Origin of the sequence: Lacisediminihabitans sp., from assembly GCF_036404185.1 — a bacterium.
GTDB lineage: Bacteria > Actinomycetota > Actinomycetes > Actinomycetales > Microbacteriaceae > Lacisediminihabitans.
Genome location: NZ_DASWPB010000096.1, coordinates 1 through 57,228 on the forward strand (window position 1 = coordinate 1; position 57,228 = coordinate 57,228).

At 66.4% G+C, this 57,228-nt stretch carries 54 protein-coding genes (1 of these 54 only partly in view); 32 read left to right on the forward strand and 22 right to left on the reverse strand.

Annotation, left to right across the window (positions count from 1 at the left end; translation table 11 throughout):
* Window positions 1-178: 178 nt before the first annotated feature.
* The 3 genes from VGC18_RS06255 to VGC18_RS06265 form a co-directional block, all read right to left on the reverse strand.
* Window positions 179-340, reverse strand: coding sequence for a hypothetical protein (locus tag VGC18_RS06255; protein ID WP_331095371.1), 162 nt, complete (start codon window positions 338-340; stop codon window positions 179-181).
* A 388-nt stretch (window positions 341-728) separates the two neighbouring features.
* Window positions 729-968, reverse strand: a complete 240-nt coding sequence (locus VGC18_RS06260) for a toxin (RefSeq protein ID WP_331095374.1) — start codon at window positions 966-968, stop codon at window positions 729-731.
* Window positions 965-1,222 (reverse strand): CopG family transcriptional regulator, encoded by a 258-nt coding sequence (locus VGC18_RS06265; protein WP_331095376.1) that lies wholly within the window; start codon window positions 1,220-1,222, stop codon window positions 965-967. Before VGC18_RS06265 ends, VGC18_RS06260 begins: the two co-directional genes overlap by 4 nt.
* Window positions 1,223-1,854: 632 nt before the next feature.
* Between VGC18_RS06265 and VGC18_RS06270 the strand changes: the two genes are divergently transcribed.
* The 4 genes from VGC18_RS06270 (at window position 1,855) to VGC18_RS06285 (ending at window position 4,593) form a co-directional block, all read left to right on the forward strand.
* On the forward strand, window positions 1,855-2,382 hold the full coding sequence (locus VGC18_RS06270; protein ID WP_331095378.1) for a hypothetical protein: 528 nt from the start codon (window positions 1,855-1,857) through the stop codon (window positions 2,380-2,382).
* On the forward strand, window positions 2,372-3,133 hold the full coding sequence (locus VGC18_RS06275) for a hypothetical protein (protein WP_331095380.1): 762 nt from the start codon (window positions 2,372-2,374) through the stop codon (window positions 3,131-3,133). The genes VGC18_RS06270 and VGC18_RS06275 overlap by 11 nt, the downstream gene beginning before the upstream one ends.
* 34 nt (window positions 3,134-3,167) lie before the next feature.
* The gene (locus VGC18_RS06280) at window positions 3,168-3,752 is read left to right on the forward strand and encodes a hypothetical protein (RefSeq protein WP_331095382.1); all 585 of its coding nucleotides are present in this window, start codon (window positions 3,168-3,170) and stop codon (window positions 3,750-3,752) included.
* Window positions 3,753-4,122: 370 nt separating this feature from the next.
* Window positions 4,123-4,593 (forward strand): hemerythrin domain-containing protein, encoded by a 471-nt coding sequence (locus VGC18_RS06285; protein WP_331095384.1) that lies wholly within the window; start codon window positions 4,123-4,125, stop codon window positions 4,591-4,593.
* A 105-nt stretch (window positions 4,594-4,698) separates the two neighbouring features.
* Here VGC18_RS06285 and VGC18_RS06290 read toward each other — a convergent pair whose 3' ends face one another.
* Window positions 4,699-5,460, reverse strand: coding sequence for a MerR family DNA-binding transcriptional regulator (locus tag VGC18_RS06290; protein WP_331095386.1), 762 nt, complete (start codon window positions 5,458-5,460; stop codon window positions 4,699-4,701).
* Window positions 5,461-5,514: 54 nt separating this feature from the next.
* Between VGC18_RS06290 and VGC18_RS16195 the strand changes: the two genes are divergently transcribed.
* From VGC18_RS16195 to VGC18_RS06320, 7 genes are all read left to right on the forward strand, one after another.
* Complete coding sequence (locus VGC18_RS16195) at window positions 5,515-6,126, forward strand: putative immunity protein (RefSeq protein WP_414672862.1); 612 nt, start codon at window positions 5,515-5,517, stop codon at window positions 6,124-6,126.
* Window positions 6,123-6,740 (forward strand): putative immunity protein, encoded by a 618-nt coding sequence (locus VGC18_RS06295; RefSeq protein WP_331095388.1) that lies wholly within the window; start codon window positions 6,123-6,125, stop codon window positions 6,738-6,740. The genes VGC18_RS16195 and VGC18_RS06295 overlap by 4 nt, the downstream gene beginning before the upstream one ends.
* 181 nt (window positions 6,741-6,921) lie before the next feature.
* Window positions 6,922-7,776, forward strand: a complete 855-nt coding sequence (locus tag VGC18_RS06300) for a hypothetical protein (RefSeq protein ID WP_331095390.1) — start codon at window positions 6,922-6,924, stop codon at window positions 7,774-7,776.
* A 6-nt stretch (window positions 7,777-7,782) separates the two neighbouring features.
* Window positions 7,783-8,802, forward strand: coding sequence for a ParB N-terminal domain-containing protein (locus VGC18_RS06305; protein WP_331095392.1), 1,020 nt, complete (start codon window positions 7,783-7,785; stop codon window positions 8,800-8,802).
* Window positions 8,803-8,853: 51 nt separating this feature from the next.
* Complete coding sequence (locus VGC18_RS06310; protein WP_331095394.1) at window positions 8,854-9,069, forward strand: hypothetical protein; 216 nt, start codon at window positions 8,854-8,856, stop codon at window positions 9,067-9,069.
* On the forward strand, window positions 9,035-11,257 hold the full coding sequence (locus VGC18_RS06315) for a recombinase family protein (protein ID WP_331095396.1): 2,223 nt from the start codon (window positions 9,035-9,037) through the stop codon (window positions 11,255-11,257). Before VGC18_RS06310 ends, VGC18_RS06315 begins: the two co-directional genes overlap by 35 nt.
* A 34-nt stretch (window positions 11,258-11,291) precedes the next feature.
* Entirely contained in the window at window positions 11,292-13,187 is a 1,896-nt protein-coding gene (locus VGC18_RS06320; RefSeq protein ID WP_331095398.1) for an ATP-binding protein, read from the forward strand.
* A 29-nt stretch (window positions 13,188-13,216) separates the two neighbouring features.
* Here the strand turns inward: VGC18_RS06320 and VGC18_RS06325 are convergent, their stop codons facing one another.
* On the reverse strand, window positions 13,217-13,915 hold the full coding sequence (locus tag VGC18_RS06325; RefSeq protein ID WP_331095400.1) for an AbiV family abortive infection protein: 699 nt from the start codon (window positions 13,913-13,915) through the stop codon (window positions 13,217-13,219).
* 292 nt (window positions 13,916-14,207) lie between these two features.
* Between VGC18_RS06325 and VGC18_RS06330 the strand changes: the two genes are divergently transcribed.
* The gene (locus tag VGC18_RS06330; protein WP_331095402.1) at window positions 14,208-14,996 is read left to right on the forward strand and encodes a hypothetical protein; all 789 of its coding nucleotides are present in this window, start codon (window positions 14,208-14,210) and stop codon (window positions 14,994-14,996) included.
* Window positions 14,997-15,005: 9 nt separating this feature from the next.
* On the opposite strand, the gene mobF is transcribed toward VGC18_RS06330, so the two are convergent.
* On the reverse strand, window positions 15,006-18,542 hold the full coding sequence (mobF, locus tag VGC18_RS06335; protein ID WP_331095404.1) for a MobF family relaxase: 3,537 nt from the start codon (window positions 18,540-18,542) through the stop codon (window positions 15,006-15,008).
* 165 nt (window positions 18,543-18,707) lie between these two features.
* Between mobF and VGC18_RS06340 the strand changes: the two genes are divergently transcribed.
* From VGC18_RS06340 to VGC18_RS06350, 3 genes are all read left to right on the forward strand, one after another.
* Window positions 18,708-21,776, forward strand: coding sequence for a hypothetical protein (locus tag VGC18_RS06340; protein WP_331095406.1), 3,069 nt, complete (start codon window positions 18,708-18,710; stop codon window positions 21,774-21,776).
* Window positions 21,777-21,994: 218 nt separating this feature from the next.
* A complete protein-coding gene (locus tag VGC18_RS06345) occupies window positions 21,995-22,855 on the forward strand; it encodes a helix-turn-helix transcriptional regulator (protein WP_331095408.1) in 861 nt (286 codons plus the stop codon).
* A gap of 103 nt (window positions 22,856-22,958) precedes the next feature.
* Window positions 22,959-23,846, forward strand: coding sequence for an aldo/keto reductase (locus tag VGC18_RS06350; protein WP_331095410.1), 888 nt, complete (start codon window positions 22,959-22,961; stop codon window positions 23,844-23,846).
* 124 nt (window positions 23,847-23,970) lie between these two features.
* Here the strand turns inward: VGC18_RS06350 and VGC18_RS06355 are convergent, their stop codons facing one another.
* The 6 genes from VGC18_RS06355 to VGC18_RS06380 form a co-directional block, all read right to left on the reverse strand.
* Window positions 23,971-24,738 carry an SDR family oxidoreductase gene (locus VGC18_RS06355; RefSeq protein ID WP_331095412.1) on the reverse strand — a complete coding sequence of 256 codons (768 nt, stop codon included), beginning with the start codon at window positions 24,736-24,738 and terminating at the stop codon, window positions 23,971-23,973.
* A 29-nt stretch (window positions 24,739-24,767) separates the two neighbouring features.
* A complete protein-coding gene (locus VGC18_RS06360) occupies window positions 24,768-25,241 on the reverse strand; it encodes a hypothetical protein (RefSeq protein WP_331095414.1) in 474 nt (157 codons plus the stop codon).
* A gap of 45 nt (window positions 25,242-25,286) precedes the next feature.
* Window positions 25,287-26,270, reverse strand: a complete 984-nt coding sequence (locus VGC18_RS06365) for an FAD:protein FMN transferase (protein WP_331095416.1) — start codon at window positions 26,268-26,270, stop codon at window positions 25,287-25,289.
* Window positions 26,271-26,533: 263 nt separating this feature from the next.
* A complete protein-coding gene (locus tag VGC18_RS06370; RefSeq protein ID WP_331095419.1) occupies window positions 26,534-27,559 on the reverse strand; it encodes an alpha/beta hydrolase in 1,026 nt (341 codons plus the stop codon).
* A gap of 189 nt (window positions 27,560-27,748) precedes the next feature.
* On the reverse strand, window positions 27,749-28,201 hold the full coding sequence (locus tag VGC18_RS06375) for a (R)-mandelonitrile lyase (protein WP_331095421.1): 453 nt from the start codon (window positions 28,199-28,201) through the stop codon (window positions 27,749-27,751).
* Complete coding sequence (locus VGC18_RS06380; RefSeq protein ID WP_331095423.1) at window positions 28,198-28,536, reverse strand: carboxymuconolactone decarboxylase family protein; 339 nt, start codon at window positions 28,534-28,536, stop codon at window positions 28,198-28,200. Before VGC18_RS06380 ends, VGC18_RS06375 begins: the two co-directional genes overlap by 4 nt.
* A gap of 232 nt (window positions 28,537-28,768) precedes the next feature.
* On the opposite strand from VGC18_RS06380, the gene VGC18_RS06385 reads away from it, so the two are divergent.
* The gene (locus VGC18_RS06385) at window positions 28,769-29,503 is read left to right on the forward strand and encodes an SDR family oxidoreductase (RefSeq protein WP_331095426.1); all 735 of its coding nucleotides are present in this window, start codon (window positions 28,769-28,771) and stop codon (window positions 29,501-29,503) included.
* A gap of 197 nt (window positions 29,504-29,700) precedes the next feature.
* Here the strand turns inward: VGC18_RS06385 and VGC18_RS06390 are convergent, their stop codons facing one another.
* Window positions 29,701-30,099 (reverse strand): helix-turn-helix domain-containing protein, encoded by a 399-nt coding sequence (locus VGC18_RS06390; RefSeq protein ID WP_331095428.1) that lies wholly within the window; start codon window positions 30,097-30,099, stop codon window positions 29,701-29,703.
* 142 nt (window positions 30,100-30,241) lie between these two features.
* Between VGC18_RS06390 and VGC18_RS06395 the strand changes: the two genes are divergently transcribed.
* Window positions 30,242-30,892, forward strand: a complete 651-nt coding sequence (locus tag VGC18_RS06395; protein WP_331095430.1) for an NAD(P)-dependent oxidoreductase — start codon at window positions 30,242-30,244, stop codon at window positions 30,890-30,892.
* A 117-nt stretch (window positions 30,893-31,009) separates the two neighbouring features.
* Here the strand turns inward: VGC18_RS06395 and VGC18_RS06400 are convergent, their stop codons facing one another.
* The 3 genes from VGC18_RS06400 to VGC18_RS06410 form a co-directional block, all read right to left on the reverse strand.
* Window positions 31,010-32,143 (reverse strand): Gfo/Idh/MocA family oxidoreductase, encoded by a 1,134-nt coding sequence (locus VGC18_RS06400; protein ID WP_331095432.1) that lies wholly within the window; start codon window positions 32,141-32,143, stop codon window positions 31,010-31,012.
* Between the two features lie 41 nt (window positions 32,144-32,184).
* Window positions 32,185-33,210: an alpha/beta hydrolase gene (locus tag VGC18_RS06405; protein WP_331095434.1), complete on the reverse strand. Its 1,026-nt coding sequence runs from the start codon at window positions 33,208-33,210 to the stop codon at window positions 32,185-32,187.
* 346 nt (window positions 33,211-33,556) lie between these two features.
* The gene (locus tag VGC18_RS06410) at window positions 33,557-34,459 is read right to left on the reverse strand and encodes a helix-turn-helix transcriptional regulator (protein WP_331095436.1); all 903 of its coding nucleotides are present in this window, start codon (window positions 34,457-34,459) and stop codon (window positions 33,557-33,559) included.
* Window positions 34,460-34,658: 199 nt separating this feature from the next.
* Here VGC18_RS06410 and VGC18_RS06415 point away from each other — a divergent pair, with 199 nt between their 5' ends.
* From VGC18_RS06415 to VGC18_RS06450, 8 genes are all read left to right on the forward strand, one after another.
* Complete coding sequence (locus VGC18_RS06415; RefSeq protein WP_331095438.1) at window positions 34,659-35,561, forward strand: aldo/keto reductase; 903 nt, start codon at window positions 34,659-34,661, stop codon at window positions 35,559-35,561.
* Window positions 35,558-36,445: an oxidoreductase gene (locus VGC18_RS06420; protein WP_331095440.1), complete on the forward strand. Its 888-nt coding sequence runs from the start codon at window positions 35,558-35,560 to the stop codon at window positions 36,443-36,445. Before VGC18_RS06415 ends, VGC18_RS06420 begins: the two co-directional genes overlap by 4 nt.
* 59 nt (window positions 36,446-36,504) lie before the next feature.
* Window positions 36,505-37,350, forward strand: coding sequence for an oxidoreductase (locus tag VGC18_RS06425; protein ID WP_331095442.1), 846 nt, complete (start codon window positions 36,505-36,507; stop codon window positions 37,348-37,350).
* A 182-nt stretch (window positions 37,351-37,532) separates the two neighbouring features.
* Window positions 37,533-38,621, forward strand: coding sequence for a zinc-binding dehydrogenase (locus tag VGC18_RS06430; RefSeq protein ID WP_331095444.1), 1,089 nt, complete (start codon window positions 37,533-37,535; stop codon window positions 38,619-38,621).
* A complete protein-coding gene (locus tag VGC18_RS06435) occupies window positions 38,621-39,883 on the forward strand; it encodes an MFS transporter (protein ID WP_331095446.1) in 1,263 nt (420 codons plus the stop codon). The genes VGC18_RS06430 and VGC18_RS06435 overlap by 1 nt, the downstream gene beginning before the upstream one ends.
* On the forward strand, window positions 39,880-41,262 hold the full coding sequence (locus VGC18_RS06440; RefSeq protein WP_331095448.1) for an MFS transporter: 1,383 nt from the start codon (window positions 39,880-39,882) through the stop codon (window positions 41,260-41,262). The genes VGC18_RS06435 and VGC18_RS06440 overlap by 4 nt, the downstream gene beginning before the upstream one ends.
* 112 nt (window positions 41,263-41,374) lie before the next feature.
* Window positions 41,375-41,860 carry a MarR family winged helix-turn-helix transcriptional regulator gene (locus VGC18_RS06445; protein ID WP_331095450.1) on the forward strand — a complete coding sequence of 162 codons (486 nt, stop codon included), beginning with the start codon at window positions 41,375-41,377 and terminating at the stop codon, window positions 41,858-41,860.
* A gap of 120 nt (window positions 41,861-41,980) precedes the next feature.
* Entirely contained in the window at window positions 41,981-43,315 is a 1,335-nt protein-coding gene (locus tag VGC18_RS06450) for a multidrug effflux MFS transporter (RefSeq protein ID WP_331095452.1), read from the forward strand.
* A 150-nt stretch (window positions 43,316-43,465) separates the two neighbouring features.
* Here VGC18_RS06450 and VGC18_RS06455 read toward each other — a convergent pair whose 3' ends face one another.
* The 6 genes from VGC18_RS06455 to VGC18_RS06480 form a co-directional block, all read right to left on the reverse strand.
* A complete protein-coding gene (locus tag VGC18_RS06455; protein WP_331095454.1) occupies window positions 43,466-44,065 on the reverse strand; it encodes a flavodoxin in 600 nt (199 codons plus the stop codon).
* 69 nt (window positions 44,066-44,134) lie between these two features.
* Window positions 44,135-45,073 carry a hypothetical protein gene (locus VGC18_RS06460; RefSeq protein ID WP_331095456.1) on the reverse strand — a complete coding sequence of 313 codons (939 nt, stop codon included), beginning with the start codon at window positions 45,071-45,073 and terminating at the stop codon, window positions 44,135-44,137.
* Between the two features lie 474 nt (window positions 45,074-45,547).
* Complete coding sequence (locus VGC18_RS06465) at window positions 45,548-46,690, reverse strand: hypothetical protein (RefSeq protein WP_331095458.1); 1,143 nt, start codon at window positions 46,688-46,690, stop codon at window positions 45,548-45,550.
* A gap of 399 nt (window positions 46,691-47,089) precedes the next feature.
* Complete coding sequence (locus tag VGC18_RS06470) at window positions 47,090-47,434, reverse strand: sulfate permease (protein WP_331095459.1); 345 nt, start codon at window positions 47,432-47,434, stop codon at window positions 47,090-47,092.
* Between the two features lie 397 nt (window positions 47,435-47,831).
* Window positions 47,832-48,587, reverse strand: a complete 756-nt coding sequence (locus VGC18_RS06475) for a DNA-processing protein DprA (protein WP_331095460.1) — start codon at window positions 48,585-48,587, stop codon at window positions 47,832-47,834.
* Window positions 48,588-48,667: 80 nt separating this feature from the next.
* Window positions 48,668-50,194 carry a ParB/RepB/Spo0J family partition protein gene (locus VGC18_RS06480; protein WP_331095461.1) on the reverse strand — a complete coding sequence of 509 codons (1,527 nt, stop codon included), beginning with the start codon at window positions 50,192-50,194 and terminating at the stop codon, window positions 48,668-48,670.
* 410 nt (window positions 50,195-50,604) lie between these two features.
* Here VGC18_RS06480 and VGC18_RS06485 point away from each other — a divergent pair, with 410 nt between their 5' ends.
* From VGC18_RS06485 to VGC18_RS06515, 7 genes are all read left to right on the forward strand, one after another.
* The gene (locus VGC18_RS06485) at window positions 50,605-51,717 is read left to right on the forward strand and encodes an ArdC-like ssDNA-binding domain-containing protein (RefSeq protein ID WP_331095463.1); all 1,113 of its coding nucleotides are present in this window, start codon (window positions 50,605-50,607) and stop codon (window positions 51,715-51,717) included.
* 44 nt (window positions 51,718-51,761) lie between these two features.
* Complete coding sequence (locus tag VGC18_RS06490) at window positions 51,762-52,481, forward strand: DUF2637 domain-containing protein (protein WP_331095465.1); 720 nt, start codon at window positions 51,762-51,764, stop codon at window positions 52,479-52,481.
* A complete protein-coding gene (locus VGC18_RS06495) occupies window positions 52,468-52,857 on the forward strand; it encodes a hypothetical protein (RefSeq protein WP_331095467.1) in 390 nt (129 codons plus the stop codon). The genes VGC18_RS06490 and VGC18_RS06495 overlap by 14 nt, the downstream gene beginning before the upstream one ends.
* Window positions 52,858-53,085: 228 nt before the next feature.
* The gene (locus VGC18_RS06500) at window positions 53,086-54,024 is read left to right on the forward strand and encodes an AraC family transcriptional regulator (protein WP_331095469.1); all 939 of its coding nucleotides are present in this window, start codon (window positions 53,086-53,088) and stop codon (window positions 54,022-54,024) included.
* A gap of 521 nt (window positions 54,025-54,545) precedes the next feature.
* A complete protein-coding gene (locus tag VGC18_RS06505; protein WP_331095472.1) occupies window positions 54,546-55,373 on the forward strand; it encodes a hypothetical protein in 828 nt (275 codons plus the stop codon).
* Window positions 55,370-56,425, forward strand: coding sequence for a ParB/RepB/Spo0J family partition protein (locus tag VGC18_RS06510; protein WP_331095474.1), 1,056 nt, complete (start codon window positions 55,370-55,372; stop codon window positions 56,423-56,425). Before VGC18_RS06505 ends, VGC18_RS06510 begins: the two co-directional genes overlap by 4 nt.
* Window positions 56,422-57,228 carry the 5' portion of a bifunctional DNA primase/polymerase gene (locus VGC18_RS06515; protein ID WP_331095476.1) on the forward strand. 78 nt of this gene lie beyond the right edge of the window, so 807 of the gene's 885 nt are visible here — the first part of the coding sequence; it begins with the start codon at window positions 56,422-56,424; the stop codon falls past the right edge of the window. Before VGC18_RS06510 ends, VGC18_RS06515 begins: the two co-directional genes overlap by 4 nt.

Below are 57,228 nucleotides of genomic sequence, written 5' to 3' on the forward strand. Positions count from 1 at the left end.
ACTGGCACAACACCGAGCGCCTCCACGGCTACCTCGGCGACGTTCCGCCGGCCGAGTTCGAAGAGACGTTCTATGCCGGCCAAACCACGGCAGCACCGCTATTGGGAATCAAATAACGCCAGTCTCCACCAAACCCAGAGCAGTTCTGGCCACCACCTACGCCTCCGCGCGCAAAGGCTTAGATCAGATCACCGACATCCTCACCGGCCTCGGAGACCTCTACGCCAAGTGCAACCCCAGCGAGCGACGCATCCTCAACCGAGCACTGTTCACCCAGATCATCGTCGACGACAACGAGAACCTCACCTACGTCCCCGTCCTCGCTGTCGCGGGCATCCACGCCCACCTCGGCGCCAGCGTCCCCGACCACATAACCCCGGAAACAAAACTGCCCCGCATGGAAGCGGGGCAAGTTTCGAATTTCTTAACTTTAGTGGACCGAGGCGGACTCCAGTCACATGAGTGGAAGCGCGTCGAGCGGCTGGAAGCCTTATGGGAACGGGCGAGACGGGACTCCGACCAGTCTGGCGTCGGGGGCACTTCGGAGCTTCTTGAGGCGGTGACGGAACCAACGAGACGGAGTCGAACTCCTCTGACACCTCACCAGATAGACGCTATCCACACGGCCCGCGACACCGGCGAGAGTGTCACGTCCATCGCCGGGCGACTCGGCCTACACCGGGCGACGGTATGGGAGAAGACGAGATAAGCCCGCTCCTGCTCCCCGGCTAGGGGAGTAGATCGAGCGTCTGAGGCCTGGCCTTCATCGCGTGGATCACCAGCTCGTTCCCGCTGTCGAAGACCAGTACGACCGTCTCAAGAAGACGACCATGAGTATCGAACCCGAGCCGAAGCTGTCGGGCCGGACTGTCATCGTCAAGGTCCTCGACCCAGGTCGCCCACGTTGCAGCCTGGATCGCATCCCCAGGGTCGATCCCGTGCTTCAACGCCGACGGGTGAACTCTCACGCGGAGGCCAAGGCCTCGCGGATCACCTCGGAGCGAGACTTGCCCTCCCGTTCCGCACGCGCGTCGAGAGCACTGATTTCGTCTGCCGTGAGGCGCAGCGCGATGACCTGGGATGGCTCGGCCCCGCGCCCTGGCCGTCCGCGACCTCGCCTCTTCAGTGCCGCGATGTCGTATCCGACCTCGGCTTCATCCGCCCAGGCTGCGATCTGCTCCTCGGTGACAGGAGCACCGTTGATCATCTCACGCTCACTCATACCATTAACGTTATACGAAAACATGGCAGTCGACCAGCCCACGTCGCAATCCGTGACCATGAGGCTCGCGACGCCGAACGATGCCACGGCTTGCCCAATCACGCAGGATGCGCACCCGACCACCGCGACCGCTACTGGACCTGGGAGCTTGACTACGGGATGTAAGCCAGTCCCTGAAAGCCGAAGATGTCCGTTCGACGCTGTCGGCCATCTTTAGCCAGCCGTTACAGCGGCGAAGATCTCGTCGCGGCCTCTCTAACCCTTGCCGGGATTGAGCAGTTGGCGCTGAGGTTCAGCGCATTCCAAAGCACGCCGCATGTCTAATGTCAACACGCGCATGTTAGCTGACGCGGTCCTTCATCGCCTTCACATACCGAAACCTCGGAAACACAGGCATCTTGGCCAATCTGACCCACTTGATGCTTTCCAGTTCGATGAACATGCGTAAGCTACTAGTTCAATCGCTCGTGCTGCGGCACTCGCAGGATCGTTGTATTTACTGAGTTCTAGGGGGACATGCGCCTGCAGGCCGCGTTAGAACTAGTGAGCACCTAAAAAAACTTTTGGGATACCGGACATCATCGTCGATGTCATATGGTATCGTTCTCTCAACCGAGACCCGGGAGGGAACCATGAGCACCGACAACGCCGATCTGGAGATCACTGCGATGAGCGCGATTACATCAGCACTCTTGCCGCTGGAACCTGACCAGCAGGCCCGCGTGCTGCGCTGGGCTGCCGACCGATTCTCGGTTCGTGATATCAAGATCGGAGCCGCTTCGAATCCTGTCTTCGACGATACTGCGGTCGAGACTCCGCCGGACGCGACTCGCCGGGCATACAACTCCATCGACGAACTGTTCGAGTCTGGTGTGGCGAAGACCAACTCGCAGAAGGCTCTGCTCGCCGCGTACTGGTTCCAAGTCGTACAGGGTGGCGGCACTTTCCAGTCGTTCACCCTCAACGCCGCGCTCAAGAACATGGGCCAAGGCATCCCGAATATCACCGACGCTCTAGGGTCCGCCGAGGCACAGAAGCCAGCTCTTGTGATGCAGACCGGCAAGACCGGCAAGGCTCGGCAGGCACGCAAGACCTACAAGCTCACGACCGCCGGCGTGAAGGCGGTCGAGGCGATGCTGGCCGACGCCAATGTCGATTGACCCGAAGACTGCGTTCGCGGCTCTCCCGTCGACGCTGGCGCAAGACTTGCTCGACGCCTACGCGGAGATCTTGACGAACTACGCCGAGCATCGATGGGAGCCCTCCGAGCTCAACGGGGGCAAGCTTTGCGAGGGGGTCTACACGATCGTCGAGGGCTACCTCTCGGGCAACTACCCCACCCGCGCCAACAAGCCCAAGAACCTGCCTGCCGCGTGCCTGACGATCGAGAACAAGTACACCGCTGCGGCGCGGTCACCTCGTATCCAGATCCCTCGGATGATCGTCGCGCTATATGAGATCCGCAACAACCGCGGAGTCGGGCACGCTGGCGGCGACGTCAACCCGAACCAGATGGATGCCACTGCGGTTCTGTACATGAGTAAGTGGCTCATGGCTGAGCTGGTCCGCCTCCTCCACGGACTGACCACCGAGCAGGCCAGCGAGGTCGTCGAAGCGCTCGTGGAGCGTGAGATCAGTCTGGTGTGGAAGTGGGGCGACAAGCGTCGCGTCATTCGCACGGGCCTGACACTCAAGCAGCAGGTGCTGCTCCTGCTCGCGAGCGTCACCGATACGACGGAAGCAGAACTCATCACTTGGCTCGAACATAAGCGTCCCAACGACCTGCGGAAGGCGGTGCTCCGCCCGATGCACAAGGATCGGCTGATCGATTTTGACGAGACGGCCAAGGTCATCCAGCTCCTCCCGCCTGGAGTTGAGGCGGCAGAAAAGCTCATTCACTCGCTCTCATAGCCATAACCCAAGTCAGCAAATGGAGGATCCGAAGATGGACGACACGGAGTTCGACACGCGCCTCGACCGCGTAAAACGTACTTCTGACGTGGTCAATGCGCTGCCCAAGCAGCTGCAGGCGGATGCGTTCGCCTACCTACTCGGCAGTGCGGTAACCACGGAGACCATCCCCGGACCGGAAGTCACCCTCGATGTCGCAAGTACCACGACGCCGGCCGTCGATGCCAATTCGAACCCTGCCCGCAAGGCGCGACGGCGGAACGGTTCGAAGGCTCCTAAGAGCGTTGCTCACGACACCCAGATCGAACTCTTCCCCGCGGGCAAGCAGTCATTCAAGGACTTCGCCATCGAGAAGGCTCCGGCGAGCATGAACGAACGCTATGCGGTCGCGGTGTACTGGATCCTGCGCGTGGCCGAGCTTCCCACGGCATCCGTTGCCCAGGTAATGAGTTGCTTCATGACGGCGGACTGGCGTCTGCCGAGCGATCCGGTGAACGCGGGATCCCAGTCGCGCAAGGCTGGTTACCTCAGTAGCGCCAAGTCTGAGGATCTCCAGGTGAGTTCTATCGGCGTGAACCTCGTGAGGTCTGATCTGCCCCGCGCGAAGACCAAGAGCTGAAGGGTCTCGTCACACTGTTAGCGAAGCACTTCGGCAACTTCAAGGACGCGCTGACCTCATGTGGGGCACATCGCAGGCGAGCCACTCACCCCGGAGGACCGTCTCATCGAGCGGATCCGGCCGGTCACGCTGGGAAGCGTCACCCCGATGAGTGGTAGACGAGAACACTCGAGGTTGGCGCAAACTCGGGCTCAAGACGCGCCACGCGTCTTGCAGATCGAGGTCGCGCCGCCCGCCAGACGTGCCTTCGGTTCCGCGGGTGCCGGTAGCCTGGGTGCAGCGTCGCGTGCTGGTGGCAGGCAGTGTCAGGCATGGAGGCGCGGGATCTGAAGGAGTACGACGATGATCGCGTCGTTCCCTTCGCCCTCTCGTGACTGAGGGCGAGAAGACCAGGCTGATCGCCTGGAGCACCGAACTGCGTGCCGTCCACCGGCGACTGCGCGACGCACTCAGCGTCACCCGGGAGAACGCCGCAGGCGAACTGCCGGCCGGTCCGTTGCCGCGGGAGCTGCTGTTGTTCTGTCACGGCTTCTGCACCGCACTGACCGGCCACCATCAGGGCGAGGACCGGGAACTGTTCCCCGCCATCGCCGCCGCCCACCCCGAACTGGCCCCGACCCTGCGGAGACTGGAACAGGACCACGTGCTGATCGCCGAGCTCGTCGACGGTCTGCAGGCCGCGATCCAGGGACGCATGTCGGCCGAGGCGGTCGAGACTCACCTGGCCAGGATCGCCGCGATCATGGAGTCCCACTTCCAGTACGAGGAGCGGCAGCTCCTCACCGTCCTCGACACCCTCGCCCTGGACGCCGACCCGCACGACGTCCTCGGACCGCTCTGACGCAGGCCTGCCTTCCCCGGCTCGCCGTCGCGGCAGACGCGACGACGGCCCCAGAACGCTTCCGCTCCTCGATCTGCAAGAGGCGTGGCAGCTAATACTTGTGCTTCAGATGCTTGTGGGTGGGGGCGCACTTTCCGTCATGGATGCTCTCTCGCTGACGTAGCTCGCTAGCAGTCCGGCGGCTTTCAGTAAGGCTCTACCTTGCTCGTTCAGTCGTGAGTGCCACTGGGCGGTAGCTTCTCGCAGGGCCGTGGTGCTGCCTGCGTTTCGAATCTCGCGGATGATCATCGCGATGCTGCTGAGCCGTTGTCCTCCCCGCCGGAGCAGGTGGGCGAGTTCGGCGTCTCTTGCGTCCTCGTTGGAGTAGTGACGGTGCCCGGTGCTTGCCTGGCGGTTTGGGGAGAGGATGCCTGCTTGTTCCCAACCCCGCAGCGTGGTTGAGGTGACCCCCAAACGATGGGCGAGATCTCCGATAGTGAAAGTCGAGATCCTTGATCGATCCAGGGGTACCTCGGAGTCGATTTCGACGAGCGCTGACTGGATCGTGCGAACCGTCTGGCGGTCTTTGAGCAGTTGACCATGCACTGTGTCGATAACTTCAAGCGCGTCGTCGAGCCGGTCGCTGTTGATTGCCCTCATGACACTGCGGGCTGAAGAGTGTGAGGCTGCCCTTGCGAGAGCGAGGAAGGCTTCGAGCGCAGACAGATGGAAGTAGGTGTACCGGCGGTAGCCGTTCCTGCCACGGATAGCTGATGGCAGGATTCCGTCGTCTTCGTAGTTGCGCACGGCCTGGGTGGATAGTCCGACTGACCGAGCGAGATCGATGGGTCGAAGAGACCCTGATTTGAAGGTTGCTGCTGTAGTCACGGTTGCGCTTCCTCCAAACCTTCAACCGATTCTTCAGGGTTACCATTAGATCACATGACGGCACCCTCCTCGCTCCCCGAAACCGGGGCACTTACCGGTCATCGAACAGCGCACGGCGACTTCATCTTGTCTGCCGAAGAGCTGCGTGAGATCACGGCCTTCACCGTCGCAGCGGCACGGGAGGCTCTGTCGATCTTCGAGGACGCCTGCCCTACTGACCCGAGGCCTCGGCAAGCGATCGAAGCTGCTCAACTTGTGGTCGACGGTGCTACACGGTCCCGCATTCAGCGTCTGGCGGCGCCTGCCGCACACCGGGCAGCGAAGCTCGCCCCTTCCGCTGCGGCGTACCACGCAGCCATGGCAGCCGGTGATGCCGGAGCGTCGATGTACCTTCACCCCTTGGCGCGCGCCAGCCAGGTCGCTCACATTCTTCGCGCGCCCGCCCACGCCGCATGCGCGTGGGAACACGCAGCATCCCATGGGTCTTCACAAGCTGCCCTGGAACGGGCTGTCGAGCGTGCGACTCCCATGCTTATGGCGGTGCTGATGAGATACCCGCGTGCCGCCAATTCCACGAGCCGTGTCAGCGACTACATGGCTCATCTCGACGCAGCTCTGCGCGACGCGGCCGTTGGCGGGAATCTTGGGTCAGGAGCGCGCGCATGATCCTGTCCCGCGTTCGTGATCCCCGGCTCATCACCGTTCGTCGCGGGGGATCACTCACCGACGCTCACTACCAGTTGCTGACGCTGTGGGCAGCAACCTGCGCTGAGCACGTTCTCGCCCTGTTCGAGAACGTCTGCCCCAGCGACCTACGCCCACGTCTCGCAATCGATGCCGCGCGAGCCTGGGTACGAGGGGACATGAAGATGATGCAGGCCCGCGCCGCCGGTGGCCATTCCATGGGTGCTGCGCGCCCACTCAGTGGCGCGGCACGGTTCGCCGCCTACGCAGCCGGCCAAGCCGCCTGCGTCCCTCACGTCGCAGAACACGACCTCGGTGCCGCCGCCTACGCGATCAAAGCCGTTCAATCGGCCACAACTTCCGAGAAGGCAAGACTCGCGGGGATACGCGAACGCGACTGGCAACGCGACCAACTACCGCCCGAGATCCGGGACCTCGTACTCGAAGACCAACAGCGTCGTAACGACATCTGCTGGCAGGTCTTCTCCCCAGAACAATCGCTCAGATCAATGCCGCAAGCAGCCGACGAAACACCGGGTAACTGGTTCACATCTCAGTCCCGCATAACCAACGACGACAGGAGCCGCCGACTATGAATACCGATACAGAGCCACGGAAAGCTGCGATCGTCTCATCTGTCAGTCGTCGCGAACTCTCCTCGCTACGCAACGGCGAAAGCGCTCGGCGGTGATCAACCATGTTCAACGCCCAGGCCGGAACCATGCCGCAGAGATCCGTGAGCACGCGCGCACCTAAGAACCTGGAGGTCGCATAGCCATGACCGCAAGAGATCCCTTCTCCGACCGTACGCAACACGGGTTACGACGTTTCCGTACAGGCGAGGGGCTGCGCTGCCTGCTCTGCCGACTTCACGACGCCGGAGAGGACGCCTGGACGCACGATCCGGTCGCCGCTGAACTCATGCAGTACACACGCGACAAATACGCCACACTCGCTCGACGCCACGACCTCGACCCCTGGGAAGCGGTCACGGCGGCGTTCCATGTCATGCGCGCCAAGTCGACCCGGGAAGCGGCTGACCCGTGGGGCGTGATCACGCACGCGGTGCGGATCACCTGCATCTACGAAGAACGCGCCCAAGGACTCCTCTGCTCCGTAAACCAAGCACGACGCGCTCACGTTTCGAAGTTCCATGATCCGGACCGGTTCACTGCCCGAGCACATCCGATCGTGGACGACCATCCGGTTCTCGCGGCGATCGAGGAACGCTACAGCAACGCCAAATCCGAACCAGATAACACCTCGACGCCGGTGCTCGCCGCCGTCGAACGCGCCATCCAACTCCTCGTCCTGCTCGGGTGGCCTGCCGAGGTCGCGCGAGGCGGGGTGGAGCAAATTTGCGACGCTCTCATCCGTCACGGTGCGCGCCACACGGCATTGGAAGTGCTGCGACGCGACAAGCAAGTCCGCGCCCTCCTCGACATCCCCAGCACCTCATGGAACGCGCTGTTGTGGGTGATGCTCGGCAAGCCCGAACCCATGTATGCCGCGACCAACCTGGGTAGAGGGGTCCTTATGCGGCTGCTGATCGGCGAGACCGTGTCGCTCCTGTTGCGCGATGACGCTCTCGTCGAGGCCCTCGTGCTCGCGTCTCCCGGAGTCGGGCGGTGATCGGGCATGTCGGACAACCGGGGCACCATCGGCATCGAATGGTCCGTCGCTGCTATTCAGGTCGGGACACGTCATCGCCGTGACCACGGGGAGATGAGGCCCCTCGTCGCGTCGATTGAACGTTACGGGTTGCTGCAACCGCTGACGATCACACCGGAAGGGTTCTTGATCTGCGGGGCTCGCAGGCTGGCGGCGATCAAGATTCTCGGGTGGAAGACCGTCCGCGTCTGGATTCGCTCAGGCCTGTCGGACCGGCTCGGACAGCTGTTGGCGGAGCAGGATGAGAACGTCCTGCACAAGCCCCTCACGCCCCTGGAAGCTACCGGTCTCTACCGAGAACTTAAGGCCCTGCTGGAAGAAGATGCGAAAAAGCGGCAGGAACTGACGCAGTTCCACGAGGGGCACAAGCCAGGCGAGCATGGTGGCGGAAATCTTCCTGCCCCAGCGACGAGCGCCTACGGGGAAAGCCGAGCCCAAGCCGCGGCGATGGTCCCCGGCGGGGTCTCCTACCGGACCTTCGACAAGATCGGCTACCTTGAAAAAGTCGCCGACGACGAAACCATGCCCGACGAACTACGTGGCCGCGCACAGGCTGAGTTGGAGCAGGTCAACGCTGGCGCTCCCGTGAGTCCGGCATATGAGCGGATTCATGGTGAGGTCGATGAGGAGTTCGCGAACAAGCAGGCCGAACTGCATCAGCTCGCCGAAGAAGCCCTCGCCCGCGTCAAAGCCGAACACCGGGCGAAACGGAAGAAGCTCCGCAAGCCTCCAATGGTCCGGCGTAGCGATGGGCCGTTCCCGACACGGGCGTTCGTGCTCACCTGGACGGAACTGACCGATTGGTGGGAAAGCTACGACCTCCACCAACTCGCCGTCGAGCTGACCGCCGAGCAAATCGACGACTTCCACACCGCCCTCACCGGCAGCAACACCTTCGCCAAGCAGCTCGACACCGAACGCGAGAACGTGCCCATCGAACAGCGCGGCAAGCCACTGAACCGCCGGGCGCACCTGCGCGCGCTCTGACCATGCGAGGCGGTGCGGGTTTTCCGGGGATGGGGTGTGCACCTCTCCTCCATGTCCTCCTCCCGCACCACGCACACCGGTCGCCGCTTCACCGCTACGCCGCGCCTGCGGGAAGAACCGGACATGGAACGCCTCGTCGCGCTCATCCTGCACATGGCTGATCAGCTCCATGCCGAGCAACAGCATCACGACCGTGCCGATGAGACCGGCACGAATGAGGAAGGAACCGACGATGACGCTCTTACTGCCCACACCAGCCACGGTTGATGAGGCACCTGCCTTCACTGCGGTGACCTATCAGCGGGTCTCGACGAAGGAGCAGGCCGCGAAGGGTGGCCGGGATGAGGGGTTCTCGATCCCCGCGCAACGCGAGGCCAATACCCGCAAAGCGCAAGCGCTCGTTGCGCGGGTGGTTGCGGAGTTCGTCGACGCCGGTGAATCCGCCCGCTCTGCCGACCGACCGGATTTGAAACGCATGCTCGACTACATCAGCAGTCATCAGGTGACGTATTGCATCGTTCACAAGGTCGACCGGCTCGCCCGCAACCGCCTCGACGACGTCGAAATACACCGGGCCCTCATAGAAGCAGGCGTCACCCTGGTCTCTGCCACAGAGAACATCGACGAGACCCCCTCCGGAATGCTGTTGCACGGGATCATGTCGTCGATTGCCGAGTTCTACTCCAAGAACCTCGCCACCGAGGTGACCAAGGGTCTCACGCAGAAGGTCGCCACCGGCGGAACCCCCATGCGCGCACCCATCGGGTATCTCAACGTCCGCAAGCGCGACGAGCAAGGGCGTGAATACCGCACCGTCGAAGTGGACCCGGAGCGGGCACCGTTCATCCAGTGGGTGTTCGAGCAGTACGCCACGGGCGAGCACACCGTCATCGACCTCTTCCAAGACGCAACCGCACGAGGCCTAGTCACCGTGCCGACGCCGCAGCGCCCATCCGGACCAGTCGGGCGCTCGACGTTCTTCAAGATCCTGCGCAACCCCTACTACATCGGGCTCGTGCCCTACAAAGGTGCAACCCACCCCGGCACCCATGAGCCGCTGATCGACGTGGCGACGTGGCAGCGCGTGCAAAGCCTGCTGGATACCGCGAAGGAGGCTCGCGCGAGGAAGCGCACCTACGACCACTACCTGAAAGGCAGCCTGTTTTGTGGGGCGTGCGGGTCGCGGATGCAGCTCGATCTCCCGAAGAACAAGCAGGGCATCCGCTACGCCTACTTCGCCTGCACCGGACGCAGGAAACGCACCTCCGGTTGCACCCGCCGAGCCGTCCCCGTTGCAGTCGCGGAACGCCTTGTCGCGGACTGCTACTCGCGCATCTCGATCAGCGAGACTCAGTACGCGGATCTCGCGAAGCAGGTTGAGGCCACGTTCGATGAGCGCTTCGCCGCTCGCTCCGATGAACTCCCAGAATTGACCGCGAACCGGCGTCGGCTCGAAGACGAGTCCGACAAGATCCTGGCCGCGCACTTCGCCGACGCCATCGACCTCGACACGTTGAAGCGTCACCAAGACCGCATCCGCGCAGGCCTCGCAGACATCGACCGCCGCCTCGCCGCCGAACACGACCACGATCAAGGACCCCGCAAGCAGATCGCCCGCGCTTTACGGCTCCTCGTGGACTGCCAGCAGCTCTACAACAGCACCGACGCCCAAGGGAAGCGGCTCGCGAACCAGACCTTCACGAACGGCATCAACATCGACGAAGACGAAGAAGCAGCAACGCTCCGCCTATCGGAGCCATTCACCGTCGCAACAAGCCACCACACCCATGTCAGGCATGTGACTACGTCTGAAATTGTGGAAGCCACGCGACAACCTTCAAACCCTCGCTCGACAACAGAACGCCTGGTCAGAGCGGTCGGCCGAGTCCGGGCTGGTGCTGTGCGTGGGGCTGAGACGTCGACCGTCGTTGATGTTCGCGGGCAGACAGCGCACTATCGGACGCGCCGCGTGCTGGCACCGGCTGAGGCCGATGCCGTCGTTCAGCGGTTCCGTGAGGGTGAGACGATCATCGCGATCGCCCGCGATCTGCAGGTGGATCGTCGTCGGGTTCGTAGGTTGCTGTATGAGTGCGGGGTGGCCGCGCCTCCGGTGAGGCTCACGGCGGCGCAGATCGAACATGCGGCGGTCATGTACTGCTCTGGGTCTTCCCTTGCCGATGTGGCGGCGCGCTTGGGCGTGAGCGCGATGACGATCCGACGCCGACTGGTCGAGCACGGTGTTGAGATCCGACCCGGCGTCGGTGGCCGCGATCACTATGTCACTTCCGGACGGTTGTCGGAGCACGTCGATAGAGTTATGGAGTCCGAGCGAAGAGAGGGACACTATGGCACTGACTACCTCATTGGCGGGTCGGGTTCGCAACACGAGCCTTCCCAAGAGTCATGCCCTCCTGCCCCTGCTGGAGGCGGTGGTAAATGGGCTCCAAGCGATTGATGCGCGCTTCGGTTCGGACGTGGGGCAGGGGCACTTGCGAGTCACGGTCGAGCGTAGCGGGCAGGACGAGTTTGACTTCGGTCCTGCTGGTCCCGGGCGTGCAGCTCTGAAGCCGATAGTCGGGTTCAGCGTCGAGGACAACGGTGTGGGCTTTACCTCAAGCAATATGAATTCGTTTGAGACGCTGGATAGTGACTACAAGGCGTCGATGGGCTGCCGGGGGGTTGGACGTCTGCTTTGGCTCAAGGCGTTCGACAAGATTTCGATTTGCAGCGCGTACAAGGATGATTCCAGCGCTCTTCATGCACGTCAGTTCAGGTTTTCCATCGACCGCGAAGTTGAGCACGATGAAGAACCAGAAGGCTTCACCGACACCGGTGCGGTAGTGCGCCTCGACGGGTTCAAAGAATCCTACCAGCGGAGCGCTCCGAAGACCGTCGAGGCTATCGCCCGCGAAATATTCGAGCACTGCATCTGGTACTTCTTACGACCGGGCGGAGCTCCCGAGGTATCCGTGGTTGATGAGGAGACCGTCTCCCTGAACAAGCTGATGGAGGAGTTCATCTTCTCCGAGCTCCCAAGGACGTCGATCGACGTCAGGGGCAAGAAGTTCGACATGGTCAACCTGTGCCTCCGGTCCTCGACACGCAACTTCACGCCTCGGCTTTATTGGTGCGCGGCGAGCCGAGTCGTCACGGATGAAAACCTCACTGGCAAGGTCCCCGGCCTATACGGAAGGTTGAAAGACAAGTCAGCGGTCGAGTTCACGTACGTCTGCTATCTGTCGTCCGACTATCTCGATATGCACGTTCGCGCTGACCGAACTGATTTCGATATCAGCGAACGTGTCGCAGGCACGACGTTAGGAGAGGACATATCCCTGGAAGATATACGTTCCGGTGTGCTGGAAGAGGTCGAACGAATCCTCTCTGACTCCCTCGCAGCGGCCCGTGACGAGGGTAAGGCGCGAGTTAACGACTTCGTGAGCAACCATGCGCCGCGATACCGCCCAGTCCTCTCTCGGCTTGAGTCACTTGGTGTGACCGTGGACCCCTCCATCAAGAACCCAGATCTTGAACTTCTGCTGCACAGCAACTTGCAGAAGCTTGAGGCCGAAGCCATCGCCGAGGGTCAGGCTGTCTTCGCCGAGGCCGGTTCCGCTCCCCTGGAGGACTATCAGGAACGGCTGGCCCGCTACCTGGATACCGTCAATGACATCAACCAGTCAGACCTTGCAGCCTACGTCTCCCGTCGTCGAGTCATCCTTGACATCTTGTCCAAACTCATCCGATCTAGCGAGCACGGCAAGTACAGCCGAGAGGACGCGATTCACTCTCTGCTTATTCCCATGCGAACCGACTCGAACGACCTCGGCACAGATGCATCGAATCTGTGGATCATCGACGAACGGCTCGCATTCCACGATTACCTCGCTTCCGACAAGACACTCAAGAGTATGCCGATCACCGGTTCTGAATCGACGAAGGAGCCGGATATACTTTCAACGAAATTGATCGACACGCCGGTGTTGACCGCCGAGGGTGAGACGTTGCCGTTGCCATCCATCGTCGTGGTTGAGATCAAGAGACCGATGCGTAACGACGCAACCGAAGACAAGGACCCGATCCTCCAGTCACTCGACTATGTGAAGCGGGTCCGGGCAGGCGGTGTCCTAACAGCTTCGGGACGTCCGATCCCAGCTTCTCAGGAGTCGCCCGCGTTCTGCTACATCGTGGCCGACCTCACCCCTACGCTCGTGAGCAGATGCGAGTACGCGAACCTCCGTCGAACCCATGATGGCCTCGGCTACTTCGGCTTCAACGAATCTGCCAAGGCATACATAGAGGTGATGTCCTTCGACAGGCTCGTCAATGCTGCCACAGAGCGCAACAGGGCATTTTTCGACAAGCTAGGGCTACCATCCAGCTAGAAACACAAAGCGCGCGGAATAGATCCGCTTCATGTTGACGTGTCGTCGGATATTCGCGCGACGAACGCCGCGAACTCCTCAGGCTGCGCGTATGGCATTACCGCCCAGTGCAGGTCCTCCACCGAGTCGACCAATGACGAGTCAGAAGCATCTTGCTGCCGCGTGTGGTCCTCGATCAGGTGCATCTGGATCACCTGGGCGGCGCGTTTGATGTCAGCTTCGACCTCACCAGCGGGAACGTGAAGCGGTGACGTCAACGAACCACCCGAGCGATCGACGTAGAACCCCGCCTGCTTGTCGAGGTTGCGTTGCCTAGCGGTCACCTCGAACGTCTCCAGGTCGGCAAGGCTGTAATACTCGTTCCGCCGGGAGGCGTCCCAGAACCCACCCAACCCGGATGCGAACTGCTCGGCAACCTGGAGTTTCTCGGCATGGGGCCGGCGTGTGGTCTGGAGCCCTTCGGGCACCATGATGGATTCCGCCGGGCGCGGTGTCATCCCGTACAGGCCGAGCGGCGCGGTCCACTCCCACTCCGCCGCCGTGTACAGCCAACGCGCCTTTGCTAGTTCTTCCATCGCGAGAACCACAAGAGCCTGCGCACGTCCAGGACTCTGGTGCTGGGCCAGCACAGCAGCGTCCTCGACTAGCGCTACAGCGTTGGCCATCAGTGTCTTCCACCACTGGCGTGCGAACTCCGCGCTGATCTCCTCAAGCTGCTCCTGTGCCACGAGACCATTATGTCTTGCACGCATTGCAGGCTTCAGGCTCCTCAGCGCAAGCGTTGCCCACCGAGATCTCATGTGCTGACGGAGTACCAGATCGAGCGCGCCGCCGACCTCTACCGGGGAGGGCCGTCTCTCGCCAACGTCGGAACCGAGTCCGGGGTGACCGGCATGACGATTCGCCAGCACCTTTTGCCGATCCGGCCTCGGCAGGGCTGGGAGAGGCGTTTGGACGCTGAGGAGGCGTGATCGGCAGGCATCACGCACCTGACGGTCACATCCGTCGGGAGGTTCGATCATGCCGTTCTTTGGTCCGCGTGTCGCGCATGGCGAGGCTGGCTCGCTGGGGCTGTCGGTGAGCTATGTCGGTCAGGCCGCCGATGAGAGCGGCGGGTGGCGGTCCCGGTTCCTGTACAGGGTCGACGGCCCGCCGGGTGCGTCTGCGTCGACGTTCGTCGGCAGCGACCTGTACTCAGGGGTCTCGGCGGAGACGACGGCTCGGGAGATGTTGCAGTCGCTCGCGTCGTTCCTCGCTGCGGCAGGCGAGCGGTACGCGACGGGTATGTCGGCGCCGGACGCCGACTTCCCGGAATGGGTCTACGAAGCCGGCTATCTGAACAGCGACGAGCTGTCGCTGCTCGCCGAGGGGGCGGACGAGCCGGGTGAGACGCCTGCGATGCGGGTCGACTATGTGTCGATCGTCTTCCAGGAGGGCACCGAGGCGGATCAGGCGCTGGCGATCCTGGACGAGGACGGCCCGAGCGCTGCGGTCGCGCATCTGGCGCAGTGGGACTACGGCGAGGAGACCGAGATGGCTGCGCGCGAGTACGGGCACGCCTATCCCGAACCGCCCACCGGTCGGGACGACCGCAGCCATGTTGAAGGCGACTACGTGCTGGCATGGAATCTGCCGCTGGGTCATGTGAGCCTCGTGCGCCGGGTCGAGGTTCCCGTCCCGGCGGAAGAAGCACCACGCCCCGCCAACGTCGTGTCGCAACCGCCCGTGAATCGGAGTCGCGCGGTGGGGTCGGCCACTCCGCTTGCAGCCAAGCCGTCGAGCGGGGAACGGGGCGCGCCGAGCCGGTGAGGTGAGGCGTCAACGGCCGAGCGGGTCGCGTCCCTGCGACCGCTCGGCCGTTTCCGTCGGTCGTGCCGTCTTCGTCGTGGCGAGTTGCTGCGCACGGCGAAGCGCGGCGTCGGCCCGCTGGTGGTCGATCTGCTGGAGGATGCTCGCAGGCTTCGGACCCAGTGGGTCGGTGCCTGTGATGCCGTACCGGTCGCGGTAGGCGGCGATCGTGGTCGTGGCTCGCCACCACCGTGCGGTCTCTCGGGCGTCGGCCGGGAGCGGGCCAAGACGGCGAGTCCACGCCACGCCGGTTGCGACGTCGGTGTGCGCGAGGGCGTTGGCTCGTTGCTCGATCGCCTGCCGCAGTTCGGTGAGGGCCTGGCGCATGTCGGCGGGCATCGGCCCGGTGGCCTCGGGGATGAGCCCGGCGATGTAGCGGGCGGGCGAGGCAGCGCGGCTGCCCACGGAGCGTGCGTGGGTGAGCCGTGTGATGCGGCTGCGGATCAGTCCGGCGATGTCGTCGGCGTGGTCGAGTCCTCCGGCACGGATGACGGCGGTGAGCACGGCCTGCGGGCGGTGCCCGTTCGCCTGGACACGGCGGACCTCGGCGACGAGCGACCCGTAGGAGTCGCTGGCGAGCGTGTCGTCGAGCAGCGCCTCGGGCAGGCCTGCGCCGGTGAGCAGGGCCGCGACATGTTCGGCTTGCGCGGCCTGCGCGATGGTCTCGTACTGGTCGCCCAGGTGTGGGATCGAGGACCAGACATCCTGTTCGGCGGTGATGGTCTCGTGCGCCGACTTCTCGGCGCCCTCGTGGCCGATCACGCCGTTGAGGATCGAGTGGACGGTCGTCTCCTCGTCGTCCTGCTGGTGGCGTTCGAGGTGCGCCTGGTCGGTGGCGACGTAGGCGATGTTGCTTCGTCTGCCGCGGGTCATCGCGACGTAGAAGCTCTCCCGAGTCATCGAGGAGGAGTGCACGATCGCGTGCGTCGTGTCCACGGTCGATCCCTGCGCCCTGTGCACCGTGAGCGCGTAGCCCAGGTCGACGCTGTCGGCCACGTAGGCGGCAGGCAGGACGATGCTGCCGGCGAACCGGGAATCCGCGCGCCGCACCGTCACCGACCCGTCCTCGTGGGTGGCGGTCACCCGCCAGCGGTCGCCGTTCTTCACCCAGCCCCGCCCGGTGCTGAACCGGCGGTCGTTCTCCCGGGTGATGACCAGATCCCCCTCACCCGCCTGGTTCCCGTCGCGCAGCAGCACCCCGCCCGGGGCGACCTCGCCCGCGAGGATCAGGTCGCTGCGGGCCCGCGCGTTGAGGCTGGTGACGATGTCGAGGGTCTCGGCGACCAGGATGCTCGTGCGCCCGGCGGCACGATCAGAGCGCCACGCCTGGTAGGCGGCATCCAGCATGTCCTCGAGGTCCCCGCCCACCAGGCGCTCGTGCTCGTCGTAGGCGGCCAAGACGTCGGTGTGCCCAAGCCGAAGCCCCAGGGACGCGGACTTCTCCCAACCGGCGGTGAAGCGGCGGACATCGGTCAGCTCTGGGGCGTCGCCGCGTTCGCGTGCCAGGAGCCCGAACGCGCCGCCCGCGTCGACGCTCGCCAGTTGCGCCCAGTCGCCGACCAGCAGCAGCTTTGCCCCGCTCTCGGCGGCGTGCGCGGCAAGCTGGTCGAGTGCGAGCGTCCCAGCCAGGGACGCCTCATCCACGATGAGCAGCTGCCCCGCAGCGAGGTTCCAGACGCCCCGGTGGTGCTCGTACAGCCACTTGCTGGTGTTCTCCGTCGGGATTCCGAGGTCCGCGGCCAGCACCTCGGCTGCCGCCGCCGACGGTGCCAGGCCAGTCACGCTACCGGGTCCGTGCGCGGCCTCCCAGGCCCGGCGCAGCGCACCGAGCGTCGTCGTCTTGCCCGTGCCGGCCGGACCGACGAGCAGGTCCACGACCCGGCCGGAGACGGCGATCTGCTCCACGACGCGGCGCTGATCGGACGAGAGCACGACACCGCCCGGGCCGCGCATGCGGACAGCCCGTCCAACCGTGGTCAGGTCGACCGACGGCGCCGTCGTGTCGGCAGCAAGCCTGAGGAGGCGATCCTCGGCGTCCAGCAGCGCCGTCGAGGAGAACACCGTGTGGTGGCGGGGACGAAACGCGCTGCTGCCGTCGGCGCGGGTGAACGCCGCCGGTGTGTTGACCAGTTCCGGCGGGGTCAGCCGCAGCGAGGCAGCCTCGGCGGCGTCGACGATGAGGCCGACGACCGCTTCCCTGTCCTCGGCTGAAGCGAACCGCAGCCCCATCGTCTGCCGGGACGCCTCGGCGTGCAGGTTCCAGCGCCGCCACGTCGACCGCTTCACGCCGACCTGCGCCACGACGACCTTACCGATCCCCCGCAGGTCGTCCAACGGCAGATCGTCCGCACGCAGCAGCGGCGGCCGGGGGTTGTGCGCGGTCAGGTACTGCGCCCAGGTCGGCGCGTCCTCGCCGAGCACGGCCGTGGCCCGCTCCCGCCACTGGACAGTGAGCTCGGCCAGCGAGTGCAGCGTCTTGTCCGGCCGAGTCGACAGCGTCGCCTGCTGCCGCAGGCGGATCACCGTCTGCGCCGACGGCTGCCGGCCATGCTCTGCCGCGTACCGCTCGATCAGCCGGTCCTTCTCCGCATCGATGTCGACCGACCGCGACGAGAACTCTCGGATCAAAGCCTCCGGCACTCCGGTGATCTCCCACGCCGGATTTCGATCGCGACCCCGGTCCCTCTGCTCCCATCCAACCCCGAGCATTCGTGCGAGACCGTCGGCCAGCACGGCGTTGTAATGCTCCGAGATGGCCACAACCGCGGCGTGCAGTGGTCGACCGTCTAGTGTGCGCCACTTCCCATCCGTGGCCTGCACCCGGTTGGCGATCACCACATGCGTGTGCAGCTGCGGGTCCGAGGCCCGCGAGTCCCAATGGTCGAACGCCGTCGCCACCACACCGAGCACGTCGATCTGCGCGACACCGTTCGCCCCGACCCGGGTCGCAGCCACCTCACGCTCGACGAAGTCCAGCACCTCCTCGATCGCCGCGTGATGCGCCTGAGCGATCAACGCCTGCGTGCCGCCGTCTGCCACCGCCCACACAGCCGAGACCGACTTCGGCACACTGAACGTGAAGTCGAAGCCCGCCACAGTGCGCCTGTGATCCCTGCCGAGTTCGTCGGACTCGATCTGCGCGATTTGCTCCGCCCGCTCGGACGCGCCCAATCCAGTGGAGAGTTCGCGCACGCGCGCCGCGATCCGCTCGCTCGTGGTCTTGTAGCGGTAGCTCGCTCGCCCGAGCGGCTCGCCCGTCTCCGGGTCCTGCATCTGGCCCAGCAGTCTGCGCAGCTGCCGCTCGGTCACGGGATCGCCAGCGTGGAGCGTGCCGCTCGCGAGACCTGGCAGGCCCGAACCAAGCCAGCGGCCGGGCGGTGTGCCTTTCTCCGCGTAGTAGCGCGTCAAGGGCGAACTCATCGAGCGGTCGCCGTCGCCGACTACGACCGACTGAAGCAGGTACCGGAACCCAGCACCCGCACTCATCACCCGCATGGAGACTGTCATACTCTGAAGGTGGGTCGGGTCCACGTCTCCAGAGCATTATGAACGGCAGAATGTCCGCGGGGCATGGTTGGTCGTTTGCAGCCGTCGAGCGGCATCGGCTGAGATAATCATGATGGACGCGGCTCGACACGACGATGAGAGGCCATTACCAATGGAGATTGGACATTGAATTCACCGGCTCAACTGGCCACGCAGATTCGCTTCCACCTTGACACCCTTGGAGAGACGAACTCGCATCATCCTTTTGAGCAACTCTGTCTAGGGCTGACCCGGCGCCGAATCGTCAGCAACGTCATTCCTGCGACCGGCCCTGTCTCCGCAGGCGGTGACGGAGGACGGGATGCCGAGAGCTTCTGGAGCGTGCTAGCGAAAGAACTGCCGGAAACGTCGTTTTTCACCGCGCTTGCGACGGAGGACGCGGTGGTGCTCGCGGTCACTGCGCAACGAGATAACGTGCCGTCGAAGATCCGTTCAGATCTCTCGAAGATGTGCGGCAAGGGCGAGCCTGTCGACAGGGTTATCTACTTCACGATCACGCCCGTAGACACTGCCAAGCGGCACGACCTTCAGGCTCATGCTCGCGAGGAATACTCGGTCGGTCTGGAGATCTGGGACGCGCAGGCGATTGCGAACGAGATCGCGTGCCCGGACCTTTTCTATCTCGCGGTCGAATACCTGCATGTACCGTCCTCCCTTGCCCCCGAACGCGAGGAAGCTGACAGTGACCTGCCCGATTGGTATGTTGACACCCGTGATCGGTGGCGCACCCGCTCGGCGCACGCAGGGTCGATGGGCGAATTCGTCGATCTGCGCGAGGCCATCCGGTTTTCTAGCCTGAATCTGGAGGCGCGCGCCGACCTACCGGACTGGCTCGAGTCCGCTCGTGTCCTGCGCAACGCTGCTCAGGATGATTCGAACATGGTGGACCGCATCGACTACGAGATGATCATCGCAACCGGTCTCGGGCTCAACACGCTAAGGCCTGTCGATGGAACGCTTCGTGCCTACTTCGATCGGACTGCGTCAAAGCCGACGGACCTCGGTGCACTCGTCGACGCCATCACCCTGCTCCGTCTCACTCAGGCGACCCAGCCTAGAGGAGCGACTACGATCACAGTCAATGAGGTCGCAGCATGGGCCGACGACCTTGAGAACGTGCTTGATCGAGAACTCGAAGCGGTGCCTGGCGAGAACGCTCGTGTGAGCCTGCTGTCGACGGCCGCAATCCTCGCCCTCGGTCCCCGCGAGTTCACACCAGGCGAACTCAGTACGGTCCCGATTGCCGGCCCGAAGATGTCCGACGTCTATCAAGAGGTAAGCGCGGCCAAACGCGAAGGGCGTCCGCTACCGTCCGCGCCGCAAGATGCCCAGCTGCGAGATCTCAACGCCGGCATGGCCCACCTGGTCAACCTAGTAGCGGCGCTGCCTTCCGCGCCGATGGCACCGCTCGACCAACTGATGACGATGTTCGACCTCACCGCACCCGCCCTCATCGATCACCCCGACTACTTTGACATAAGGAACGCGCTCGATAGGGCGACAATCGAGCGCGCGGGAAGGACTGCCGCGGGTGAACGCGCCCAGAGCCGAGCCATCGCTCTGCTCCAGGCATACAGGCCACTAGACGCGCTCCACGAAATCCACGCCGCAAAACTCAACTGGCTCAACGGAGATGCCGCCGAAGGTGCTGCGATCATGATGCTCCTCGCCTCCGACGTGTACAGCGATCTCGGACTCCCTCTGGCCGCGAAACAGTATGCAATGAGCGCGGCATCGATCGCCAAGGCAACCGGCGACCCACGCCTGGCGGTCCTCATGGCGCGCGGCATTATCCTCACAGCTACCTACGAGCACCAGGCTGGTCAGTGGTTGGCCGCGACCCGCACGTTCCAGGTCGGGATCTGGGCGCAATCGCAACTCGCTGATGATCCGTGGAACTTCGAACGCTACCCGTACTTTGAGAACATGTTGGTCGACCAGTGCCTCATCATCCGAACCGCGACGGCGCTTCGCCCCGCGCTGCTGCCGACACTCGAGTCCGTTGTCCAGTCCACGTATCTCGATGAGCTCGTCAAACCGATGCTTGCGGCGGCCGCCGACGTTGAGCTGTTGGATGAGTCAGCTACGATCGATTCCGCAGACCGTTCCGGCCTTGGACGACCATTCTCCGATACGGGTCCCGTCCGCGAGTACAGCTGGTCGGCGTTCGGAAACGTGTGGGTCGTCACCACCCCAAACGATCGGGTCCACGTGCTCGCGGCCGAGCGGTTCGTCGCTGCAGCGCAGATCACTCTGGGGGACCTCGCCGCGGAAGACCTACTCCTGCTGCCAGGCGAGATTTGCATCGAGATCGAAGTCTCCGACAAGCCGGTTGAACCCCATTCGGTGTTCCTTCCAGCATCAGAGCGCGATCGAGGCGAGAACAGACACCGGGTGCTGCTCACTCGCGCCGGACGACTGACGCCAGATGCTGACCAGCTTGAAGTCGCCTCCGCAACGTTTCAGGTGATCGTCACCCAGTCCCTCCTCGGTACACCAGCGCTCAAGGCCGTGATGGAACGAACATTCGAACGAGGCCTCCCTCACATGCTCACCTGCGTGCGCCCGTACGACGAGCTCGTCGACATCCATAAAGATGAGTTCTACGAGGAGATCCGCGGACTCTCGCCTGGCGTCCTCGATCCTGACCGCCCACGGTTACCACAACCTGGGCCAGGACTGACGCAGAGGCTTCCCGAACACGCCACCGCCTACGATCACGCCGCCTCTCTCGACGCGATCGAAGGACGATACGAGATGCTGCACCCGCCCGTGCGGCTAACCCTACCGAGGCTCGCGTCACAGCCCGGCTTCAGGGAGCTTGTGACCAAGCTCCGCACTGACGGATGGAAGGACTGGCACCTCCTCACTGCAGTGGCAAACATCGTGGTCAACAAGCGTGCCGCGCACCGCGGACTAAACATGACAACGTCGATCACCCAGGCCGATATGAACAGGTTCCGGTCACTCATGGAGGAGGAAGAACGACCCGACGACCCCGAAACGCCAGCAGAAGCGTTCACCGAGGACGAGATGTGGTTCCACCTCGCCAACGCTGCGAGGGCAACTGCTGGGCACTGGGGCCTGGAGCTCCGCCTCGACCGCTTCGAGCCTCACATCTTCCTCAACGTCCTCGGCGACCGATTCAACTACTGGAACGACGACGTCGAACATGCACCGATCCTTCCGGCGTGATTCAGCCGTGCGTCAGGGGCGGCCATGTCGGGCATCGCACGTATTCTGAGCCGTTCTAGTTCAGACGGCTCCCCATACGGTGTGTACTATCGGAGGGCGGCACGCCGGTTGGGTTGACGACCGACGGCGACCCGCGGACCAGCAGCCTGGGGCGTGGTCGCGTGGGGGTGAACGTCAGTATCTCCCAGGGCCGAACAGCACGGTCTACGGTCGATGTCATGGTTGACGCCTGTGATGATGTGCAGCAGTTCCTCACACAGGCGCGTGCACGCATCACGCCGGAACAGGCGGGGTTGACGGTGTTCGGTGGGGAGCGTCGCGTTCCGGGTCTGCGCCGGGAAGAGGTCGCCCAGCTCGCGGGTGTCAGCACGGCGTACTACACGCGGATGGAGCGTGGTGACCTCAGCGGCGTCTCCGAGAGCGTCTTGTTCGCACTGGTGCGCGCGCTGGAGCTGGACGAGGCCGAGTCGCTGCACCTGTTCGACCTCGCCCGGGCGACGGCCCGGCCCCATCGTGTTCCGAGGGCCAAGCCGCAGCCGCGAGTGACCGCTCGACTCGCGCAGCTGATCGACGCGATGCGGGACGTGCCGGTGATCGCACTGTCGCGGCTTGGCGACCCGGTCGCCTCCAACCGGCTCGGCCGGGCCTTGTTCCCGGACCTGTTCCCTGCCGAGAGCGCCCCCCTCAACCACACGCGCTATCTGTTCCTGGATGCCCGCGCACGCGACTTCTACCCCGACTGGGAGACCAGCGCGCGGGACGCGGTCTCGGCACTGCGGCTGATCGCCGGGCAGAACCCCAGCGACCGGGCGCTGGCCGCCCTGGTCGGCGAGCTGGCGACCCGCAGCACCGAGTTCCGCACCTGGTGGGGACACCACACCGTGCGGTTGCACCGAGGCGGCACCAAACGGCTCATCCATCCGGTCGTCGGCGAACTGACAGTGGGCTACGAGACACTCGACGTCTCCTCGACGCCAGGGCTGACCGTCGTGGCGTACCTGGCCGAGCCCGGGTCGACCTCCGCTGACGCCCTAGACCTGCTCCGCAGCTGGGCGGCAGAGGCCGCAACGACGAAGTGACGACGCACGGTCACGACCATCGGACGGCGGTCGCGCAACGACCGCCGCGGGAGATAACACCAGGGACTCTCACCCGGCCGCGCCGGGTCCCTAGCGTGGAGACATGACAAACGAGATCACCACCATCACCCTGAACAACGGCGTCGTGCTCCCGCCGGTCGGCCTCGGCGTCTTCCAGACCCCACCCGAGGAGACGACCGCCGCGGTCGAGAGCGCGCTGCACGCCGGCTATCGGCACATCGACACCGCCGCCGCCTACCTCAACGAGCGGGAGGTCGGCGAGGGCATCCGACGCTCCGGCATCGCCCGCGACGAGGTCTTCATCGAGACCAAGCTGTGGATCAGCGACTACGGCTACGACGCCGCCCTGCACGGGTTCGACAAGAGCGCAGCGAAGCTCGGCGTCGACCAGATCGATCTCCTGCTGCTCCACCAGCCGCTCACCAGCCGCTTCGACCTCACCCTGGACGCCTACCGTGCCCTGGAGAAGCTCCTGGCCGACGGCAAGGTGCGCGCGATCGGCGTCAGCAACTTCATGCCCGAGCACCTGGAGCGCCTACTCGGCGTGGCCTCGGTCGTCCCGGCCGTCAACCAGGTCGAGCTGCACCCCTACTTCCAGCAGAAGAACCTGCAGGCCCTCAACACGAAGCACGGCATCCTCACCCAGGCGTGGTCACCCATCGGCGGCATCACCTCCTACGGCGGCGGTGCGAAGAAGTCCTTCGAAGACCCAACCCTGCTCGAGATCGCCGCATCCCACGGCAAGTCGGCGGCGCAGGTGATGCTGCGCTGGCACCTGCAGCAGGGGCGCTCGGCGATCCCCAAGTCGGTCCGGCCCGCGCGGATCGCGGAGAACCTTGCCGTGTTCGACTTCGACCTCACCCCCGAACAGCTCGCCGCCGTGGACGCCCTGGACACCGGCGTGCGGGGCGGTCCGAACCCCGACGACATCACCCTGGAGAACGCCGGGATGCCCATCCCCGAGGCGTGAACGAGCAAGCGGGGGCTCACACGAGTCGCCGCAGCTGAACGTGGATCTGCGCGAGGACTGCCTGGTGTCGATAGTCCATGTGAATGAAGCCGCAGCCGTCGTCCTCCGCAGAGCGGGGCGGCGGTCAGCGGTGTCCCCGTGCGCGGTCCAGGGCGTCTCGAACGGCGCCAGGCTCATCAGCGAGGGACATGTTGTCGGTATCCCGGACTCCGTCGAGGACGCCGACCTGATCCGATTCCAGGGAGGCGAACAACGGTTCGAGGTCGGTCTGTCCCAGCCCCTTGTCAGCTACGAGCTCCAGCGTCTTGTGATTGGCGGCCGCTGAGGTCAGGCTCGCGACGAGTACCTGGGCGATCTGGGCGCGGGAGACGACACCGTCGGAGGGATCGCTTGCCCAACGGCGGTCGCCCTGCAACATGACGAGACGGTGCTGATCAGGGGCGTTGTAGTCGAACCATCCGGGACGCACGATGGTGTACGAGAGTCCGCTGGCGCGGACGAGACGTTCACCACGCCGCTTCCAGTCGTGACCGGTCATCCGCTTGGTCACTCCGATGGCGGTCATCAGGGCGATGCGGGCGGGCCTGCCGGCGAGTGCTTCCAGGGTGTTGCGGACGGCTCCGTAGTCGACATTCTCGGCGTCGGCCGCTCCGCCGTGTGAACCATGGGTGAACACGATGCCATCGACATCCTTCACGGCATCGCCGAGCGTGGCAGCGTCGGTGAGGTCGCCGACGACGATCTCGGCGCCGTCGGGCACGTCGCTGGCTCGGTGGGCGTCTCGGACGAGGGCGCGGGTCGCGTATCCGTTGCGCAGGGCCTCAGCGACGGCGTGGCGGCCGATGCTGCCGGTCGCTCCCACGACCAGCACTGTGGACAGGTTCTCGGGCATGGTTAGCTCCTTCTGCTCTCGTTCGTGCGCTACTGGTTTGCGTTGGCTTGTTCGCGGATCTTGGTGAGGGCGTCGTTGAAGCCGTCTGCGCATCCGCTGGCTCCGGCGATGATTCCGACTTCGAGGTCGGCGATGCTCTTGCCGATCACCTCGTCGGGTACGGCGGCTGCGAATCGTTCCTGGTAGCCGCGGGAGGTGTCGTTGTTCACCGGCATCGGCTCGACCGCGACATCGGTGATGGTGTCGTCCGTGAGGGCGAGTGTGACGGTCATGTAGGAGGGGGCGCCGCCGTATACCCCACGGACGGTGTAGGTGCCGTCGTTGTATTCAGCGGTGCTGGAGCCTGATCCGGTGGTGGGTGATCCCGAGTTGGCATTGGGCGTCGTCGATGGGGACGACGCCGAGGATGTAGAGGGGTCGCTCACGCATCCGGCCAAGGGGGCGATGACGGTCAGGGATGCGGCGGCCGCGATGGCCGCACGGGTGGTGATTCGGGGGCCCATGTTCTTGTCTTTCTTTCGCAGGCGGGGGGGTTGTCGGGTGGCTGGCTAGAGGAACAGCTCCCCGTCAAAGTCGTTGGACCACTGGACACGGCCGTCGGCGAGCATCCGTACCCAGGAGAACGCGAACGTATCCAGACGAGCGGGGTCGGTGACGAACAGTGCGGTGGCCAGCCCGTCGGCGGTGGCGGCGTCCTGGGCGATGGCCCAGGTGGCGATCACATCGGAGACGGGTTGTCGGGTGTGACCATCCAGGATGTGGTGCAGCCGGTCACCCCATGCGCGGCGGGTGCTTGCCGACGCGCACAGTGCTCGATCCCGCAAGGGAACGGTGCCGATGACCCGGCCCGGCCGGGTGGGGTGCTCCAGCCCCACGATCACTGGGTCGGGGCCGTGGTGGCGTAGGTCGCCGCTGCCGTCTACGACGAACCGGCCGACTCCAGTGCGGCACAGAACCGCGGTGATGAGGTCGACCAGGTAGCCCTTTCCGGCTGCGCCCACGTCGATCACCAATGGGTGGTCCGTCACGAGCGTGACCTCTTCGCGGCGGACGTCGCCGAGCCATGAGTCCGGGCGGCGGCCGGCAAGGGTGGCGTAGTCGGGGGTAAGGGTGTAGCCGCAGTCGTAGCCGAGCAGCTCCAGGTCTCGACCGACGAGCGGGTCGACCGCGCCACCGGTTTCGGTAACGAGCGTGTCGTAGAGGTCGAGCAGTGCGGTGTCGCGGGCAGGGAATGTGAACCGTCCCCCGGCGGGCGCGTGCGCGATCTGGTTGACGAGCGAGTCAGCGCGGAACCGTGACCAGACCCGATCGAAGTCCTCGGTCAGGGCGATGATCTCTTCTTGAAGCTGATCGGGTAGCGGATTCTCGGTGTCGATCTTCCAACCAGTGCCGATCGCGGTGAACCGGAACACGGCGCCGGTTGCTGGCGCGTCCGTTGCCGGCGCGACGGTCTGCTCAGCCGAGGTCGGGAACACATCGAGGCCCGGAGCAGGCATTCCGACGTCGCTGCTCAAAGTCGCGTTCTTGCTCACGCACTCCACGTTAGGTGGACCGTCACCATTCAGGGAGTAGCTGGTAGTACACCCTTGTTGCCGTCATTCGGCGCCCCGGTGGATACGGTTGGCGTCGAGTGGCCGCGATGATCGCTCGCAGTAACGGCGCTACGGCCGATCGACCGGCGGCTGGCAGTGCATCCACTCAACCTCACCAGTTCGGCGAACAGTATGGCCCCTTCCTTTCCCGATCCTTTTCACGCCGTAGATGTTCCAGTCCAACGAATGCGGCTCCCCGTGTTTCACGCGCCCCAGAACCAGCGCAGCCCGTTGTAGGTGTACTCCATCGCGGCAACCCCATCATGGGAATAGCCATCCCTGACGCGGTAAGCGAAGTTCCCGTCCTGTTCGCTGTCGGCCTCAGTGAAATATGGGGAGTTCCGCATGAGTTCCACCCTGTTCTCGTCATACTGATGGGCGAAGTCCTCGGTCCCCGTGATGACCCATACGAAGTAGTCGGCCTGATCGCGAGTCTGAGCGGCAGCAACGATGTTGTCCATGTCCAGTGAGGTCCCGCAGCTCATCGGCAGGAAGTACCGGAAGTAATCCAGGGCGTACTGGAAGGTCCGCCACGTCGCCACCGCGCCCATGGAGAAGCCGCCGAAACCGCGGTGGTCACGAGAGGCCACAAGATCTTCCGGCGAAACACTTTCAGCGTAGGTCGAGTACGTGCCTTCTACTGCCGGGACGAGGTCGTTCAGGAGCTCATGATGGTAGTTCTGGTTCAACGTGAGCGCCAGGCCGAAGCTTCCGCTGTCCTCCGGGCTGGTGTTGTTGTAGGTAGGGGCGACGACTATCAGCGGCTGGATCTCACCCGCAGAAATCGCATTGTCGAGCACATTCGTGAAAGCGGAAGGGTCGCCCGGCGTTCCGAGCGTCGTCGTCTCATTACCCCACCCGCCGTGCATCAGGTAGAACACGTTGTACTGCTCATCCGCGTTGTAGCCATACGGGAGATAGACGATCGCGCGCTTGGTCAGCTCCTGCGTCTCTTGCTCATATGTCATCGACTCGTAAGTGTCATAACTCAGCTCGACAAGCGTTCCTTGCTGCTGGGCGGGCGAAGAATAGCCCTGCGGAACGGCCTCCAGCACCTGAGAGAGCGGATTCGTGCTCACAGCCATCCCGGAAGGAGACTGACTCACAGCCGTCGCGGAGGGCGTCTGACTCCCGCTGTCGTTGTCCATCGGCGGGCCGCCGCTGGTGCAACCGCTCAGCGTCACGAGCGCGACGAGCAGTACAACCGACGCTTCTCGGATTCCGCTCATGGCATGGCCGCCGTGTTGTAGAAGCCGTCAAGGAAGCCCCTCTGGTGGGGACCCAGAACCGCAAACAGCGGTTGACGGTCGGCCATCTGATTCTCCTAGATCATGGGACGAGTTGTTCTCGTAGACGTGCCTCGCGGGGGGGACGAGGGAACGCCGCTCGGCGGTGGCGTGCTGGCCGCTGAAGATGTGTCAGGCGCTCTCGTCGGTTGAATCCGGGGTCAGCTCCTGACCGAGATGGATGAGTGCTCCTTCGTACTCGTCGTCTGTGACGCGGTCGCCCCACTCGACGTCGAGCGCGTTCGGGTCACCCGTGCTCTCACCAGCGGCCAGGTGGGTCATGAGCCGGTCTGGGAGGGCACCGTGCCAGTGCCACTGTCCGGGTGGGGTGTGCACGGTCTCGCCCGGGCGGAGCAGGAGGGTCTGGCCGTCGCGGCTCTGTACGACACCGACCCCATCGGTGCCGTACAGGGTCTGCCCAAGGGCGTGACAGTGCCAGACGGTGTGCGCCCCGGGCGCGAAATGCACCAGAGCAAGACGGAGCCGAGACGGCAGCTCGCCCTCGGCGATCGGATCGACCCACACCTGCCCAGTGAACCGGTCGGGATTCACTGCCGCGGTCGGCGATGAGGGCAGGCGTCTCATCGGTCCTCACCTGGTTCGTCGCCGCGGGTGACGTCGCGGAGCACGCCGACGGCGGCCACGCCACAGGGCCATCCGGCGTAGAACGCGAGTTGGGTGATCGCCTCGACGAGTTCTTGTTCGGTCAGGCCGTTTTGCAGGCCCAGGCGCAGGTGTGAACGCAGCTGCTCGGTCCGGTTCAACGCGACCAGGGCGGCAACGGTGACCAGGCTGCGGTCGCGGGGCGACAAGCCGGGGCGGGCCCACACGTCCCCGAACAGTACCTCGTCGGTCAGTTCCGCCAGTTTCGGGGCGATGTCGCCCATCAGCTGTTGGGCGCGGCTCTTCTCCTCGGTCATGGCTTCCTCTCTGCCCCAGCTTGCATAGCCATGCCCCCACGCTATGACCGCGCCCCCGCGGCTGGCAGTGGCTGGTAGTACACGGATAACCAGCCACTCCCACCGGAGCCGTCAGTGTGCTGCCCTGGATAGGTGTTGAGGCGAGTCCGCCGACGCCGGGCCCTCCGGTCCCAGAACGCGCAGCCGCCCCGAGACACCTATATCCAGGCCAGAGGTAAGGAAACCCATTCACATGACCGACTCCCAGAATCCCGGCCGCGTCGCGGTCATCACCGGCGCCTCGTCGGGTATCGGCGCTGCCACCGCACGCGCTCTCGCGGCCGACGGCTACCGCGTCGCTCTCCTCGCACGCCGGCTGGACCGCATCGAGGCCCTCGCCACCGACATCGGCGGCGGCGCCATCGCCATCCAAGCCGACGTCACCGACCGCAGCCAGCTGATCGCCGCTGCCAAGCGCGTGAAGGACGAGCTCGGAGGTACTGACGTCCTGGTCAACAACGCCGGCGCCATGCTGCTCGGCCCCTTCAGCTCGGCGCTGTACCAGGACTACCGCACCATGATCGAGGCGAACCTGCTGGGCGCGATCACCACCACCGAAGTGTTCCTCGACCAACTCAAGGATGGTGGCGGTGACATCGTCAACCTCTCCTCCGTCGCCGGCCGCACCGCCAGCCAGGGCAACGGGGTGTACGCCGCCACCAAGTGGGGCATCAACGGCTGGTCCGAATCCCTGCGCCAGGAGCTACTGCCCGGCATCCGTGTGACCGTCATCGAGCCGGGCGTGGTGGACACCGAGCTCCCCACCCACATCACCGACGACGCCACCCGCGAAGTCATCCAAGGGTTGTACGACGTCGCCACCGTCAAGGCCGAGGACGTCGCCGAGGTCATCGCTTTCGCGCTCTCCCGCCCCCGCCATCTCGTCCTCAACGAGATCCTCCTGCGCCCCTCCGACCAACTGCTCTAGCACAATCGCACGTGGCAGTGCCGAGCCCGAAGGCAACACCCTGGAGAGCGGCCGGATGCGCGTCCCCGAGGCATGCCCCTCCGGGCGATGCTGACCAGTGCGGGTGACTCGCCTTGTCGGCAAAGATCCTTCGGCGGGGGGGAACTGAAGCCATGGTGATGGATCTCAAGGTGGACACCAGTGGGTCGCCGCGACGGCTAGCGCCGACGAGCACCGTCCGGCGGCACTCCCGGACGGGAGGGTTCACTCTCGTGACGCGCATCGATCACCGCGCCCATATGGGTCGTCGCCCAGTCCTCCAATGCCTTCAACGGCTCACGAAGCGTCTCGCCCAGCTCCGTGAGCTCGTACTGGACACGAGGCGGGACTTCGGCGAAGACCGTGCGAGTCACGAGGCCATCGTGCTCCAAGGCGCGCAGCGTCTGGGTGAGCATCTTCTGCGATACCCCATCGACACGACGGGCGATCTCCGAGAAGCGGCGGGGGCCGCCCTCCAGCGCGCCGATCACGAGAACGGTCCATCGGTCCCCGATGCGGTCCAGAAGCTGGCGCGTCGGGCAATCCCGAACGTACGGATCCCACTGCTGCCGTGCCATTCATGCTCCTCTCCGGTGGACAGACGATGGCATGGTTACCGCGAGGTGCCTACTTCACACAGGTAAGTAACTCTCCTACAGTAACTAGAACAGGGGCGGAGGGGAATCCCTTGCCCTCGTCAATTCAGCAAGGAGCACACGTATGGCACACATCACCGTCTTGGGCGGCACCGGATACGCCGGCGGAAACATCGTCGCGGCCGGCGTGCAGAAGGGGCACACCGTTGTCTCGTACAGCAGGAAGATTCCCGAGACCCAGATCGAGGGCGTGGAGTACCGCACCGGAGACGTCGCGGATGACACCGTCCTGGCTACCGCGATGGAGGGCGCCGATGTCGTGATCTCGGCCCTCTCCCCGCGCGGCGAGCTCGAGGGCGCTGGCAGACTCCGCGGGATCGAGAAGAAGGTTGCCGATCTCGCCCAGGCCAACGGCACCAGGTTCGGGGTGGTCGGCGGCGCCGGCTCGCTGCTGGTCGCTGCGGGCGGCCCGCAGTTGGTCGAGACCGACGGTTTCCCCGATGCGTTCAAATCCGAGGCTGCCGAGCTTGCGGGGGTTCTCGATGATCTGCGCGCTAGCGAGGACGCACTCGACTGGTTCTTCGTCAGCCCTGCCAGCAGTTTCGGCGCCTGGGCGCCCGGTGAGGCGACCGGCGTCTACCGCATCGGCGGCGACGTGCTCCTGGTGGACGAGAACGGGCAGTCGAACATCTCCGGCGCTGACCTCGCCCTCGCCATCGTTGAAGAGATCGAGAAGCCGACGCACCATCGTGCCCGGTTCACCGTCGCGTACTGAACGACGACAGGGCTGCGGATGACCGCAGAGCGGCCATCACCGATCATGGCGAAGCGGAGACGCTTGCCGCTGAGCCAGATCCTGCATCCGCAGCTACCCGTCGTGGGGGTTCCCGGATTAGGGCAGTAGCCTGTTCGCGGCTGCGGCGGGCAGCCGCGTCAGGGTGGTCGAACCGACGATCGCATCGACGACGTGGTGTAGCGCGACCGCGTCGTCGAACGTGGGTGCGTTCGACGTACCGGCGCGGAGGTCGCCAGCCATCCGCGCGTACAGACGCGCCACGTTCCCGGCGATGGCGTCGTCGGGGATGGCCCCGGGTTCCTCGGGCACCGCGACGTCGCGGAAGCGTTCTTCCCGACCCGTGCGCAGCTGGATGTGCAGGGGCACCATCTGAACGTGCCCGGACGGCTCCGCCGTGACGCGGACGTCCGCCTCCGTCCCTTGGATGTCCCAGCTCAGTCCCGGCTCGTCGCGGGGGACGCCGCCCCGATAGTGCACCGAGAACGGGACGCCGCTGGCGAAGTGCCCGATGAAGGCAACTTCGTCCGGCGCGGACATGGGCACGGCCTCCCCGGTCGCGGAGTCCCGGACCACGCCACGACGCGAGTCGACGAGGGAGGACAGGTCGGCGATATCGCCGAAGATGTCGCGGACGGCGGACATGGTGTGCCCGATCGGGATGGTCACCAACGTCGCGCCGTTGTCCGGGTCGAGCAGATAACCCTCAGACGCAGCACTCTCGATGGCGGCTCCCCAGCCGCGCCCCCAGCCCCGGATCGTCGTCGACAGCACCGTGCCGAGCTGTCCGGAGGAAACCAGGTTCCGCAGGTACACGACAGCTGGGGTAACCCGGGCCTGCGTCCCGATGACGCCGAGGACGCCGCGATCGCGGGCGAGACCGGCGAGTTCCTCCGCTTCGGCACGGCTGCGACCCAGCGGCCACTCGCAGTACACGTTCTTTCCCGCCTCCAGCGCCCGCTTGACGAGCGAGAAGTGCCCGGGCACGCGCACGGTCACCGTCACGATGTCGACATCCGAGGATGCGACTAGGTCGTCGACGTCTCCGACGGTGCCCTCAATGTCGTAGTAGCTGGCGGCTCGACGCGCACTCTCGGCGCTGCGGTTGGCGACTCCGACGATCTGGAAATCGTTGGAGAGAGCTCGCAGTGCCGGTACGTGGGCACGGGCTGCCCAACCATGTTCCGGTTGCAGCCCAATGATCCCGACACCAAGCTTCTTCTGCACTGTCACAGATATCCCTTCACTCGCTGCGCCGACGTGGGAATGCCCGCTCAGGCGAGCGTGCGGGCGTAAAACCCGGTGAGCTTGCCGATGGCGGCGTCCACGTACTCATCGACCCAGTAGGTCTCGATGTGCCGGGCGCCCTCGATGAGGAACAACTCCTTGTCCTCGGTTCCCGTGGCCAGGGGGAAGGCGTCGTCGGTCATGTAGCGGGTGTCGGCGGCGCTGCCCGCGATCATCAGCAGCGGCACATCAATCAGCTCGATCTGATCGGTGACATCGAACCTCATCAGGTCCAGCAGGCTGCTCATCGTGTACTTGAACGTCGACCCCGGGTGCGCGTGGGTCTTCCAGTAGTACTCGTACCCCTGCCGGTACAGGTCGAACGGCTGGGCCGCGATCTGCTCATCGGTCAGGTCCGCGTCACCGGCATAGAGAACCTCGCCACCAGCAGCTTCCTGCGCGCGGGCTGCGGCGGCCTGCCGCAGCCGCTCCTGGATGGTGTCCACGGCGGAGTCCTGCAGGCCGTTGCGCCGCACGCGACCGGAGTTGAACATGCTCACCGTCGCCACGGACCGGAAGCGCTTGTCTGACTGGACCGCCTTCAGCGTGTAGCCGCCCCCACCACAGATACCCAGGGCGCCGAGACGGTCGGTGTCCACGCCGGGGAAACCGGCGATGAAGTCCGCCATGCCGTGCACGTCGTCGGTGCGGTAGAACGGCTTGTCCATGCTGCGGGGCTCGCCGCTGCTGCCGCCTTGGTAGGCCGCGTCCGCGGCGATGGTGATGTAGCCCTGCTCGGCGAGGCGCTGCGCATAGCGGCCGGCTACCTGCTCCTTGACCCCGCCATTCGGGTGCGCCACCGTGACCGCCGGGTACGAACCGGCCGGGTCGTAGCCCGCAGGGGTGTAGACGTTCGCGGCGATGTCGATGTCGTGTAGCCGGTAGGTCACGGGGTGGATGTTGACCTTGCCCGGCTCGTTCTGGGTGATCGCGTCCTCGTAGACCAGCGTGAACGGATTTCGCCGATAGTCCAACACCGGTCCCGTACGTGCCGTGTGCTCCTTGTCCGCCATGTCAGTGTTCCCTTCAAGTTTGGTGCTTCCTGTGTGGCTTCCCCACTGATTGCACGTCATTGATCGCCAAGCAGGAAGGTGCTGGTATTCCAGGTACTGGAAGCCCGTCCCTTTTCGTCGCCGAGAGATGCTCTCGGTTGATCCTGTTCCAATGGGCTGGTGTACCTCTTGAGCGACCGAGGGACGGTTCGGTTCCAGACGATGCTCGAAAGCAGAACTCCGAGCAGAACAGATCCTGGAACGGTCGTTCTCACTGACCGTCTTGAACGTCCGCGAGTCGAGATTGCGAACAGAAGTTGAGCCGTCAGTGTTCAAGAATCGTCGGGCATCGCCCTTCGTGCGCCCCTCACGGGTCCGGCGTGCTGGAGCGCGCGGGGTCGTTTGCCTCGTCGTTCTGTTCGAGGGTCGCGGCCCAGCTGGCGAGCAGGCGGAGTCGTTCGTCAGAGGGGCTGCCGGGCGCGGCGGTGAGGGTGTAGAGGTGCCAGCCGGGATCACCGGGCAGGTCGAGGCCCTCGTAGGCAAGTTCGAGGTCGCCGACGATGGGGTGGCGCAGACGCTTGATGCCGGTGCGGTGGTATTTCACGTTGTGCGCTGCCCAGCTGGTGCGGAATGCGTCAGAGCGGGTGACAAGCTCGCCGACCAGATCGGTCAACTGTTTGTCGTGGGGGTGCTTGCCGGCGTAGCTGCGGAGCGTGGCGACGATGTCGTTGGCGACCTTGTTCCAGTCGAGGTAGAACTGCCGGGAGGCTTCCTCGTTCAGGAAAACGAAGCGGGCGTTGTTGACGGGGCGCCTCGGGTCTGCGAACAGCGGTGCGTTCAGCGCCCGGCCGAGCTGGTTGGTGGCGACGAAGTTCATGCGCTCGTCACGCACCCACGCGGGAGCGTCCGTGATCGCGTCGAGAAATCGCTGAAGGCTGGGGCGTACTTGGTTCGCCGAGTCCCGGGGTCGGGTGCGGCGCAGCGGTCGGGGAACGGCCGCCCGGGCGAGGTCGAACAGATGGGAGGTCTCGGCTTCGTCGAGCTGGAGGGCTCGAGCGAGCGCATCGAGCACTTGATCAGAGGTACCACCGAGGTCGCCGCGTTCCAGCTGGGCGTAGTAGTCGACGCTCACCCCGGCCAGCAGCGCAACCTCTTCGCGGCGCAGTCCCGGCACGCGCCGGTTGCCGCCACCGATGAGGTTGGCTTGCTCGGGGCTGATCCTGGCCCGACGGGTGCGCAGGAACTCCCGTACCTCGTTCCTGTGATCCATACGTACAGCCTAAGTCGGTCCGCCCTCTAGTGGGGTGGGCTACGGGTACGTGGGTCGACAGGAACTGTCAGGTCAGACTGAAAGAGCGAAGAGTGGAAGGCATCGACCAAAGCTGGCCACCGCTCGCATTGTCCTGATCGGAAAGGGCAAGGCAACCGCGATAGCAATGGCCTCCCAATTCGACGAAAGGCACATGATCATGGCCACCACCGGGCAGACCCGAGTGACGCTCAATAACGGGCTGGCGATCCCCGCCCTGGGCTTTGGCGTGTTCCAGACCACGCCAGAGGACACCGTTGCGGCCGTGACGGTCGCGATCGGTGACGGTTACCGGCTGATCGACACCGCCGCGTCCTATGGCAATGAGCGCGAGGTCGGCGAGGGCATCCGGAGCTCAGGCGTCGATCGGGACCAGATCTTCGTGGAGTCCAAGCTGTGGATCAGCGACTACGCCGACGGCAAGGCCGAGGTCGGTTTCGATGCGAGCCTGCGCCGCCTTGGCGTGGACTACGTCGACGTGTACCTGCTGCACCAGCCCACCCCGGCGGACTTCGACGACACCATCGCCGCCTATCGGCTGCTTGAGCGCAAGCTCGCCGACGGCGAGGTGCGCGCCATCGGCGTGTCCAACTTCAGTCCCGACCACCTCACCCGCCTGCTGGACAAGGTCGACGTGGTGCCGGCGGTCAACCAGGTCGAGCTGCACCCGTACTTCACGAACGCGACCGTGCAGCACGCCGATGCGACGCTTGGCATCCTCACCCAGGCGTGGTCCCCGATCGGGGGCATCCACCGCTACCGCCCCACCGACGCCCCCGGAGGCGGGAACGTGCTGGAGAACCCGGTGATCACCGGGTTGGCTGCCAAGTACGGCAAGACACCCGCCCAGGTGGTGTTGCGCTGGCACCTCGACCAGGGCCGTTCGGCGCTGCCGAAGTCGGTCACTCCGTCCCGCATCACGGAGAACGTCGACGTGTTCGACTTCACCTTGCTGCCGGAGGAACTGGCCGCGATCGACGCCCTCGACACCGGGCTGCGCGGCGGCCCCGACCCGGAGCTGCTCAACACCCGCTCGTTCCCGAAGGCCGTCGACAACTCGTGACCCGAAACAACGTGAACTCGCGACACGACGGCCACCAGGTGTCAGCAGAGGGCACGGGCATCATGGCGACGTGGCTGATCACCGGCACCTCCAGCGGACTCGGTCGCGCCCTCGCCGAACAGGCTCTAGCCGCAGGTGGCCAGGTGGTCGCCACCGCCCGCGACCCGCAGACGATCCGAGACCTCGAGGACGCACATCCTGATACCGCGGCCGCGGTGCGGCTGGACGTGACCGACCGGACGTCGATCGCCGCCGCCGTTGACACGGCCCAGGCCCGCTTCGGCGACATCGACGTGCTGGTCAACAACGCCGGCTACGGGTACACCGCAGCGATCGAGGAGGGCGAGGACGACGCGGTGGCCGAGCTGTTTGCCACGAACTTCACCGGCCCGGTCGCGCTGATCAACGCCGTGTTGCCCGGCATGCGCTCGCGCGGGTCCGGGCTGATCGTGAACGTCTCCTCGGTCGGGGTAAAGCTCACTCTGCCCGGCGGCGGCTACTACTCCGCGGCGAAGGCCGCCCTGGAAGCCGCCTCCGGTGCCCTGCGCAAAGAAGTCGCGGCACTCGGGATTCACGTCATGGTCGTCGAGCCCGGCTCTATGCGCACCGACTTCCGAGGCCGCTCCGCCCGCCGGTCCGAGATCCGCATCGGCGACTACGACGAGATCCTCGGACGCACCGGCGAGGGCCGGCTCGGCCCACAACGCGGCGACCCCGTCAAGGCAGCCCGCGCCATCCTCACCGCAACCACCGAACCGGTCCCGCCCGCCCTGCTGCTGCTCGGCAGCGACGCCCTGACCGACTACCGCACCCTCACGCAGGCCGAACAGGCCGACGTCGACCGCCACGAACCCCTCACCCTCAGCACCGACGCCACCACCTGACCCGGTAGACGCCCCCGACCATCGCACAGCGAACACACAAGAGAAGAGAAGAAGCGCATATGTCTACGTGGCTGATCACCGGATGCTCCAGCGGCCTTGGCCGCGCCATCGCGACGGCGGTGTTGGATGCCGGCCACAACGCCGTCATCACCGCCCGTGACCCGGCCAAGCTCGCCGCCCTCGCCGAAGCCCACCCCGACACGGCCCTCGCACTCCCGCTGGACGTGCGCGACCACGGGCAGGTCGCCCTGGTGGCGCGGCAGGCGACGGAGCGCTTCGGCGGCATCGACGTCCTGGTCAACAACGCCGGACATGGCTACCGCTCGGCGGTGGAGGAGGCCGACGCCGCCGAGGTGCAGGAGCTGTTCGAGACGAACTTCTTCGGCCCCGTCGACCTCATCAAGCAGATCCTGCCCGGAATGCGGGCGCGTCGCGCGGGCACGATCATCAACATCTCCTCGATCGCCGGACGTCTCTCGAACCCGGGCTCGGGCTACTACTCCGCTACCAAGTTCGCCCTGGAGGGCCTGTCCTACGGGCTGCGGATGGAAGTCGCCCCGCTAGGCATCCGCGTCGTGATCGTCGAGCCGGGCGCGTTCCGCACCGACTTCGCCGGCCGCTCCCTGCAGCAGTCCGCCACCGCGATCGAGGACTACGCGACCACCGCGGGGCTGCGCCGCAAGGAGAACGACCACACCGACGGCAAGCAGCTGGGCGACCCGGCCCGCGCCGCCCAGGCGATCCTCACCCTCGCCCAGTCCGAGACCCTCCCCCTACGGGTGGTGCTCGGAACCGACGCAATCACGGTCATCGAGACCGAGCTGGAACGCCAGCACGCCGAACTCGACGCCATGCGCGAGCTCAGCGCCAGCACCGACTTCCCCGAAGGCGGAATCGGAGGGTGAACGCCCACCATCCCAGCACGGCACGGAACCGATCAGGGCCCGACCCGCACTGCCGGACACCGGAGACAGGACGATCCCGGTCGACAAGCAGCTAGACACACCACACCTCGATCCCGCCGCCCTCCGGTGCCCGCGCCCCCTGACACCTTCAACTACTGACATCCACGAAAGGCACCCCGATCATGACCACCACCCAGTTACCAGGCGCGACGATGCAAGGCTTCGTCATCGCAGAGAAGGACAAGGCCGAGTGGCGCACCTTACCGGTTCCCGCGGTCAACCCGTACGGGGCGCTGGTGCGCACCGTCGTCGTCTCCCCGTGCACGACCGACGTGCACCTGCTCCAGACCGGGTCGGCGAGTATCCCGTGGCTGGTGGGCAAGCCGATCGGTCACGAGATGGTCGGCATCGTCGAGCAGGTCGGTGAGCTGGTCCGCGAGTTCAAGCCCGGTGACCGGGTCGTCGTCTCGGCGTGCCAGCCCGACTTCCGCAGCCTCGAGGCGCAGGCCGGCCAGCCGAAGCTGCACAACACCTCGCAGTACTGGGTCGACGACCCCGACCGTGGCGGCTCCGTCGTCGACTACTACTACCTGCTGGACGCGGACATGAACCTCGCCCACATCCCCGACAGCGTGACGGACGAGCAGGCACTGATGATCCCCGACATGGCCGCCACCGCCTTCGAGGGCGTCCGCGAACTGGGTATCGGCTACGGCGACACCGTCGCCGTGCTCGGTGTCGGCCCAGTCGGGCTGATGGGAGTACGCGCCGCCGTCCTGCACGGCGCCGGGCGCGTGTTCGCCATCGGTTCCCGCCCGGTCAGCTTCCAGGTCGCCACCGCCTACGGGGCCACCGATACCATCGACTACCACGAGGGCGACTTCGTCGCCGAGATCCTGGAACGCAATGGTGGCCCGGTCGACGCGGTGCTGGTAGCAGGGGGCACCACCGCGTCCATCACCGACGCGCTACGTCTGGTCCGCCGCGGCGGTACGGTCGCGAACGTCGCCGCGTTCTTCGCCGACGAGACCACAGTGCTGGACAACGTCGCCTGGGGCTACGGGTATGGGGAGAAGACCATCAAGGCGGTCGAATGCTCCGGAGGCCGCTGGTTCCTGGAGAAGCTCCTCGCCCTCGTCGAGCACGGCCGGCTGGACCCGGCACCGCTGATCACCCACCGCTTCCACGGCAAGGACCACACCGCCGAGGCGCTCCAGCTCTTCCTCGACCATGACCGCACCCTGCTCAAGCCCGCCGTCTACTTCGACTGATGGCGGCCGCCTCTGACCCCCGTCGAGAGCCGTTGTGGACGTGGCAGTTCATACTGCTGCTGGCCAGCGCGGTGTTCATGTACGTCACGACGTTCATGCTCACCCCCACCCTGCCGCTGTTCGCCCAGAGCTCCGGTGCTGGCACGGTCGCGGTCGGTGGCCTGATCATCGCGGTCTACACCCTCGGCTCTCTGCTGCCCAGGGTGCTGTGGGGCGGCCTCACCGACCGCTGGGGACGCCGACCGGTCTACCTGATCGGCGCGCTGACCATGACCGTGATCTCCCCGCTGTTCATCGTGTTCGCGGCGCTGCCGGCGATCGTGGGCCTGCGGTTCGTGCAGGGCACCGGCTTCTCCGCCTCCTCGACCGCGGCCTCGACCATGGCCGCCGACCTGGCACCCGCCTCCCGCCGCGCAGAGGGCATCGGCTACTACACGCTGGCCAACACCGTCGGCATGGCCATCGGACCCGACCTGGGCCTGCGCGTACTCCAAGCCCGCGGCTCAAACTGGCTGTTCGCCACCAGCACCCTGGCCGGACTGGCGGCCCTGAGCATCGGGCTCTTCATCAGCTACGAGAAGACACGGCGCAGTCACCATCCCATTGTCGTGTCCGGTGATACCCCGTCAGCAGAGCTGACCGCGGCGCCGCAGGGACACGGTCGACTCCTCGAAAGGAGCGTGCTGCCCACCTGCCTTGTGTTCCTGTTCGTGGTCGCACCCTACGGCGCGATCATGGCCTACATCGCCAGCTATGGACTTAACCGGGGCGTCGGCGACATCGGCCTGTACTTCACCGTCTTCGCCCTCGCACTGTTCGTGGTGCGGCTGGGCGTCGGGCGAGTGTCCGACCGACACGGCCACACCGTGGTGCTCATCCCCGGTATGGCGGCGATGATCGCCGGGCTCGTCGTGCTGTGGTGGGCCGACAGCCTGCCGGTCTTCCTGATCTCCGCGGTCCTGTTCGGCCTCGGGTACGGCGTGGTCCTGCCGGTGTTGCAGGCGATCGCCTACATTGTCTGCCCCGCAGACCGCCGCGGCGCAGCCAGCGCCACCCTGTTCGCAACCGCCGACATCGCCTACGGCCTGGGGGCCGTGGTCCTCGGCCTGGCCATCACCTACCTCGGGTACCCCGCAGCCTTCGCCGGCCTGTGCCTGCTCGTCGTCCTCGCTCTCGTGCTGTTCCTCGTCGTGCTCCGCCCACGACTGCTCGCACGGCACACAACAACCGCCTCCCCGAACCAGGAAGCCCTCACCACGTGACCACACAACCCTCCAACGAAACCAGCTGCCCAGTACTCGACCCCGCCGAGAACCCGTCCCGCGACCGGGACGAACCAGCGAACCCTGCCACCGGGGCCACACCACTGCCCGGCCCGGAGACGCCCTCGAACCGGGCACCGTCGGCGGAACTGCCGTTCGAAGCAACACATCGCGGGCCACGGCGGCTACCGTCCATGGCCACGTTCGCGGTCGTCTCGACCAGCCTGATTCTGATCTTCATGGCCTCAGGCACGCCAGTCCCCCTATACAACACCTACCGGGTCACCAACGGCATCACCGACGCCGGACTCGCGATCACGACCGTGACCTACCTGACCACCACCGCGCTGTCGTTGCTGCTGCTCGGCCGCCTGTCGGACCACATCGGACGCCGACCGATGGCGATCGGCGCCGTCATCGCCGCGATCGCCGGCTGCCTGGTCCTCACCCAGGTCGAAACCCTGCCCGTCCTGATGACCGGACGTGTCTTGCAGGGGCTGGCCTGCGGGGTCGCGTCGGCAGCGTTGGGCTCCTACGTCATCGACACCGCCCCGGCCCGGCCCACCTGGCTGGCCGCGGTGCTGACCAGCGTCGGCCCCTCCACGGCCATCCCGGTCGGCGCCCTGATCTCCGGCATCCTGGCGGAGCACGGCCCGGCCCCCCGCACCCTGGTCTACCTCCTGCTAGCCGCCGCCCTGACGGTGTGCGGCGTCCTGCTAGTGGTGTGCGCAGAGACGATGCCACGCACCCCGGGCGCTATGGCATCGCTTCGCCCGCGAGTGCACATCCCGGCAGGACAGGCCCGGCTCGTGCTGGCCGCGGGAGCCGGGCTGGTCGCGACCTGGTCGCTGGCGGGCTTCTACCAGGCATTCGCGCCCGCGCTGACAGCCGACCGGCTCGGCACCGACAACGCCATCGCCATCGCAGCCGTGTTCTCCTCGGTCGTCGTCCTCGGACCCGTCGGCGGATCATTGACCGGCCGCCTCCGCGCCACCACCGCCCTGCGGATCGGGCTGATCGGATTCGTGATTGCCACCGCCGTGATCCTGGCCACCCTGCACGCCAGAGTGATCGTCCCCTTCCTCATCGTCAGCGTCCTGGCCAGCCTCTGCCAGGGCACGGTCAACACCGGCGGCATGAGGGCCGTCCTCGACCACGCGACGCCCATCGACCGGGCCGGGCTGCTATCCACCCTGTACCTGATCTCCTACGGCGGCGCAGCCCTTCCCGGCCTGATCGCCGGGAGCGTCACCTCGGTCTTCGACATCGACCAGATCGCCACCGGCTACGGCATCCTCGTCCTGACCGCCTCGCTCGTCGCCATCCTCGCGCTCCGCCGCCCCCCAACTCCCGGAATGCACCCGAGGCAGCGGGATTGAGTGTCGCCAAGCGAGGCAACTCCTCCGCCTCGGTTCGGCGCAGGGCGACCTTGTTCGCACCGCCCCGCGAGATAGTATGAATTCATACATAGATTAGACGGATGGTGAGTGTGTGGCGCGTGACCTTGAGGCGGCGGCCAGCGGCGAGGATGAGGCGACTTGGCGGGATCTTGCCGTGGTCGTGCACGACCTCGCACGACGGTTGAAACCGCAGTCGATCGCGTTGGCCCGGGTTGGGGCGCTGTCGCCGACGACCGCCGAGGTGTTGCGGATTGTCGCGAGCCGTCCGGGTGTGAGGGTCCATGAGATCGCAGCCGAGGCGATGCTGCAGCGGACGAACACCAGCACGGCCGTCGCCGAATTGTGCCGACGTGGGCTGGCGCGGAAGGCAAACGATCCCGCCGACGGGCGCCAGGTTCGCATCTACCCGACCGAACGTGCCGTGGCCGAGGGGCGACGCGTCGAAGCCGCCTGGGGACAGTTGTATCACCAGGCCATCTCCACGCTCGACGACGATCAGGTCGCGGCTCTCCATGCGGCGACCAGCGCCCTGCGTGCGTTGGACGCGCGGTTGAGCGGTTCGGGCACCGAACCCTGACTTCCGAGCGCTCAGCCATTCCGCATGTGGTTGCGCTGCCGCGCCCATGCTGCCAAACGGCGGCACGGAGCCTGCCCCAGCGCGCCGTATCGATCCTCAATCCTCTGAAGGGAACACAGAATGGCACGACCAAGATCGCCGGGTCGTCGGCCCGCTCAGGGCGATAGCGAACTGGCCCTGACGTGGGTCGTACTGGCGACGATTGCCCTACTGAGCGCGGTCGCGCCACTGGCGACCGACATGTACCTTCCGGTCTTCCCCCAGGTCGCCGCAGAGTTCGCCACCTCGGCCTCGACCGTGCAGCTGACCCTGACGCTGTTCATGGTGGGCATGGGCATCGGCCAACTGCTCTGGGGACCCATTTCCGACCGGTGGGGGCGGCGCGCCCCACTGCTGTGTGCCGGCATCCTGTTCATCGCGGCGAGCGTGGTCGCACCCTTGTCGCCGTCGATCGGCGTGCTGGTCGCGACGCGTTTCGTCCAAGGTTTCACCGGATCGGCCGGGATGGTGATCGGGCGCGCCGTGACGCGAGATCTTGCCCACGGGGTGGCTCTGGCTCGGGCGATGAGCCTGCTGGGGATCATCGGAGCCTTGGCGCCGATCGTTGCCCCCATCGCCGGTGGTCTGCTCGCAGCGCCGATCGGGTGGCGCGGGATCTTGTGGGTGATTGCTGGTATCTCGGTGCTGATGCTCGCCTGCTCGACGTTCCTGCTGAGAGAGTCCCTGCCGCCGGCAGGTCGACGTGCCGGCGGGGTACGCGACACCGCACGCAGCGTGGCCGCCGTGCTGAGCGATCGCCGGTTCGTCGGCTATTCCCTGACCCAGGCGTTCGGCGGCGGGGTGCTGTTCGCCTTCATCTCCGGCTCGTCGTTCGTCCTGCAGAACGAGTACGGCTTATCAGCCACGCACTACTCATGGCTGTTCGCACTCAACGCCCTCACCATGATCGTCGGGGGCGTCCTGAACGCCCGACTGGTCGCCCGGCACTCCCCTGCCCAGGTGTTGTCGGTGGCGCTGGTGATCAGCGTGGTGGCCACCCTGGCCGCAGCCGCCGTCACGACAGCGCTGTCGCGTCCCTCGCTCTGGCTGCTGCTGCCCCTGGTGGCGGCCGCGTCCTTGTGCATCGCCCCGAACATGGCCAACACCACCACACTCGGCCTGGACCGGCACGGGGCCAACGCCGGCATGGCGGCCGCCGTGATGGGTGCGCTGCAGGCAGCGCTGTCCGGCGTGGTCTCCCAGATGGTCAGCATCACCGGCCAGGCCAGCGCGGTGTCGATGACCCTGGTCATGGCCGGCAGTGCAGTGCTGGCCGTCTTGTCGTACCTGGCGCTCTGCAGACCCCGGCCCCGCCTACAAGCGCCGGTCGACGATGACGATCACCACAACTCCGGAAGTCCAGAGGACGACAGCGAGCAGAACGACGCAAGCCGCGACGAGCCGGTCAGCCCCTAGCGCGGCGGCGACGTCCAGCGGCACGAACCGGCACAGAGACCTTGGTCGTGGCAACGGTCCCGGTGCCGGGAGAGAACACGCGACATTGAGTGTTCGTGTGACGTGCAGCTCGGGCGAGATCGCCACAGGAAGGGCTCTTGGTCGTGGTGGCTACAACAGGCCGATTCGTCCCAGCCACGCCTCGACCTGCGGGCGCGCTCTGGTTGCCTCTTCTCCCCGGATGGCGAGTGGCTCGCCGATCGTGGCTTCAGGGCATAGCCGGGTGTAGTTCCGTTCAACGCGGCCGATGCCGCTGACGGCGTAGGTGACGAAGGGGTGGATGGTCGCGGCGGTAACGTCGATGCTCTCAAGGAATGTGCGCATGATCATCGGCTCTTGCACGTTCCAGATCGGACTGCCCAGCAGGATCGTGTCGTGGCCGGCGAGGGACGGCAGCGGGTTCGCTATCGCAGGTCGGGCATCGCTTGCCTCTTCACGCACGTTTCGAGCGACGGCGCCCTCGTAGTTCTCCGGGTAGGGGTCGGCGGCCTCGATCCGGTATACGTCGACATCGGCGATCGCGGCGATCATCTCTGCCACCACCTGGGTGTTGCCGACCTTGAGATCGATGCGGCCCCCGTCGTGGTAGTTCTCTCCTGGCCGGGAGAAGTAGGCGAGCAGTACGCGGCCTGCCTCCGTCAAGCGTTCGCACGCAGATGGTGTGTCGGTCCCTGTGCGGGTCGGCGTTCCGGTCTTGCTTGGCTGCGGCATGGTGTCCTCTGAATCGGTTCGCGTGCCGGTGGTGAATGCCCCGGCGGGCGGTGGTTCTCGCTGGCCGTCTCACGGTTCTTGGTGCTGTTCCCAGAAGGCCACCGCGTCGTCGACCCAACCCTCGGCGGACGTCCCCAACCCCAGGCCGAAGCCATGGCCAAGGTCCGGGTAGACGTGGAACTGCGTGTCGACGCCGGCCGCGTCCAGCGCGTCGATCCGGGCCCGCATGGTCCGCGGGCTGGCGATGCCGTCGTCCTCGCCGACGACCGCGTAGGTCGGCGGGTCCTGTTCGGTGTAGTCGGTGTGCCCGGTGTACTGCATGACGACTGTCCCGGGGCGGGGCAGGTCATCACCGCCGTAGGCGGACGGCCCATATGAGCCGAGGTAGGCGGCCATGCGCGCACCGGCCGAGCCACCCCACAGCGAGTAGTGATCGGTGCTGACTCCCAACTCGTCGGCGTTGCGGAACACGAACGATATGGCCGCGGCCAGGTCCTCGCTGGCCACCTGCGCGCCGCCCGTGCGGTATTGCAGTGCAAAGGCGTTGTAGCCCCGGCGGCTCAGCTCGAGGGCGTGTGGGAGGCTCTCGTGGATCGAGCCCACGTAGGAGAAGCCGCCGCCCGCGCTGACGATCGCGAACGGCGCGTCTTCCTCGCCGGCGAGGAAGAACAGGCCGGTGTCCTCCTTGCTCGGGTCAGCTGCCTTCTGCTCGTCGGTGTAGATGTCGTAGAACACGGTCTCACCCCGCTCGACGGACCCCATCAGCGAGTTGATGACGTCCACGGTCGTATCGACCCTGATATCGCTGTGGTACGGCAAGAGATATCCGACGTCGCGCAGGGTCAGGTCGGCGGCCGGCGGCCCCCCGCCGGTGGGGAAGAGGAACCGGCCGAAGCCCTCGAAGGCGGGGTGACTGATGACGCCGACCATGGTGGTGTCGGCGTTCACGCGCTCGTAGACGCCGGCGCTGGGCTGGCCCGCGTCCTCTGGCGCGACCGACGAGGTCACAGGAGCGTCCGATGGCGTTAGCTCCTCGCGCGGAGCGATCGTGGTACATGCGGTCAAGCCAAGCGCGAGCGACGCCGAGAAAGTCGCAGCGGCGAACGCCCTCACCATGTCCCTGCTGTCGTGTTCTCGACCAGCTCGACGCGGGTGGACGAGGCACGGAGCTGCCCCGGCCACGCTGACCCTCTGGCGAAAGTGTTCCATCATCCCTCCTGCTCGGCGCCTGCTCCGGTTGCGTACGGGCTTCCAGATCACGCATGTCTCACGGTGCACGACGGGTCTGCTTTTCGGACGGATTTCGGGGTCAGCGCAGCCGCAACGACACACTTCACGCTAGATGCGGCACCACAGCACAGGAAGGGGCCGCTGGCACACCCCTCGCTTCCGTCCGGTCAGGGGTGTCTCCGCCTGTTGGCAACAGAGAGCTCAGGGTGTTCACCGGCTTGTCTGCCGCCACGCCTACTCCTGTGGGTTTCGCTACAGGTACGCCTCGATGCCGGGCATCGGCTGCAGGATGTGGCGCCACGGATCGGTGGTGTACGACGTGCGCACGCCGTCGGGCAGGCACAGCTCGGTGAAGCGGCCGCCGGCGACGGTGGTGATGATCTGGTCGGCATGGCCCTCGCGGAGCTTGGTGGCGAAGTCCGGGTCGATGTGCGCCTCGCGGCCGATCGCGACGATGTCGCCGTGGTCGAGCGCCGTCACGGCGTCATCGGCCGTGAAGACGTTCGAGACGATGACCACTGGGCAACGGCCGGCGACAGCCTTGCGCGCGAGTCGTCCGTAGGAAGCGTCGTGACCGGCTGGCACCGCGTCGTACCCGGTGAAGATCGACAGGTGGACGTAGTCGGCCCCGTGGGCGGCCACGTTCTCGGCCAAGACCATCGCCTCGGTGACGTCGTAGCCGACGTTCTCCCCGTGGATCTCGTCAGGGCACATCCGGTAGCCGACGATGAAGTCCTTCTTGCCGGTCTGCGCGACGGCACGCTTGACCTCGTCGAGCACGGCCAGCGGGAAGGCCATGCGCCGTTCAAGGTCGCCACCCCAGGCGTCGGTGCGACGGTTGGAGTAGGCGGAGAAGAACTGCTGGAGGAGGTAGTGGTTGGCGCCGTGGATCTCCACGCCGTCGAAGCCGGCCTCGACGGCGCGCACCGCGGCCCGCCCGAAGTCGGCGACAGTGGAAGCGATCTGCTCCTCGGTCATCTCGCGGGGAACGTACGGCAGGAAGGGGAGGTCGATCGCGGACGGCGCCAGCACGTATCCCAGTTCGTCGTAGGCGCACTTGGCCTCGCGCCCGCCGTGGTGCAGCTGCACGAGAGCCAGGTTGCCTTTGGACTTGATCGCCGCCGCGAGCCGCCTCAGACCGGCCATGTCCGTCGCGTCGTCGATGCCCAGTCCGCCCAGGAATGCCCGGCCCTCACGGTTGACGAAAGACGCGCCGGTGATGATCATGCCGGCGACGTCCGCCCGCCGCGCGAAGTACTCCACATCTGCGTCGGTCACGTGACCGGAAAGCGGCTCGGACGCCCACACGACCATCGGCGCCTGCGCGATGCGGTTCGGTGCCACGGCACCACACGGGAAGGTCAAGGGAGCCAGGAGGTCGTCAGCTGTCGTCATCGTTGATGTCACCCTTTCTTCAGTACGCACGGGCCGGGGCGCGACGAGATTGTGGCCCCGACGGCACAAACTTCACGGTAGGTGAGGTCCAGCAGCACAAAGAAGGGGCCGCTGGTACACCCCTCGTCCTGGCCCGCCCGTGGGCGACGGCGACTCGCCATCCTCACTTCGCAACGGGATACCGCGGCATGTACCTGACCATGGCCGCAGTCGCAGCGGTCAGCCTCGGGCTGTAACTCCTGCTGCACGGGCGCACCGCAACCCTCAACCGGACGTCCTGAGTAACCGCAAGCCCGGATCAGGACCGGGCACCAGTTGCATGGCGCTCGTCCTCATGCCCATTGCCTACTCGCACTCTTGCGTCCTCATGCCCATTGCCTACTCGCACTCTTGCGTTTGTCAATGCACCGCGGTTGCGTGCCGTCGCTGTCCGGACTCGCGCACGCGAACGACCAGCAAACCTGCTGTGGCGTAGAGCCCGTTGCCGACCAGCTTGAGGGCATTCCAGAGTCCGAGGAGGAATCCGAGGTTCCACCAGCCACTGGCGCCGTGTTGCGCGAGCGTTGCGCACACCACAGCTCCGACGGCGTAGAGCAGGCCGAGGAGCGCGAGGGGGATGCCCCAACGCAACCCGTGGCGGGTGCGCACGCGGCGGACGAGGATGTTGGTGGGCATCCAGCGCTGGCTGAGCCAGTAGAGGCTCGCTGCGGCGCGGAAGGCGGAAGGCGGAATGAAGAAGATCATGGCGGGGTCTCCGGTCTCAACAGCAGACACCTAGGCGGCTGCATTCTGATGTTCGGTTGGCGGACCCCACCGCCCGTGATTCGGGCGTCCTACAACGAAGAAATTGTCCACCGGGACACTTCCAGTTTACGCCTGGTCGCGCTCGGGTTCCAGCCTGGATTCCGCCTGCCCTGCAGAGGTCGGGTGTGGCAGATGCAAGACGTGTGTCGGCGCTGAGGGAGGGGGCTGAGAGGATCTGCGCGGGCCCGGGGTTCGGGGCTGCGGCACGGGCTCGCGGCAGCTCGGTGCTCGTGGTGCGGCCTGGGAAGGTGAGGGCGGCGGGCGGGACTGCCGGACGACGAGGAGCCCGGCCGCGCGGATGCGGCCGGGCTCCTCGTCGTGGGTGGCGGGTGTGGTCTTAGGTGATGAGGGCGGTGAGGTCTCCTGCGTGGGTGATGAGGTGGGTCTCGCCGTTCTGGATCAACTGGTGGCATCCGGCGCTCGCGGCGCTGGTGACCGGGCCGGGCACGGCGGCGACGATGCGCCGTAGGGCCAGGGCGCGGTGGGCGACGGTGAGCGCACCGGAGCGGTAGGCAGCCTCCACGATCACCGTTGCACCGCACAGGGCGGCAATGATGCGACCGCGTTGCACGAACCGCTGCCTGGTCGGGACTGCGCCGGGTGGCGCCTCGCTCAGGAGCAACCCGGTTGCGGCCACATCCTGCAACAGGTCGGTGTTGCCGGTGGGGTAGAGCCGGTCGATCCCGGAGGCGAGCACCGCGATCCCCGGTGCACCGCCGGGGCGCACCGCACGGTGCACGGTCGCGTCGATGCCGTAGGCGCCACCGGTGACGAGCACGTGCCCGGCCCCGGAGAGCGCGGCGGCGAGGTCGGTGGCGACGTGCTCGCCGTAGGCGGTGCACGCGCGTGCCCCGGTGATGGCAATGCGCTGCGTGAGTGAGCGGGCCAGCAGGCTGGTGTCGCCGTGTGCCCACAGCATGGCGGGCGCGTCCGCGCCCAGGTCTTCGAGCGCGGTCGGCCAATGCTCGTCTCCGGGCAGGAGCGCGGTGATGTGGTGGCGCTCGGCGGTGGCGAGGGCGAGCCGGGCGTGGTGGTCCTCGCCGCCGAGCGCGTCGAGGATGCGGCCGGTGCGGCTGGTGGTCTGTGTGGTCATGGCGGGCCTCCTTCGGGCCTCGGGCACGGGGGCCGGGTGCCGACGCGGTCTGCGCGGCACCCGGCCCTGTGCGGGGTGGGTCAGGCGGCGGTCAGGTGGCCGTCGCGGTCCTCGGCCTCGTTCTCGGCCGCCTCGGGAGCGGTCGTGTCGGTGGTGACCTCCGTGACCTCCTCCTCGGTCGGCGCGGGGTCGGCCTCGGCGGTGGCCTCGTCGGGGTCGTCGGGCTCCTCGCCGGTGACGATGCGCTCGACGTCGGAGAGGGTGTAGCCCCATGCGGCCAACTGCGACAGGTAGCGGCGGTCGGACTGGCTGGGGTTGCGCCAGGTGGACTTGTCCGTGGTGGCTTCCAGCGCGGCCAGCGCGATGGCGAGGACGACGTGTCCGGCCTTGGTCGGGGTGGTGGCGGGCAGGTCGGCCAGCGGGTTCTTGCCGGAGGCGCGCTCGTAGCCGAGCAGCGTCTCGGCCAGCGAGTGCCCGTCCTGTGCAGCGCTGGCGACCGCGTAGCGCTCGGAGGCGAGCGTGACGGCCGCGAACGGCAGGGCGTCGGAGGGGAGCCGCTTGCGCCCGAGGAACCGGGTCAGCCATGCGCGGCGGACCTTCTCCGCGCTCACCCACGCCTTGTTGTTGGCGATGAGGGTGCGGCGTGTGGCCTTCTCCTCCTCGGTCATCCTGCCGCCCGCGCCGGGGCCGGTGCTGCCGTACTTGCGCAGCCCGTGCTCCTTCCAGCCGACCACGACGTGACCGACCGAGACGCTGCCCCACCGCTCACCGATCGCGACGGCGTGACCGGGCTTGCCCGCGTAGTTCTCCTCGGTCAGTCGCTCTCCGTCCGCGTTCTGCAGGTCGCGCAGGGCAAGGGTGCTGGTGTCGTCCCAGGCGGGCCAGTCCACGACCGTGTACCCCTTGGCCTGGTAGTCGGCGCGCAGGGCGGCGACCCGCTCGCGAGCGGCCTTCTCGTCCACCTTGCGCTGAGCGTGGTGGTCGAAGGAGTCGGGGTTCTTGCGGGCGACCTCCCGCAGTTCGGCCAGGGTGTCCGGGTCGTCCTCGAACTCGATCAGCACGAGCGCCTGGTCGAGGGTGAGGTCGTACTCGGCCACGGCGGCGGTGGCGACCTCGTGCTCGGCCACGGCCAGCCCGGTCTTGACCTCCTCCCGCCGGGTTCCGGTCTGCTTGGCGATGGCGGTCACGCTCATGCCTTCCAGCGCCAACTGCCGCCACGCGGTAGCCCGGTCGACGTTGGTCAAGCCCTCCCGGTGCTCGTTGGCGATGATCTGCTGCACGATGCGCACCGTCGTGGCGTCGTCGGCGTCCACGATGTAGGCGGGCACGGTCGCCAGCCCAGCCTCGCGAGCGGCCAGCGTCCGGCGCTGGCCGTCGCGCACGACGACGTTCCCGCCGTTGTCGGGGTGGGCGAGGATCGGCACGATCACCCCGTGCTGGCGCACGGAGTTGACGAACTTGCGCGGCAGGTTGACCTCGCGGCGGATGTTCTCCTCGACCACGAGCGCGTGCGGGTCGATCTGCACCACCCGGGCGACCTGCCCGGCCGCCTCCTCGGTGACGACCTGCTCGGCCTGCTCGGCGGTGATGTTGTCGATGATGGACATTGCGGTTTTCCTTTCTTCGGTGGGGTTCGCGAACACGCCGGTTGCCTGTTCTGTCTCGAACCCCCCATTGCCTTTCGGCAGATGCCGAAGAAAGGGGCCAGGGGTGAATGCGCAAGGCCGAAGAGTCAAAAAGTTCCCTGCCTCACTCGGGCCTGATCGCAGTTCGGGGGAAGTTTTTGCGTGCCTTGCGCAGAGAGGAATGGTCCCGCACAATCCTTCTGCCGCGAAAGGCAAACCAAGGGTTTGCAGAATGCAGCATCGCGCAGCGGTTCCGCTTCTCATTGAGCACCAGGACGTGCCAGTCATCGCCGCCGTGGGTCGCCTGGTGCGATGCATGGCATCCCCGACGCACCTGACCGGGTGACCGTCACCTCTCAACCGGGGAGGTCGGACCCGGGAGGCGCATCGCCGTGGCACGAAAGAAGCCGACGCCCGAGGAAGCGGCCGCGACCAGGCAGGCCAACCTCGACAAGCTCAGTTCGCAACTCGAACAGGCCGTCGAGCAGTTGACCACCGGCGAGGACTGGGTGCGCGCGATCGCCTTCGTCGCACGGTTTCGGTCCCGCTCGTTCAACAACACCCTGCTGATCTGGGTGCAGCACCTGACGGCCTACGAGCAGGGCCGGGTGCCCGAGCCGTTCCCCAGCTACGTCGCCGGCTTCGTCGATTGGCAGCAACTCGGCCGCAGTGTGATGAAGGGCCAGCCCGGCTACATGATCTACCAACCGGTCATCGGCCGCTTCGCCAGCACCAACCCTGCCGACCCGGCGTCGTGGCGGCGCCTGGGCCAGCGGGAGAACCCGAAGCGCGGCGAGGTTGTGCGGCGCCGCATGGTCGGGGCGAAGCCAGGGTATGTGTGGGACGTTTCCCAGACCGACGGCGAGCCAGTGCCGGAGCGACCCCACCCGCTGCTGCTGGAGGGTGAGGCGCCAGCCGGGCTGTGGGAAGGGGTTGCCCAGCAGGTCGCCGAGGCAGGCTTCGCGCTGTCGTCGGCCGCGAGCGCGGTCGAGCTCAGCGGGGCGAACGGCGTCACCGACTATGCGGCCCGCACGGTGCAGGTCCGCGCCGACATGGACGAGGCGGCGCAGGTGAAGACCCTCATCCACGAGCTGGCCCATGTGCTGATGCACGAGCCGGGCAGCGGAGACCGACCGGTGCACCGCGGCATCGGCGAGGTCGAGGCCGAGTCGGTCGCGCTCATGGTCGGGGCCGCCTACGGCATGGACACCGCGCAGTACACGATCCCCTACGTCGCTTCCTGGTCGACGACGGTGCCGGACGCGAACCCGCTGAAAGTTATCCGGGAGACCGGTGAGCGGGTGCGCAAGACGGCGCTCGCGATCCTCGATCAGCTCCCCGCAGCCGAGGCCGGCGACGGCTACCCGCCCGGCCTGACCCGCACGGAACCCAACATGGTGGCCGTCCGGGAACCGGCTGCGCGGACAAAGCCCACAACAACCGTGCGGACGCTGGCGAACACGACCGTGGACGTCCTCCCCCTCGCGGGCAGGCTCGGTCGGTGAACGGGACCACGCAGACGGAGCCGCCAGCCCAAGTCGGCAGCTGGGTGATCATCGCCGCCACCAGCGGCACCGTCCTGATCGGGCTCGGCGCATTCCTGCTCAGCTTCACCGCTTTGGCGGATCTCGCTCGCCGCTCCGGGATCACGGCCGGGCTGGCGTGGATCTGGCCACTCATCGTCGACGGCGTGATCGTCGTCGCCACCATCTCGGTGGTCGCGCTCTCCCGCCACGGCAAGGGCGCGACCCGTTACGCCTGGCTGCTGCTCGCCGGCGGGGCGGCCGTCTCGGTGAGTGCGAACATCACGCACGCGGCCGTCACCGCCTCCACCCAGGTGCCGAGCGTGCTTGGCGCGATGGTCGCCAGCATCCCGCCGATCGTGTTGCTGGCGATCACTCACCTGACGGTGTTGCTGACGCGGTACCGAAAAGCGCCGACAGGAAGTCCCCCGATCGGCCAGCCGCGCACGCGTCCGCCCGCACACCAGGCCGCCGGCGCTGTGCTGCCGGCTCAGACGCCAAGGCCGCTGGAGGCAGCGCCCCTCGGGGTCAAGACACCAGCTGTACATGACCGCGGTGGAGGCAAGGAGGCGCGCGCGAAAGCGCGCGAGCTACACGCCCAGGGCCGATCCAATCGGAGTATCGCCGCCGAGCTCGGTGTGCATCCTTCGACCGTCGGGCGGTGGCTCGGTCATGACCGGTCGAAGGACTATGCCAAGGAATCAACCCGAGACAGTGCCGAGGAGGACACCGATGACACCGAGTGAGGACAGGGCACAGCCCGTCGAGTCTGAACACGCGAACCTCTCGCCGGAGGTGACACGCGACGGAGGCGACACCGGTCGCGAGCTCGCGCGCCACCGCGACCCGTCGCTGAAGGAGCGTCAGCGACGGGAGAACCTCCTTGAGCAGGTGCGAAGCCGCCGAATGGTGCGGTGGGTTCCGGCGTCGGAGGTGCTCCGTGGGGTGGGCAGCCGGGCAGCTGAGCGGATGCTCGAGACCGTGGATCGGCGCCGGGCCGCCATCGAGCGGACACAGTCTGATCGCGCGGCCGCTGACTGGCGCCGCCGGCTCGGGACGAGCATGCCTTTGCGTGGCGCAGGGGCGGCACCCAGCAGGACCGCGGTAGGCATCGACCGCTGAGCCCTGCTCTAGGGTGTGCTCGCAATCAGTGGTCTAGCAGCACCTGGCTCGCTGGTGGGCCGCTCCGTAGTTTCTAGAAGTATGTGTGCATCGGTTGGGAGACGCGCGGGGGCGGTGATTTGATCCGCGTCACCCCCGTCCGATGCTCATCGCTGCCTCGCCGTCGCGCACGCTGTCTGTGCGGTGCTGGTGATGGCGCAGCGAGGCGCGCCGCGCGTCGGGTCGGGGATGGGTGAGGTCGACGATTCGCTCGCGATTGTCACCAGCTGGGGTGTTCCCGCCGTCGCCATCGAGATGGTCCGAACTCGCCCGACGATGCGCACGATCTTTTCTCACGCGAAGATCGTCGGAGTGATGAGCGGGAGCGTCATGATTACCACCTCCATGGGCACCGCCACTTTGGCAGCCGGTGACGTGCTGGTTCTCGGCTCAGGCAGGTGGTGTTCGCAGAGGCCACTGCGGCCCGTGCGGACGTGGACCATTCACATCGACGAGGACTTCCTGCGGAGCTGCACCTGTTGGGCGTTGCCGGCAGCTAGTCGGCTGCGTCCCGGCACGCATCCGAGCGAGTGGGATGGCAGCATGCGGGTCCATCATCCCGGCACCACCACCTTGCAGCGCATTGAACCGATCATGCGGCAGATGAGCGTGGCAGTCGAAACGGGCAATGCTGATATCGCGAGAAGCATCGTCCTGCGCCACTTCGCCGCCGCGGTGGAACTGATGATCCCGGCGCTGCTGGCCGGTGACGACGAAACCGACGAGGGCGCGAGCACACGGCAACCTGTCGTGGGGCGGCTGTCTGTTCCCGCTCCTCGCGCTGAGGCAGTCCAGGCAGCGGAACTACTGAAACAGCGGCTGCGAGAGCCGTGGACCGTGGCGCGGCTGGCCGCCGAGGTCTCCATGTCCGCCTCCCACCTGCCGCGCCTGTTCCGGCGGGCATTCGGAATACCACCGATCCGGTACCTCAACGAGCTACGGCTGACCGCTTTCGTGGGGTTGATCGAGGAGACCGACCTGCCGTTAGCGTTGGCAGCGAGCAAAGTAGGCTGGCGCGATTCGCGAGTTGCCGCCGCGCGATTCCGCCGCCGATTCGGTCTGTCCCCATCCGACTACCGGAAAAGCCCCCACCGCGCCCAGGAGATCGAACCCTGCCTGGAGCTGTGACCGGTCAGAGCACCTGCCGGTGCGCCAAGACGACCGGATAATGCGGCGCGCCAGCCTACCTCGGGAACGTTCCTAGCCTCGACCAGAGCCCTACTGATAGGCAGGTGTGATCGTCGGAGCAGTGCCTGAGTGGCCAGGGCCGTGTGCTGAGCAGGGACACAGGGTCTCGCCTGGCGGCGAGAGCGAGACCGACGAGGCATATGTGAACACGGCGGCCGTCGAGATCAGGAACCGACACCGGCACCCTCCGCGGCTGTGCGCGTGGCAGGGCGCGGCGCGCGGCGGTAGATCCCGCGGACGGTGAGGCGAGCCAGTGACCGGAACACCTCGCCGCGCCCCTCGGCCGATGCGGACCACTGTCCGGCTGTCTTCGACTCTTCCCGTGACTCTCCGTCCGTAGTCGGACGCATGGTCGACCTGTTCGGCGGATCGATCCCTCGTCGGCTCTCCATCGTGCCGGTGTACGAGCTGTAGGGGCGCGGCGACGTACCTGATCGTCCACAGACGCGAGGGAGTCGCCCATGACACGAACACCGAACCCAGTTCCACCCGATCGACATACCTCGGAAGACGTCGACTACACCACCAGCGACGGACTCCGGCGGGTGCTGAACACGCTCGCTTCCGGCGGCGAGCAGGCGTGGCGGACATCGCCCCTGCTGACGCCGCTGCTGGCGTTCATCGTCGAGAAGTACACGCCGTTGGCGCACGCCTGGCACCGTGAGCCGGGCGACGTGATGTATGACGCGTACCGGGCGCTGCGGGCCCCGGGGACCGCCCGCGCCCGTGACCCGTGGGCGATCGTCACCCGCGCTGTCGAACTTGGGCTGGCCGGCGAGGTACACGGCGAGCGGCTGATGACCTCTCCTGACAAGGCTCGCCGCCCGTCCAAGCGGCCCGACTCCGCACCGATCAGGTCGGGCGAATACGAAGAGTTCTTCTACGGGGTGCTCGCCATCGGCGATGCGGAGAGCGGCCGTGAACGCGAGGAACGTACCGGGAGCGGGCTGGTGCGCACGACGAGCCTGTTCCTGGTGATGACCGGCTGGTCGCCGCGGATCGTGGAGGCCGCGGTCATCTACGTCGTCGAACGCCTGGCGTCGTTGTCGTCTGCCGAATCGGCCCTGGACGTGCTACGCAAGGATGAGGCGATCCGGCTGCGGCTTGGTCTGTCCTCGCGGTCCTGGGCGGGGCTGGTGCGGGTCCTGCTCGGCAACCCGCGTGCTCGCGACCGCGGCCGGTACGGGGTGCTGGCCCACGTCGTGCTCGGTGCGCAGGTGCGAGAACTGCTGTTCGATGACGCGCTCACGGCGATGTCCCGCCGGGCATCTGAGCGGAGCCGGCGATGAGCAGCCGCGGCCACCTCGTTCTGGAGCACCCGATCGACCAGATCGCCGACCCACACCTGTACCGGTCGGAGCTGGGCGACCTGAGCGAGCTGCGGGCATCGATCGAACGGCTCGGACTGCTCACCCCGATCACGATCAGCATCGACTACGTCCTCATCTCGGGGCGGCGACGCCTCGCGGTGATGCGTGAACTCGGGCGAACGCGGGTGCCCGTGTGGATCGCCGCCGGAGTCTCGGACGAGCTGCGCACGCTGCTGGCGATCAAGGACGAGAACACGCTGCGCAAGAACCTCACGCCCACCGAGCAAGCCGCGCTCTACGCGGAGCTCAAGAGCCTCCTGGCCGAGGAGAACGCCCGCAAGCAGCGCGCCACCCGCTTCGGCGCGACCCCGGACGGCGACGCCCGCACCGATCAAGGTGACGGTGGTGGGGAATCCCAACCACCGCACCGGCGCAAGTCCCGGGTGCAGGCGGCCGAAGCCGTCACGGGGCGCGACTCGTCCCAACAACTCGAAGAGATCCTGGAACTCCAGCGGCTGGCGAGCGACGAGGAACAGGACTCGCGAGTGCGTGAGGCCGCCGCCGATGCGGTGATCGGCGTGGACGCCGACAAGAAGGTGCACGGCCGCTACCTGGACGTGAAGAACCTGGAAGCCCGTCTGTGGCTGGAACGCATCGCGGATGACCCCGAGCGACCGCAGATCATCCGCGAGTCCGCCGCCGCGGAGGCCCAGACCCTGCGTGGGATCGCGCACCGCGCCGAACGCGCCCGCGAGGCTGCGCGCGGCACGGCTCACATCGCCAAGCTGCTGCAGACTCCAGCCAGCGCGCTGGCCGATGCCCACACGAGCGTGCGAGTACGAGAGCGGTTCGCCTGCGAGCGCGCGGCGGCCATGGTCTGTCGGCAACCAGGATGGTGGACCGGGCAGGACCCCGAGGTGATCGGACGCCACGCCACCGATCAGGAGTGGGACCTCATCAGCTCGCACCTGGAGGGCGCGGCGGCATTCCTCGCCGCAGCCCAGGAAGCACGCCGGGCCACCCACGCATGAGTACGGCGAAGGCCGATTCCATCGGTGCCCTGATCCTCGCCACGCAGCGCCTGCCGGCACCCGCCGCGGCTGCGGCATGGGCGCAAGCCGGGCATCCGGTCTTCCCGTGTGTACCCGGTGGCAAGGCGCCGTTGACCGCGCATGGCTTCCGCGACGCGACGACCGAGCTACGCCGGGTGGCCCAGTGGTGGCGACGCTGGCCCGAGGCGAACATTGGACTGCCGACCGGCGACGCGGTCGACGTGGTTGACGTCGACGAACGCCGCACCGGCTCCGGGTTCACCGCTTTGACCGAAGCGCGCAGGGCTGGGCTTCTGGGTGGCTGGGTCGCCGCGGTGCGTACCCCGCATCAGGGGCTGCACCTCTACTACCCGGCGCAAGGAGACGCCGCATCGTGGTCGCTCGCCGCGGCGCACGTCGACTTCCGCGGCGCCGGCGGCTACATCCTCATCCCACCGTCCGTGGTGGCCGACGACACCGGTGTTCGCCGCTACCTGCTGGGCGCGTACCGGCGTTCCGGGCATCCCGTCGACAGCGTGCGGCTCCGGGCATTCCTTCACCCGCCAACCCTGTTTCCGGCTCGACCCGGCCGACCTGTGCCCGGAGCCGGCCACATCGAGCGGATCACCGCCTGGCTGGCCGGGCAATCCGAGGGCAACCGGAACCAGGCCCTGTTCTGGGCGGGCTGTCGCCTCGCCGAGCACGGGGTCGCACTCAGCGACGCGCTCGGCGCGCTGACGCCGGCGGCGACGGCGGCCGGCCTCAGCGGCCGGGAAATCAACCGCACCCTGCGCTCGGCCTAC

What these genes read in the sequence shown, in the direction of transcription:
- VGC18_RS06265 (WP_331095376.1), bottom strand. Translation starts at nt 1,222, where the DNA reads ATGAGTGAGCGTGAGATGATCAACGGTGCTCCTGTCACCGAGGAGCAG.
- VGC18_RS06380 (WP_331095423.1), bottom strand. Translation starts at nt 28,536, where the DNA reads ATGACCGAGGAGAAGAGCCGCGCCCAACAGCTGATGGGCGACATCGCC.
- VGC18_RS06385 (WP_331095426.1), top strand. Translation starts at nt 28,769, where the DNA reads ATGACCGACTCCCAGAATCCCGGCCGCGTCGCGGTCATCACCGGCGCC.
- VGC18_RS06360 (WP_331095414.1), bottom strand. Translation starts at nt 25,241, where the DNA reads ATGGGCCCCCGAATCACCACCCGTGCGGCCATCGCGGCCGCCGCATCC.
- VGC18_RS06425 (WP_331095442.1), top strand. Translation starts at nt 36,505, where the DNA reads ATGTCTACGTGGCTGATCACCGGATGCTCCAGCGGCCTTGGCCGCGCC.
- VGC18_RS06345 (WP_331095408.1), top strand. Translation starts at nt 21,995, where the DNA reads ATGGTTGACGCCTGTGATGATGTGCAGCAGTTCCTCACACAGGCGCGT.
- VGC18_RS06390 (WP_331095428.1), bottom strand. Translation starts at nt 30,099, where the DNA reads ATGGCACGGCAGCAGTGGGATCCGTACGTTCGGGATTGCCCGACGCGC.
- VGC18_RS06430 (WP_331095444.1), top strand. Translation starts at nt 37,533, where the DNA reads ATGACCACCACCCAGTTACCAGGCGCGACGATGCAAGGCTTCGTCATC.
- VGC18_RS06450 (WP_331095452.1), top strand. Translation starts at nt 41,981, where the DNA reads ATGGCACGACCAAGATCGCCGGGTCGTCGGCCCGCTCAGGGCGATAGC.
- VGC18_RS06435 (WP_331095446.1), top strand. Translation starts at nt 38,621, where the DNA reads ATGGCGGCCGCCTCTGACCCCCGTCGAGAGCCGTTGTGGACGTGGCAG.
- VGC18_RS06270 (WP_331095378.1), top strand. Translation starts at nt 1,855, where the DNA reads ATGAGCACCGACAACGCCGATCTGGAGATCACTGCGATGAGCGCGATT.
- VGC18_RS06505 (WP_331095472.1), top strand. Translation starts at nt 54,546, where the DNA reads ATGACACGAACACCGAACCCAGTTCCACCCGATCGACATACCTCGGAA.
- VGC18_RS06405 (WP_331095434.1), bottom strand. Translation starts at nt 33,210, where the DNA reads ATGGCGGACAAGGAGCACACGGCACGTACGGGACCGGTGTTGGACTAT.
- VGC18_RS06415 (WP_331095438.1), top strand. Translation starts at nt 34,659, where the DNA reads ATGGCCACCACCGGGCAGACCCGAGTGACGCTCAATAACGGGCTGGCG.
- VGC18_RS06470 (WP_331095459.1), bottom strand. Translation starts at nt 47,434, where the DNA reads ATGATCTTCTTCATTCCGCCTTCCGCCTTCCGCGCCGCAGCGAGCCTC.
- VGC18_RS06455 (WP_331095454.1), bottom strand. Translation starts at nt 44,065, where the DNA reads ATGCCGCAGCCAAGCAAGACCGGAACGCCGACCCGCACAGGGACCGAC.
- VGC18_RS06295 (WP_331095388.1), top strand. Translation starts at nt 6,123, where the DNA reads ATGATCCTGTCCCGCGTTCGTGATCCCCGGCTCATCACCGTTCGTCGC.
- VGC18_RS06495 (WP_331095467.1), top strand. Translation starts at nt 52,468, where the DNA reads ATGACACCGAGTGAGGACAGGGCACAGCCCGTCGAGTCTGAACACGCG.
- VGC18_RS06315 (WP_331095396.1), top strand. Translation starts at nt 9,035, where the DNA reads ATGACGCTCTTACTGCCCACACCAGCCACGGTTGATGAGGCACCTGCC.
- VGC18_RS06280 (WP_331095382.1), top strand. Translation starts at nt 3,168, where the DNA reads ATGGACGACACGGAGTTCGACACGCGCCTCGACCGCGTAAAACGTACT.
- VGC18_RS06305 (WP_331095392.1), top strand. Translation starts at nt 7,783, where the DNA reads ATGTCGGACAACCGGGGCACCATCGGCATCGAATGGTCCGTCGCTGCT.
- VGC18_RS06475 (WP_331095460.1), bottom strand. Translation starts at nt 48,587, where the DNA reads ATGACCACACAGACCACCAGCCGCACCGGCCGCATCCTCGACGCGCTC.
- VGC18_RS06355 (WP_331095412.1), bottom strand. Translation starts at nt 24,738, where the DNA reads ATGCCCGAGAACCTGTCCACAGTGCTGGTCGTGGGAGCGACCGGCAGC.
- VGC18_RS06275 (WP_331095380.1), top strand. Translation starts at nt 2,372, where the DNA reads ATGTCGATTGACCCGAAGACTGCGTTCGCGGCTCTCCCGTCGACGCTG.
- VGC18_RS06500 (WP_331095469.1), top strand. Translation starts at nt 53,086, where the DNA reads ATGGGTGAGGTCGACGATTCGCTCGCGATTGTCACCAGCTGGGGTGTT.
- VGC18_RS16195 (WP_414672862.1), top strand. Translation starts at nt 5,515, where the DNA reads ATGACGGCACCCTCCTCGCTCCCCGAAACCGGGGCACTTACCGGTCAT.
- VGC18_RS06375 (WP_331095421.1), bottom strand. Translation starts at nt 28,201, where the DNA reads ATGAGACGCCTGCCCTCATCGCCGACCGCGGCAGTGAATCCCGACCGG.
- VGC18_RS06465 (WP_331095458.1), bottom strand. Translation starts at nt 46,690, where the DNA reads ATGACGACAGCTGACGACCTCCTGGCTCCCTTGACCTTCCCGTGTGGT.
- mobF (WP_331095404.1), bottom strand. Translation starts at nt 18,542, where the DNA reads ATGACAGTCTCCATGCGGGTGATGAGTGCGGGTGCTGGGTTCCGGTAC.
- VGC18_RS06480 (WP_331095461.1), bottom strand. Translation starts at nt 50,194, where the DNA reads ATGTCCATCATCGACAACATCACCGCCGAGCAGGCCGAGCAGGTCGTC.
- VGC18_RS06510 (WP_331095474.1), top strand. Translation starts at nt 55,370, where the DNA reads ATGAGCAGCCGCGGCCACCTCGTTCTGGAGCACCCGATCGACCAGATC.
- VGC18_RS06370 (WP_331095419.1), bottom strand. Translation starts at nt 27,559, where the DNA reads ATGAGCGGAATCCGAGAAGCGTCGGTTGTACTGCTCGTCGCGCTCGTG.
- VGC18_RS06310 (WP_331095394.1), top strand. Translation starts at nt 8,854, where the DNA reads ATGTCCTCCTCCCGCACCACGCACACCGGTCGCCGCTTCACCGCTACG.
- VGC18_RS06300 (WP_331095390.1), top strand. Translation starts at nt 6,922, where the DNA reads ATGACCGCAAGAGATCCCTTCTCCGACCGTACGCAACACGGGTTACGA.
- VGC18_RS06330 (WP_331095402.1), top strand. Translation starts at nt 14,208, where the DNA reads ATGCCGTTCTTTGGTCCGCGTGTCGCGCATGGCGAGGCTGGCTCGCTG.
- VGC18_RS06410 (WP_331095436.1), bottom strand. Translation starts at nt 34,459, where the DNA reads ATGGATCACAGGAACGAGGTACGGGAGTTCCTGCGCACCCGTCGGGCC.
- VGC18_RS06350 (WP_331095410.1), top strand. Translation starts at nt 22,959, where the DNA reads ATGACAAACGAGATCACCACCATCACCCTGAACAACGGCGTCGTGCTC.
- VGC18_RS06395 (WP_331095430.1), top strand. Translation starts at nt 30,242, where the DNA reads ATGGCACACATCACCGTCTTGGGCGGCACCGGATACGCCGGCGGAAAC.